The following is a 45,583-nucleotide window of genomic DNA, read 5'->3' as shown; positions in this document are numbered from 1 at the left end:
GAATGAACACCATGTACACCCTGTGTATACCTGAAAACAAGGTATACATGGTTTATTCCACTGATTTATATATAAATTATCCTCTCGATGTATACCATGTATACCTTTCTCCATATTTATCTGAACTTCATTCTTTATGACCGGCTACAGGATGAGTCTGAGGTAACCAGTCTTCCGCACTTTCCGAAAGTTCAACGTTAGTCACCATGCCACGGGCTCTACGTTCCTTACGGTACTCGTGATTAAACTCCCTCATCGCACTTTCCATCCCCTCTGCGAATTTATTCAGCGTCAGCGGCTTGTCGAAACCGTTGGCCTCCAGGAATGCCAGATAAGCGTGATAGAGATAAATTCGCGGATAGTGAGGCGGATTGCGGTTTCCTACCATCATTCCCGCACAATCAGCCAGGCGCTCCAGATGCGCACAGAAGGCGTACAGCGGATCCGTTTTCTGTTTCACCTCTAATGCCTCTTCGCTGTTCCGTTGCTCCAGCAGAAGCGCCCGCGCTTTTTCCGGGTTCGCAAAGTTCGCCAGCAGCCGGCGAACAACTACCGGAATTTCAGCGGATATCTTTTCTGCCAGGTCGGGATCTTTATCCTCTTCGCTGACGCGCCGGTTAAACTGGAAAATTACGCGTCGCCGGGAAACGCCGCCGGCACGTTCGGTGAAAATCATCGGCGTGTTGTTCGTGGCCACAACCACCGCCCGCAGAACGGCGGTGTACTGGTGCTCGTGTTTCGGGTCTATCTCCACGGCATCCCCGCCGGTTATCGCTTTTATCCCGGTGCCCTCTCCTGAATATTTGGGCTGATCAGGAAGCGTTATCATGCTTTTCCCGACGAACTGTGCCCGCCCGCGCGCGCTGTCGAGCGCCGCCATGTTCCCGCTGGCGGTGTTATGCGCGCCGGCCAGCATCGTGGCGATATGGGTAAAGACACTTTTCCCGCTGCCGCCCTCCCCGGTTATCTCGAGGAACAACTGCCAGTCGTACCGGTTCGCCAGCACCATAAAGAGCGCTGCAGCGATGCGCTGCATCTTAATTGCGTCTCTATCTGATGCGTAACTTAGCCACTTATGGAAGTTCGGCGCGTGGTCGCGGAGGTTTTCGCCCGGCACCGCCGGCGTGTAGGTCACGCCGTTGTGGTTGGTCAGCCAGTTATCCTGGCTGTGTTCGGAGAAAACGCCGGTTTCCATATCGTAGACGCCGTTTGCAAAGGGGATCAGGCTGCGCCGCGGCTCCCCCATTACCGGGATAACAATTTTCAGGGCGTCGATAACGTTGTTGATCGCGCGCTTGCTGAAGTTGGTTTTGTTCTCGTTGTAGATAGCCACCATTTCGCGGCTCAGCTCGAGCAGAGACGTTTTCTCCCAGATGCCGGCACGGTAGACGTATACGCCTTCGCTGTTTTCATTTATCGCAATGCCGGTGTAACGCGCGGCCAGTATGAGCGCCTTCTCGTTATCAGCCAGGTCGCGGAGGTTTACATCCGTCAGCGGTTTGCCGATCACCATGCTTTTGCCGGCTTCCGCATCGGCTTTGAGGCGCGGCAGCTGCGGCGTCCAGTCCTCCAGAAGCTGATAACCTTCAGAGTAGAATTGCGCGCGCTCCACGCCGGCCACCGCCAGCTTTGTGGCGAGAATGGTTATCTGCCGTTCGGTCAGATGCCCGCCACGACAAACGCGGGCATAGAGCCGGCCATCATCCACAATCCGGATATTCTCCAGCTCCGCCAGCTGCTTTTTATCCAGCACGACCGGCGGCACGGTGTCGCCAATCGGGTTCATTTCCTGCCATGCTTTAGCGAACGTCCAGGCATCGGCGCCGGCAAAGATAATTGACTCCTCCATGAGATCCGCCGGCTGCTTTTTAAGGTTTGGTGCATTCTTCATTTTCTGTTCCCTCGCTCCCTGATGATTTCCCGCATAACCCGAATTCGTTCGATGCCCTGTACCCGCATAATCCGATCGATATCTTTCTCGCCGGCAACCGGCGCGGAAGAAACAAATTCAAACTCCCGCACCAGTCTTTCGGGCGTACAAAAACACGGTGAGCTGTACCCTTCACGGCAATATGTCACTCTGTCGAATCGGTAACTTTCGATAATTACGATATTGCCCCGACTGTCCTTCCATTTATCGCCCGGCCTGATTTCAGGGTGAGCGCGGCCACCAGCAGCTAAGCCGGAATTTTTAATCGTCATAATTTTTTACCTCACGCCGCTGGCGGGATTACCTGATAACCAATTTTCTTCAGAAAGCGCGCGGCACTCTCCACCGTAAAAATGATCTCGTCGTCCATAAGGGGGCGCATCGACTGAAGACCATTTGACGTGTCCACCAGATAGCGGCCGCCGGCCGGGAAACTGAAAACGTTTTTGCCGTCGGCCCGGCGAACCAGATCGTAAACAGGAGTCATAATTTCTCCTCCCCGTCCCTTAATGACTGGCGGACAAAACAATATCGCGCGCTATTTAATTGCTCAGATACGTGATCGAGAAAAGCGCCGAGACAGCAAAGTTGGATAACCATTTTCATACAGATACCTCCATGGCCAGACGGGATTGAATGGCGGAGGCCTTACTGCCTAACTGGAGGTAAGTTCGGGTGATTGCCGGGTTACTGTGTCCGAGCATTTCAGAGGCGACCAGCAAACCCTGTTCGCCGCCGGCGGACATGAGATTAAAGGCGGCAATTTTGCGGCTGGAATAGGCGCTCAGGCGCAGACGCGTGTTTACCACGCGGGTAAACCACACCATTACGTTATGCAGTTTCTTCCAGATTGTCTGGCGGCTCACGCTACCTTCCAGAGACTGGCAGCGGTTACTTTCAATCTGGCTGCGGGAAAATACCAGGTCGTCACCGATAAGATTGCGCTCCATGCGTTCACGCAGTCGTTTGATGATGCCCGGCGGCAGCTGTTTGGTGTCGTGCTTAACTTCAGCCTTTGCCACCAGCTCAAACACGATCGCCTGTTCTTCTCCCGTCATGCCGGCGGCCAGTTCGTCGCAGCTCACGCTATCCCAGTGCATGTACCCAATGTGATCGCCAGCAAGCCGGGCTGCGTCCTTGCGCTGCTGGCGAACAATCTCGATCCCCTTCCGGGTCGCTCTGGCTTCCGCTGCTTTGGTCTGCTTCGCTACGATGATTGTTGCAATGCCGGTTTCCCAGTTGATGCAGGAGTAACGGAAGTTGCACACGTCGCTGGTACGCCAGCCGGTAACGGTCGCAATATCCCACCAGAGTAAAACCCAGTCCGGCTGGGTCTGCTGGATGCGTTCGCGCAGTTTGCGCTGCTCTTCCCGTTCGTAAACGGGCGTCATGGTGCGGGTGCCTTTCGTGGTAGTGGCTTTTACCACGTTGCCGCGCAGCTCGCGGGCTTTAGCTGTCAGGGTCTGGAGGTTAAACATGGCTACCTCCCAATTTCGCAACATCCAGTTCAAACGCGCCGCTGCTGTACTGATAAAGCGAACATTCAGAGCGAATTTTGGCGGCAAAGATAAGATCCCAGCGGGAATAAAACTCGCGGGCTTCCTGCTCACTGTCGGCAACGATGCGGATAACAACGGGAGTGCAGGTCCGACCTTTCGGCGTACCGAGGAAAATCCAGGTGAATTTGGGCAGTTTTTGGGTTGGGGTAGTAGCCATGTGGCAGCCTCCTTTTGCTTACTGGAGTCACCACCTGAGTTCTCACGCTCATAAAGGGTGGTGACACTGACGGGGGTGAGAATACCGGTGCAAAAGGATACCGGCCAGCCTTTCGGCTGCCCCGCCAGCGCCACCATAGATTCGATGCGGATCTTCCCCGCAGAAAGAAGATGTACTGGCTTTACGACACAAAAAAAGACGCTATAGGCGTCTGGTATCGCCTTTTGCTTATCCGGGTTCTCACGCCCGACACCAGATTTTGCTGGTGCTTTTAAAGCATACCCTTCAGTTGAATAACAAGGCAAGGAGTTTTTAGGGTGAGCGAAGCCCTGCCCCAGACGGGCATAATTGTTCTTCATGGCATTAACCTTTTTTGAATTGTTTAGTGAGCTGTCGCGACAAACTTATTCTGCGAGATCCGAAGTGCAAACTCTCGCAAATTATCTCTACTCACAGAATCTCAGTTCGTTTGGCTGCGTGACGATTCAATGCGCTCACTAATCCATTCATCAATTTCGCTTTCAATGAAAGCAATTGCTCGAGAACCAATCTTTATGGATGAGGGGAAACGTTGCTCAGCCATGAGTCGATAGATCCAAGCCTTGCTATAGCCGGTTCTGCGCTGAACTTCAGGTAAGCGGATAAGGGAATGGGACATATATACCTCTCGAAGTCTAATGTGGTCTACGAGGTATATTTCAGCAAAAACATGCGGGTAGTTGTGGAAGTCACGGTAAATCAGTTGGAAGCAGCTCTTCCACTGAAATAGAAGTACGGCCAGAAGTTTTAGAACCTATAGATCGACTTTTTGGAAATCCTTACGAGCTATTTGGAAGCGTATGTGTTCAGAGCTTCATTAATTAGCATAGTCAATGCCTTATCTGTCACATCGATGCCATCGCCATGTTCCAATATGCTTCTTGAAGCACTCCTAGCAACTTCGGATTTGTTCAAATTTTTACCGCGAACATATTTACCACCTGATTTTTCAAGCGCAATAGCCATTCCAGCGATCAGTTTTAACGCTGTATCTTTACCAGCAAACTCGCCCCACCCGCTTCGTAAAGGCTGGTACTTTTCGCTAAAGCTATCTGGATCACATCCAAACCAACTATCTGTAGCTGATATTTCTTTAACAGCCCAAGGCCAAATATCATTGGAATAAAAATCAGCTCCAGTGATATCTCCGCCAGGTGAGCTAGACCATGTTCTCTTGGGATGTAGTTCTTCTGCGTTTACAGCACTCAAAATTATCCTCAAGTAACTGGAAGCAATGTTGTAGATCTCAGGAGGGAATTTAGCTTTCAACTCATCTAGGCGTGAACAACTGTACACGCCAGCCATAGCCATTGCAGCCTGCTCAGCAGTGACCACACGTTGTCGGCGAAGATGATGGGGCATGTTGAGGATGTTTTCTCGCATAAAAGCTTCCTGCTAACGATAGTCTACAGAAGTCTACTACTGTCAATTAGCACTGTCTATACATACAGTTAATCGCTTTTCCCAAACATTCCATGCACTACATTTTCGCCGTTTTCCAACGCCTCCATATAGTCGGCATACCACTGGAGCATTTCGCGGCGGCCATCCAGATACTGGGCGTGGTTGTACGTTCCTCGAATAGAGTTTTTGTCGACGTGTGCCAGCTGCGTTTCTATCCACGCGGTGTTGTAGCCCTGTTCGTGCAGGATGGTACTCATGGTGTGCCGGAAACCGTGCCCGGTGACTTTTCCGTTATAGCCAATCCGCTTGAAGACTTGGTTTATGCTGGCTTCACTCATTGTTTTTCGCGGATCGTTACGGCCTGGGAACACAAGCGGGTAATTGCCTGTTAGCTCTTGGATCTGACCAATAAGCGTAAGAGCTTGCCTGGACAACGGCACCACATGAGGGCGACGCATTTTCATGCGTGAAGCGGGTATTTCCCAGACCGCCTTACTGATATTGATTTCATCCCAAAATGCCCCACGGAGTTCGCCGGGACGCAATCCGGTGATAATCAGCAAACGAGCAGCCAAAACTACTAACTCGCTTCCAGAATATCCTGACAACGCATTGAAGAAATCAGGCAATTCTTTCGGTGTAAGGAAAGGAAAATGATTGGACTCGTGCCCTTGCATCGCACTGGTGAGATCCGGGGCGGGGTTATACTCAGCTCGACCGGTGACTATTGCGTAACGGAAAACTTCCCCACAGCGCTGCCTAACTTTTCTTGCCTTTTCGGTAGCACCGCGCCCCTCAATGCGCCGCAGTACATTCAACAGTTCAAGCGGTTTAATATCGGCTATTGGTTTTTTGCCAATGTATGGGAACACATCCTTATTGAAGGCTTCGAGGATGTCTGAAGCATACCCAGCAGACCATTTTTTTAGTTTGTTGCTGTGCCACTCAAGGGCAATATCTTTGAAGGTGTTGTTTAACTGCGTTTCACGGGCGATCTTCTCTTCCCGTTTCGCTTCCATAGGATCGATACCCCCAGCGATACCCCTTTTGGCTTCTTCACGTTTTGCCCGAGCATCGGCCAACGTGACTTCAGGGTACACACCCAGCGCTAACAGCTTCTCTTTACCGGCTACACGATACTTGAGCCGCCAGTATTTGCCGCCATTAGGTTTAATCAGGAGATACAAACCACCACCATCAGCCAGCTTGAAAGGCTTATCTTTAGGTTTGGCGGCGTCCACCTGCCGGGCGTTTAGTTTCACTTGGGGGTACCTCCTCTAGACCGAACAGCAAATACCCCCATAAGTACCCCCAAACGACCGTAGATTTCAGGGAACTTTAGTAGACGTAGAAATACTAAAAGGGGCTGCAAAGCAGCAGAGTATAAGGGGTTTTAGTGAACTTTAGTAGACTTGGGGAGACGTTAGAATGGTGCCGATAATAGGAGTCGAACCTACGACCTTCGCATTACGAATGCGCTGCTCTACCAACTGAGCTATATCGGCCCTGAGAGGCCGGTTACGAGTGTAACCACGGGGCAAAAGGGTAGATCTATCCGGGTGATGCGTCAATGCCCTTTTGAATCAAACGGCTATTTTTGCATCACCCGTGATTATTTACGCACGAATCGTATCGTCACCGAAGCCGATCCACTTGTACGTGGTCAGCGCTTCCAGCCCCATCGGCCCACGCGCGTGCAGTTTCTGCGTGCTGACCGCCACCTCTGCGCCAAGGCCGAACTGGCCGCCGTCGGTGAAGCGGGTGGAGGCATTCACATAGACCGCAGAGGAATCCACCTCGTTCACGAAGCGATCGGCATTGCGCAGGGTGCGCGTCAGGATCGCGTCAGAATGCTGCGTGCCGTGTTCACGGATGTGCGCAATGGCGTCGTCAAGGTCGGTAACGATTTTCACGTTCAGATCCAGTGACAGGAACTCATCGTCGTACTGCTCCGCTTTTACGGGAACAACGTTAGCCGGGCCTTCCTGAAGCAGTGCGAGCGCGTTGGCGTCAGCATGCAGCGTCACGCCGCTCTCTGCCATCTGTTTGCTCAGGGCCGGCAGGAAGGTGTTCGCAATATCCTGATGCACCAGCAGCGTTTCTACGGTGTTACAGGTGCTTGGACGCTGGGTTTTCGCGTTAACGATAATCTTCAGCGCCGGTTCAATCTCAGCGCTGTCGTCGACCACGATATGGCACACGCCGATGCCGCCGGTGATCACCGGAATCGTCGACTGCTCGCGGCATAGCTTGTGCAAGCCCGCGCCGCCGCGTGGGATCAGCATATCGATGTATTTGTCCATGCGCAGCATTTCGTTGACCAGCGCGCGGTCTGGGCTCTCGATCGCCTGTACGGCACCCGCCGGTAAGCCACACTCTTCCAGCGCCTGCTGAATGACTTTCACCGTCGCGGCGTTGGTGCGCCATGTCTCTTTGCCACCGCGCAGAATAGCGGCGTTACCGGTTTTCAGGCACAGAGACGCGACATCCACCGTCACGTTTGGACGGGCTTCATAAATAACGCCGATAACGCCGAGCGGCACGCGGCGGCGCTCCAGGCGTAAACCGCTGTCAAGCAGCCCGCCGTCGATCACCTGCCCTACCGGGTCGGCAAGATTGCAGACCTGACGCACATCGTCGGCGATGCCTTTCAGGCGTGCCGGGTTCAGCGCCAGACGGTCGAGCATCGCTTCGCTCAAACCGTTACGACGCGCTTCCAGTAAATCCTGCTCGTTGGCGAGCAAAATTTCCTGGGACTGTGATTCCAGATAATCAGCGATTTTTTCCAGCACGCGGTTTTTCTCGCGACTGGAAAGGAGCGCCAGTTTGTAAGAGGCGGCCTTCGCGGCTGCGCCCATTTGTTCCAGCATGTTCTGCTCCTTAACGAATAATCATGTCATCGCGATGCACGGCAACCGGACCATATTCATAGCCCAGAATGGCGTCGATCTGCTGTGAGTGGTGACCCGCGATGCGGCGCAGGGCATCGCTGTTATAACGGCTTACGCCGTGGGCGATGTCGCGGCCTTCGAGGTTACGGATACGGATCACTTCACCACGGGAGAAGTTGCCTGTCACGCTTTTAATTCCTTTAGGAAGTAATGAACTTCCTCGTTCCAGAATCGCGGCGGTTGCCCCTTCATCGACGACGAGTTCGCCAGCAGGAGGCGCGCCAAATATCCAGCGCTTGCGGTTTTCCAGCGGGGATTCCTGGGCGTGGAAGCGGGTACCGACGGAGATGCCTTCCATCACGTCACCAATCACGCCAGGGCGGCTGCCCGCCGCAATGATGGTGTCGATACCGGCGCGGCATGCGACGTCAGCGGCCTGCAGCTTGGTCCCCATCCCGCCCGTTCCGAGGCCTGAAACGCTGTCACCGGCGATGGCGCGCAGCGCATCGTCGATACCGTGAACGTCGGTAATCAGCTCGGCTTCCGGGTTGGAGCGCGGATCGGCGGTGAACAGACCCTGCTGATCGGTCAGAAGCAGTAATTTATCGGCTCCGGCCAGAATCGCGGCCAGCGCCGAGAGGTTATCGTTATCACCCACTTTGATTTCAGCGGTGGCAACGGCATCGTTCTCGTTAATGACCGGAACAATATTGTTGTCCAGCAGCGCGCGCAGAGTATCGCGGGCGTTCAGGAAGCGCTCTCTGTCTTCCATATCCGCACGCGTCAGCAACATCTGCCCGACGTGGATGCCATAGATAGAGAACAACTGTTCCCAGAGTTGAATGAGTCGGCTTTGCCCCACGGCGGCCAGCAGCTGTTTGGAAGCGATCGTCGCGGGGAGTTCGGGGTAACCCAGGTGTTCACGCCCGGCGGCAATCGCCCCGGAGGTCACAATCACAATACGATGCCCTGCGGCATGTAACTGAGCGCACTGACGTACAAGCTCAACAATGTGGGCGCGATTTAGGCGGCGCGATCCGCCTGTTAAAACACTGGTACCGAGTTTTACCACCAGCGTCTGGCTGTCACTCATGATTCTCTGCCGTTCAACGATAAGGGAAAGTAATGTCGAACGAACGTTTTAACAGGAGTCAGCCCCGTTGCCAACTGCCTTAGCACATCGCGAAACACTTTGTTGCGCGGGATCAGGAAGCCTAGCGGGAAAGTTTGACACTTTTATTACCGAAATAATAAATCACAGTTTTTTAAAATTATTCTTAGTTTGTCATAAAAGTTTCATTCCAAAACGATAAAACCCTTCCTGTTTTTTCACGGGACTTAAGCATGAGCTTATCGTCCAGCGAATTTTTTTAGCGCGTTTATAAAGACAGGACCGAAAATGAAAAAGAGCACTCTGGCATTAATGGTTATGGGCGTAGTGGCTTCTGCATCCGTTCACGCAGCTGAAGTTTATAATAAAGATGGTAATAAGCTGGACGTGTACGGCAAAGTGAAAGCCATGCACTACATCAGTGATGATGCCACCAAAGATGGCGATCAGACTTACGTTCGTTTTGGTTTTAAAGGCGAAACACAGATTAACGATCAGCTGACGGGCTATGGCCGTTGGGAATCTGAATTTGCAGGTAACAAAGCTGAGAGCGACTCCTCTCAGAAGACGCGTCTTGCGTTCGCTGGCCTGAAACTGAAAAACTTTGGTTCACTGGATTACGGTCGTAACCTGGGTGCCCTGTATGACGTCGAAGCATGGACCGATATGTTCCCTGAGTTCGGCGGCGACTCTTCAGCGCAGACCGATAACTTCATGACCAAGCGTGCTACTGGCCTGGCGACTTACCGCAACACCGACTTCTTCGGCGCGGTTGACGGTCTGGACATGACGCTGCAGTACCAGGGGAAAAACGAAAACCGTGACGCCAAGAAACAGAACGGTGACGGTTTTGGTACCTCTCTGACCTATGACTTCGGCGGCAGCGATTTCGCCGTCAGCGGCGCCTACACCAACTCTGACCGCACCAATGCTCAGAACCTGCTGGCGCGTGGCCAGGGCCAGAAAGCCGAAGCCTGGGCTACCGGTCTGAAATATGACGCGAACGATATTTATCTGGCAGCGATGTATTCAGAAACCCGTAATATGACGCCAATTTCCGGCGGGTTTGCAAATAAAGCGCAGAACTTTGAAGTTGTCGCACAATATCAGTTCGACTTTGGTCTGCGCCCGTCCCTGGGTTATGTCCAGTCTAAAGGCAAAGATATCGAAGGTATTGGTGACGAAGATCTGGTGAAATATATTGACGTTGGCGCGACCTATTACTTCAACAAAAATATGTCCACCTTTGTTGATTATAAAATCAACCAGATTGACGACAAAAATAAACTGGGCGTGAGCAGCGATGACATCGTTGCCGTGGGTATGACCTACCAGTTCTGATGATGCGAAATAAAAAAAACCGGCTTAATGCCGGTTTTTTTGTCGGGAATTAATGCGGTCTGGTGCCCTCACCCCGGCCCTCTCCCACAGGGAGAGGGAGAAAACCATCAGTTTTTGTAGGCCGGGTAAGGCGAAGCCGCCACCCGGCGCTGTGACACCATCAGGCAGTCAGCTTCACCGCTTCGCTGGAAAAGTCATCCGCGGGTTCGAACTTGAGATCCAGGGTAGCCAGCAGCGCGCGTGCCTTATCGTGGAACTCTTTTAGCGTATATTCCAGGCGGTCAATCACTTCCTGATCTTTAATAGAGGTAGCCTGCCAGTTGCCGTCTTTATTAAACAGGCCAAACTGGTAGCTATACGTAAAACGTTTTTCCTCTGCTTCCATTTCCATCCACCAGCCCCAGAATTCACGTTTTTCGGGGGCAGGCTTCACGTTGACGCATACAGCCAGGCAGTCGAAAAAAAAGCGATTCTCTTCACACTGCTCTTCTCGAATATACGGGCCGAGAGCCATAAACTTCTTAATCAGCCTACTTTTCGGGTGTCCACTCGGTAACGTCATTGCGATCTCCTTTTGTGAAGCCACTGTTTTACCAAACCAGCGAAATTTAGCAATCTATTAACACAATCTCTGAGCGATCCAGCGCGTAATCTCTTTCAGCGCTTTGTCGAAATTCTGATAGACCGGGCTGAACGGCACTTCAAGCAATTTGCCATCCGCAGATGACGAAGTGATTAAGCGCGACTCTTCTTCCGGGCTGAACGGATCGTTTTTCCAGAATCCCGACAGCATCGGCGTTGGGCAGCGACGACCCAGCAACCCTTGCGTTTTTAACGAGTAGCGATTGAGTTCAATGCGCAGCGCTTCGTCTGATGCATCATGCATGCCAAGACGGCTGGCCAGCACATCAAGGTACATTTCAGGTACGCTCCCCTGCCGAGCAGGATCGCTGAGCAGGGCGTGAACGACCGGACCAAGGCAGGCGACGGCTTTCAGACGAGACGATTCAAGGTAGGCCAGACGCACCGCGACGTTCGCGCCAAAACGGAAGCCGAATGCCGCCACGCGGGTGTGGTCAACCCAGGGAATGTTCTCCAGCGCTTTTAGCGCATGCTGGTGCAGCAGGCTGGAATCCTGCGTCAGTTTCCATTTGGATGAGAAACCGATTGAGGGCATATCAAGCGTCAGCATCGCGATCCCTTTTGGTGCGAAGTAGCGCTCAAAGAGGCTGTAATAATCGATTTGCAGGGAATCCAGCCCACCGCACATCAGTACGGTCGGGAACGGGCCGTCGCCTTCCGGCATATGCAGGAACCCGGTGACGGGTGCGCCGCCTGGAATGCTGAACTCAAGCTCGCGCATTTGGCCCGGCAAACGCTGCGCCGCCTCTTCATAAGCACGGTTCGCCAGCGCCTGGGCCTGCTCAGCCAGCTCATCACCTTTCAGATGTGGATACGCGGCAATGGCGTAGAGATTGGCCGCATGCAGCCAGTGCTTGCCGCTGCGCGTGGCATCCTCTTCCTGGCTGGCTTTTTGCTGCCAGAGCATCGCCTGTTTCGACCACTCATAGATCCAGTTGCCGCCGCGATAGCCCACCACCGTATCGTAAAGCTCGCTGTCGGTCCGTTCAGATTCGCTCATCACGATACGTGCCTGGACATCAAGGATTTCACGGGGGTCAATACCGCGCCAGATCCACATCAGGCGGTTAATCATGCGATACCAGTGAGGCACGTTTTTGCCGTCTAACGCGGACTGGACGGCAGGCTGGGTACCCGGATTAAAGCGACGCACCAGCGTCGACGTTTCAGGGTGTTTGAAACGGGGTTTAAAGAGAGTTTCGGTGAGATTCGCCTGCGTCATTGCGTTGCCTCCATGGATACGTCGTATAGAGACTATTGTAACGCGGTGCAGGCTAAAAAGAACAACGCCCGACATAGCCGGGCGTGTAAAGTTACGTACTGGTATTAACGGCCTGAAATAGGCGGTACGAAGACCACGCCCATATCCCATGGCTGTTCAATCCAGGTATCCTGCGGGATATCAATCACGTAATCGTCAACCAGCGGGCGGCCAGCAGGTTTCGCGAAGATAGTGACGAAATGTGCTTTCGGATACATTTCGCGGATAGCAACCGCTGTACCGCCGGTATCTACCAGGTCATCAATAACGATGAAGCCTTCACCGTCGCCTTCCGCACGTTTCAGCACGGTCAGCTCGCGCTGGTTGTCATGGTCATAGCTGGAGATGCAAACGGTATCGACATGACGAATGCCCAGCTCACGTGCCAGCAGCGCCCCCGGTACCAGACCGCCACGGCTGACGGCAATAATGCCTTTCCACTGTTCGGAAGGCATCAGACGCGCAGCCAGTTTGCGTGCGTGAATCTGCAACATGTCCCAGGTGACGACGTATTTTTCGCTCATGTGAAGTGTCCCAGCCTGTTTTTATACGGCTTAAAAAGTGTTCGAGGGGGAAATAGGTTGCGCGAGATTATAGAGATCTGACGCACTAAAAACCAGTGTTTAGCGCCCTCTGCCTGAGTTTTTACATGCTTTATGCTACCAGCCAGCAGAGAAAGTGGTATTCTCAGTTTCATCTCGCAAGCCTGACTTGTGGTAACTATTAACCTGCTAACCCTGTGGCCTGCAACCCTGTTTGCAGCGCCTCGACAAGGAGACTTATCGTGTCTGAACTGTCTCAATTATCTCCGCAGCCGCTGTGGGATATTTTTGCAAAAATCTGCTCCATTCCACACCCTTCCTACCATGAAGAACAGCTTGCCGAACATATTATGGGCTGGGCGAAGGAAAAAGGTCTGCATGCTGAACGTGACCAGGTTGGCAACATTCTGATCCGTAAACCTGCTACCGCAGGCATGGAAAACCGCAAACCGGTTGTGCTTCAGGCGCACCTGGACATGGTGCCACAGAAGAATAACGACACCGTTCACGACTTCACCAAAGACCCGATTCAACCGTACATCGACGGCGACTGGGTGAAAGCACGCGGCACCACCCTGGGCGCGGATAACGGCATCGGCATGGCCTCTGCGCTGGCGGTGCTGGCTGACGACAGCGTTGAGCACGGTCCACTGGAAGTGCTGCTGACCATGACCGAAGAAGCGGGCATGGACGGCGCGTTCGGTCTGCAGGCGAACTGGCTGCAGGCGGACATCCTGATCAACACCGACTCTGAAGAAGAAGGCGAGATCTACATGGGCTGCGCGGGCGGGATTGATTTCATCTCTACCCTGCCGCTGTCGCGCGAAGCGATTCCTGCGGGCTTCCAGACCTTCAAGCTGACGCTGAAAGGGCTGAAAGGCGGCCACTCCGGCGGTGATATTCACCTGGGTCTGGGTAACGCCAACAAGCTGCTGGCGCGCTTCCTGGCAGGCCATGCGGCCGAGCTGGATCTGCGTCTGGTCGACTTCAACGGCGGTACCCTGCGCAACGCGATCCCACGCGAAGCGTTCACCACCGTGGCAGTACCGGCGGCAAAAGCGGACGAGCTGAAAAAACTCTCCGCCGTGTATCTGGATATCCTGAAGAACGAACTGTCGGCGAAAGAGAAAAACCTGACCGTGGTGCTGGAATCCGTATCTACGGATAAAGCCGCGCTGACCGCGCAGTCTCGTGACACCTTCGTTCAGCTGCTGAACGCGACGCCAAACGGCGTGATCCGCAACTCTGACGTGGCGAAAGGCGTGGTGGAAACCTCACTGAACGTGGGCGTGGTGACCATGAGCGACGACAGCGCAGAAATCATCTGCCTGATCCGATCGCTTATCGACAGCGGTAAAGAGTACGTGGTGAGCATGCTGGAATCTCTGGGCACGCTGGCGGGCGCGAAGACGTCTGCAAAAGGCAGCTACCCGGGCTGGCAGCCGGATGCAAGTTCTCCGGTGATGGCGCTGGTGCGTGAAACCTATCAGCGTCTGTTCAACAGCACCCCGAACATTCAGGTGATCCACGCCGGTCTGGAATGTGGCCTGTTCAAGAAACCGTATCCGGATATGGATATGGTGTCCATCGGGCCAACCATTACCGGTCCGCACTCCCCGGATGAGCAGGTTCATATCGAAAGCGTCGGTCACTACTGGACGCTGCTGACTGAACTGCTGAAAGCGATCCCCGTTAAGTAATACCCTCACCCCAGCCCTCTCCCAAAGGGAGAGGGTGAAAAACGTAGGCCCGGTAAGCGTAGCGCACCGGGCTTTTTTACAATCCTAAGACCAGCTGTCGCTCTAACTGCGGATCCAGCAGCGTGACGTGTAATCCCACCAGCCTTACTCCTCGCCCGCCTCGTCTTTCTTCCCATGCCTTTTTCGCCGTCGCGATAAGATCGTCTTTATTCAGACGCGGCCAGACGTGTTCCTGCGTGGTCTGCTGGAAGTCGTTGAATTTTAATTTGATACCCTGACGGGCAATGAGCAGGTCCGGCTTCACCTTGCTTAAACGTCGTTCCAGCTCAGGATAAAGCTGTTCCGTGATAATGATTTCGCATTCGGACCAGTCATGAATATCTTCAATGAGGGTGCGCTCAACGCCGACGGATTTCCGTAGCCGTTCGCTGTTCACATCGCGATCGTCAATCCCCTGGCTGCGCTCCCACAGCACGCGGCCAAACTTCCCGAAGCGCTTAAGCAGCATGGCGAGATCGCTTCGCTGCACGTCTTCGCAGGTCCGTAACCCCATGCTTTCCAGCTTAGCGGCGGAAACTTTCCCCACGCCGGGGATTTTGCCGAGCGGCAGGGTTTTTAAAAATGCAGGCACCTCTTCCGGCGTGATGACGTACTGGCCGTTGGGCTTATTTAAATCAGAGGCAATTTTGGCGAGGAATTTAACGGGCGCGACGCCCGCAGACGCCGTCAGATTCAGCTCGTTGAAAATCGTCTGGCGGATCTCCTGAGCCATCAGCGTGGCGGAGCCGTGGCAGTGCACGCTGTCGGTCACATCCAGATAGGCTTCGTCCAGCGACAGCGGCTCTATCAGAGAGGTATAGCGGGAGAAGATTTCCCGAATATGAAGGGAAGCCTCTTTATAGGCTTCAAACCGGCCGGGCAGAAGCGTGAGATGAGGGCAAAGCTTTAAGGCCATCGCCGTCGGCATCGCGCTGCGCACGCCAAATTTGCGCGCAGGATAGTTGGCGGTGCTGATGACACCACGCTGAACGCGGCTGCCGCCAATGGCGATGGGAATATCCCGCAGCGCCGGGTTGTCACGCATCTCCACTGCGGCAAAAAAGCAGTCCATATCGACATGGATTATTTTGCGCATAGTAAGCCCTCACTCATCACTGGATAAGTATACAGTAAACAAATGAGGATTGAGAAGAGTACGTAGGAATTGTCGGGTGGCGGCTTCGCCTTACCCGACCTACCGGACTAGATAATGCGCTGCTGCTCGCGGGCCATTCTTTTTTTCCGCGCATCGCACGGCTCCGGGCAGTCGCAGACCTTTTCCATCCCAATGGAGGAAATACCCCCGCAGCTGCCCTGAATGCTTTTCCGCTTAACGATCCAGCCTAACGACATGCCGAAGATGACAAGCACAAAAACCACAAAGGTTGCCAGAAATGTCAGCATCATTAGCCTCCAAAATCATCGAGCATGATGTTCTCATCTTCAACGCCGAGATCTTTCAGCATCTTAATCACGGCAGCGTTCATCATCGGTGGCCCACACATATAGAACTCGCAGTCCTCGGGCGCCGGGTGCTGCTTGAGGTAGTTTTCATACAGCACGTTGTGGATGAACCCCGTGTATCCCGTCCAGTTATCTTCCGGCTGCGGATCGGAAAGCGCAACGTGGAAGGAAAAGTTCGGGTTTTCACGCGCTAGCTGTTCAAACTCATCTTCATAGAACATCTCGCGCAGCGAGCGCGCCCCGTACCAGAAGCTGATCTTACGCTGGCTCCCCAGCCGCTTGAGCTGGTCAAAGATGTGCGAGCGCATCGGGGCCATACCGGCACCGCCGCCGATAAACACCATTTCAGCGTCGGTATCTTTGGCAAAGAACTCACCGAACGGACCGGAGATCGTCACTTTGTCACCAGGCTTCAGAGACCAGATGTATGACGACATTACGCCCGGCGGCGCGTCCGGCACATTCGGTGGCGGCGTGGCGATACGCACGTTGAGCATGATAATGCCCTTCTCTTCCGGGTAGTTGGCCATCGAGTAGGCGCGCAGCGTCGGCTCTTTCACCTCCGACACAAAGCGGAAGAGATTGAATTTGTCCCAGTCGGCGCGGTATTCATCCGGCACGTCGAAGTCCGTATACGCCACGGTATGCTCAGGACACTCAATCTGAATGTATCCCCCTGCGCGGAACGGAACATCTTCCCCTCCCGGCACCCGCAGCTTCAGCTCTTTAATAAAGGTGGCTTTGTTATCATTAGAGATAACCTCGCACTCCCATTTTTTAACGCCGAAGATCTCTTCCGGCAGCTCAATCTTCATGTTCTGCCGCACCGCGACCTGGCAGGCCAGACGGCAGCCCTCTTTTGCCTCGCGTTTCGTGATGTGCGCCAGCTCGGTGGGAAGGATATCGCCACCGCCCTCTTTTATCGTCACGCGGCACTGCCCGCAGGAGCCGCCGCCGCCGCAGGCTGAGGAGACAAAAATCCCGTTACCGGAGAGCGTATTCAGCAGCTTGTCCCCCGCAGGCGTGCGGATCTGGTTCTGCGGGTCGTCGTTAATATCAATCACCACGTCGCCGGAATTCACCAGCTTCGCGCGCGCTGCCAGAATCAGCCCTGACAGCACCAGTACAATCAGCGTGAACATCACCACGCCAAGAATAATTTCCATCTGTTAGCCCTTATAGCTGCACACCGGAGAAGGACATAAAGCCCAGCGCCATCAGCCCGGTGGTGATAAAGGTGATCCCTAAGCCACGCAGACCCGCAGGCACGTTGGCATATTTCATTTTCTCGCGGATCCCCGCCATGGTGACAATCGCCAGCATCCAGCCGATGCCGGAACCAAACCCGTACACTACGGATTCACTGAAGTTGTAATCACGCTGAACCATAAACGAGACGCCGCCAAAGATGGCGCAGTTCACCGCGATCAGCGGCAGGAAGATCCCCAGCGCGTTGTACAGCGACGGGAAGTACTTATCGAGGATCATCTCGAGTATTTGCACCAGCGCCGCGATCACCCCGATAAAGGTGATGAAGTTCAGGAAGCTGAGATCGACCCCTTCCACCAGCGCGCCGTCCCGCAGCACAAAGTTGTACACCAGATTGTTAATCGGAACCGAAAGCCCCAACACAACGGTGACCGCCACGCCCAGGCCAAATGCCGTGGAGACCTTTTTAGACACGGCAAGGAACGTACACATGCCGAGGAAAAACGCGAGCGCCATGTTTTCAACAAACACCGCGCGCACAAACAAACTCAGGTAATGAGCCATCGTCGGTTACTCCTTTTCCTGCTGTTCTGGCTTCAAAGTACGAATCAGCCAGATCAACAAACCGATAATGAAAAATGCGCTAGGGGCCAGCAGGAACAGGCCGTTTGGCAGATACCAGCCGCCGTTTTGCACCGTGTCCAGCACCGTGATGCCAAACAGCTTGCCGCTGCCAATCAGCTCTCGCAGGAACCCCACGGTCAGCAGGATCACGCCGTAGCCCAGGCCGTTGCCGATACCGTCCATAAAGCTCGCCAGCGGCGGCATTTTCATGGCGTAGGCTTCCGCACGCCCCATCACGATACAGTTGGTGATGATAAGCCCGACAAACACCGAGAGCTGTTTGGAGGTTTCGTAGGCGAAGGCGCGCAGCAGCTGATCGACCACGATCACCAGCGAGGCGATGATCGCCATCTGGACGATGATCCTCACGCTGTTGGGAATGTGGTGGCGGATCATCGAGATAAACATGCTGGAGAACGCCGTGACCAGCGTGACCGCCAGCGTCATTACCACCGCCGTTTCCAGTTTGGTCGTCACCGCCAGGGCCGAACAGACCCCCAGCACCTGCAGCGTGATCGGGTTATTGGCGAGCAGTGGGCCAATGAGTACCTTTTTGACTTCTTTCAGTTCACCGGTATCAGCCATTGTTCAGCGCTCCTTCACGTACGTTTTTCAGGAAAGGACCAAAGCCCAGCTCGCCCATCCAGAAATCAAAGCTGTGCTGCACGCCTTTTGAGGTGAGCGTGGCGCCGGAAAGCCCGTCTACGGCGTAGTCGTCACCGGGACGTGCCGCCCCTTTCATCACCTTCAGCGCAGGCAGACCATTATCGTCGAGCACCTTCTTACCGACAAACTGTGCCCGCCAGTTAGGGTTCTCAACTTCACCACCCAGCCCCGGCGTTTCGCCCTGGTCGTAATACGTAATGCCTTTGACCGTGCGGCCATCGGTATCCAGTGCCACAAAGGCGTACATCATTGACCACAGCCCGTTACCGTAGATCGGGAGCACCACTTCCTGAATGCGTTTTTGGGGATCGCGAACCAGATAGATTTCGGCCAGGTTGCTGCGACGCTTAATCCCGGCGGGATCTTGCGATGCCTCCAGCGTCACGCTCATCTGCGGATCTTTCAGCGCCAGCGCCTGGTTGAATGTTGCCGGGTCTTTATCCAGCAGTTCACCCGTTTTTAAATCCACCAGACGCGCCGAAATACGTTCAGCAAAGACGGCCGAAACGTCGTCTGCGCTCATTCCTTCCTGCATCAGCCCGGCCACGGCCAGGATGTTGCGCTGTTTATCCAGCGCGCGCTGCTCCTGCTGCAGAGGTTTTAACCCGACGGCAGAACCGGCCACGACGATGGAACAGACCAGACAGAGCACCAGCACCACCAGCAACGTTTTGCTGATGCTGTCGTTATTTTTAACTTCAGCCACGCGCCTTCCTCCGTTTGATATTGGCCCGCACCACCAGGTAATCGAAGAGCGGCGCAAACAGGTTGGCAAACAGAATGGCCAACATCATCCCTTCCGGGTACGCCGGGTTGACCACGCGGATCAGAACGCACATCGCGCCAATGAGCACGCCATAGCTCCATTTACCTTTGTCAGTAAACGAGGCCGAGACGGGGTCCGTCGCCATGAACATCATGCCGAACGCGAAGCCACCCAGCACCAGATGCCAGTACCAGGGCATGGAGAACATTGGGTTGGTGGTCGAACCGATAACGTTGAACAGGGTGGCGGTCAGCACCATGCCGATCATCACGCCCGCAACAATCCGCCAGGAGGCCACGCGACCGAAAAGAATGATCGCCCCGCCAAGCAAAATCATCAGCGTAGAGACCTCCCCGATGGAGCCCGGAATGTAGCCAATGAAGGCATCAAACCAGGTGACAGGCTGACCCGTCGCGTTGTTAACCAGCGTTTCGCCGCCGTGTGCCGCCCACTGTGAAAGCGGCGTCGCGCCGGAAAAACCGTCTGCCGCCGTCCAGACCAGGTCGCCCGAGATTTGCGCCGGATACGCAAAGAACAGAAACGCACGTCCCGCCAGCGCCGGGTTGAGGAAGTTCCGCCCGGTGCCGCCGAAGATCTCTTTGGCAATCACCACGCCGAAACTGATGCCCAGCGCCGCCTGCCAGAGCGGCAGCGTCGGGGGAACAATCAGGGCAAACAGAATAGAGGTCACGAAGAAGCCTTCGTTGATCTCATGTTTACGGATGATGGCAAACAGCACTTCCCAGAAGCCGCCCACGATAAAGACCGTGATGTAAATCGGCAGGAAGAAAACCGCACCCAGCGTCATCATGCTCAGCCAGCCCGCGTCTGCAGCGAAACTTACCCCTAGCGACTGCGCCAGACGGTAGTGCCAGTCGGACTGGATGACCTGCGCCAGCTGCTGTGCATCGTACATATGGTGCAGCGCCGGAAGGGTCTGTAGGCCGACGTTGTACATTCCCCAGAACATCGCCGGGAAGACCGCAAACCACACCAGGATCATCATCCGCTTAAGGTCGATGGCGTCACGAACGTGCGCCGCCCCTTTCGTCACCAGACCCGGCGTGTAGAAAATGGTCGTCGTTGCTTCATACAGCGGGTAGTACTTTTTGAGCTTCCCTTCGGTAAAGTGCGGCTCAATTTTTTCAAAGAGGTGTTTTAAGCCCATCGGTTATCCTTCCTGCTCAATGCGGGTTAACACCTCGCGCAATACCGGTCCATATTCGTATTTGCCCGGGCAGACATAGGTACAGAGCGCCAGATCTTCTTCGTCAAGCTCCAGACAGCCCAGCGCCTGCGCGCTGTCGGTATCACCGGCAAGCAGATCGCGCAGCAGCATGGTCGGCAGAATATCCAGCGGCATGACGCGCTCGTAGTTACCAATCGGGACCATGGCGCGCTCGCCACCGTGCGTGCTGGTCGAGAAGCTAAACAGCTTATTACGCAGGAAATGGCCCAGCGTGGTCCGGGTGACGGAGTATTTTTCCGCGCCTGGCAGAACCCAGCCGAACAGCTCTTTCTCACGCCCTTCCTGCACAATGCTCACCTGCAAATGGAAACGTCCCAGGTACGCGTGCGCATCGGCAGCATGGCGTCCGCTGAGGACCGAACCGGAAATCAGGCGGTTTTCCCCCTCTTTCGTTTCCCCCACCAGCAGTTCAGTGATGTCTGCGCCCAGCAGCGTCTTCACCAGACGCGGGTTTGCAGCCTGCGGCCCACCGACGGCGACGATCCGTTCAGCGCAGAGTTCACCCGTAGTAAAAAGCTTACCGATGGCGATAACGTCTTGATAATTAAGATGCCAGACCCGCTTCGTCAGGCTCACCGGCTCAAGGAAATGGATGTGCGTCCCGACCAGACCCGCCGGATGTGGGCCAGCAAACTCATTAAACGTGACCTGCCCCTGCGGATGCCCGCCAAGCTTGCCGCCGCTGGCCTGGCAAACGTGGACTTTCCCGGACGTGAGGCGGGTTAAAACGGTCAGTCCGGCATCGAAGGCTTTGCGCTGCGCCAGGATAACCGGCTGCGGGTCCACGCTGAGCGGATTGGTGTCGATTGCCGTGACGAAAATCGCGGCCGGTTCCGTGCCCGGAACTGGGGATTTGCTGAAGGGACGCGTACGAAGCGCGGTCCATAAACCGGACGCCAGCAGTTGAGCCTGAACGGCGTCGCGGTTCAGCGACGCGAGGTCTGCCGCGTCGTAATGGGCGAATTCACGCTGCTCATCGCCTTCAATGCGGATCACCACCGACTGCAGAACGCGCCGTTCGCCGCGGTTGATCGCCACAACGGTGCCGCTCGCGGGTGCCGTGAACGTCACGCCGGGATTTTTTTTGTCCTCGAAGAGCGCCTGTCCTTTGATAACGCGATCGCCCTCCTGTACCAGCATTGAAGGACGCATTCCCAGGTAGTCGTCGCCCAAAATGGCGACATGACGGACGCTTGCGCCTGTCGAAACGTGCTGCACTGGCACGCCTGCAATCGGCAGATTAAGTCCTTTTTTGATTTTAAACATGTGGTTAGCAGGTTTCCATGAACAACAATCCAGTGGGCGCGAAGTGTAGCATTTTCCCCTTCTCGCGGGCAGGGAATCCGCCGTCGCGCGCGCCAAATTGCGAGCTAATGCGCAAAGTTCCTGGAGCCAACGCAATTTTGATGGTTTATAAAGTCAAACTAATTTGTAAACTCACCGCCCGGCTCTTGCGAAAATCTATAGCGGTGCTAATGTGAGCGCTCCTAACAGAATAATCTGATTTCGGGTCTCTTTTGCCGTCCTGGCAAGTTGGTCATGGTTTTATCAAGGAACTAGTAGTATGCGTAAAATCGCATTGTTCATTGCGATGCTTCTGATTCCGTGCATGTCGTTTGCCGGACTGCTCAGCAGTAATAGCTCAACGACGCCGGTCAGCAAGGAATATAAACAGCAGTTAATGGGATCGCCGGTTTATATTCAAATCTTCAAGGAAGAACGCACTCTCGATCTGTTTGTGAAAATGGGCGAGACATATCAGCTGCTTGATAGTTACAAAATTTGTAACTACTCCGGTGGGCTGGGGCCAAAACAGCGTCAGGGCGATTTCAAAAGTCCGGAAGGGTTCTACAACGTTCAGCGCAGCCAGCTCAAGCCTGACAGCCGCTTCTATAAAGCCATTAACATCGGCTTCCCGAATGCCTATGACCGTGCACACGGTTATGAAGGTAAATATCTGATGATCCACGGTGCCTGCGTGTCTATCGGCTGTTATGCGATGACCGACTCCGGCATTGATGAGATTTTCCAGTTCGTGACGGGCGCGCTGGTCTTTGGGCAGCCTAACGTACAGGTCAGCATCTATCCGTTCCGCATGACGGACGCCAACATGACGCGTCACAAGTACTCATACTACGCGGATTTCTGGAAACAGCTGAAGCCGGGTTACGACTACTTTGAGCAGACCCACAAGCCACCGGTGGTCTCTATCGTAGATGGCCGTTACGTGGTCAGCAAACCGCTGAGCCACGAAGTCGTCCATCCACAGTTGGCGTCAAATTACACGGTCCCCGAGACAAAATAGTACCCACTCGCCTGGCATAATCTTTTGCCAGGTTTCGTTGCCCGTCAGCGGCTGCGTTGCGATAACAGTGACCACATCGTTCGGTGTGGTCTCCTTCTGAAAGTCTATCTCCACATCCTGATCCAGCAGCGTCGCCACGCCAAACGGCGCGCGGCGGGTGATCCAGAACAGATTCGTCGAGCAGAACGCCATCACATAGCGGCCGTCAGAGAGCAGCATGTTGAACACGCCTTTTTCACGCAGTTCAGACGCCAGCGTCGCGATGTATTTGAATACGGCGGCCATGTTGCCGGGCGTGCGGGGATAGCGCTCCGTCAGCTTGTGCAGCAGCCAGCAGAAGGCTTTTTCGCTGTCCGTTTCGCCTACCGGGCGGAAATTGCCCGTCTCCAGCGACTTATAGCCCGTAAGCTGCCCGTTGTGCGCGTAGGTCCAGTTACGGCCCCACAGTTCACGGGTAAACGGATGGGTATTTTCCAGCGCCACTTCGCCACGGTTAGCCTGACGGATGTGGGCGATCACCGAGCGGGACTTGATGGGGTAGTCCTGCACCAGTTTGGCAATCGGCGAGTTAAAGCTGGGCTGTGGATCTTTGAACGTGCGACACCCTTTGCCTTCGTAGAAGGTGATGCCCCAGCCGTCTTTATGCGGCCCGGTCCCTCCACCGCGCTGCACCAGCCCGGTGAAACTAAAGCAGATATCGGTTGGCACATTGGCGCTCATCCCGAGCAGTTCGCACATACGTCACCTCCACAACAGCGGGGGCAAGAGTGCCCCCAGCGAAGTCTTACTTAACCATCTCTTTTTCGATCAGTTGAATCAGGATGTGGATCACTTTGATGTGAATTTCCTGAATACGGTCAGCATAACCGAAGTGCGGAACGCGAATTTCGACATCCGCTGTACCGTCCATCTTACCGCCATCTTTACCGGTCAGGGTGATGACTTTCATCCCTTTTTCACGCGCGGCGGCGATCGCTTTGATCACGTTGCCGGAGTTGCCGGAGGTAGAAATCCCCAGCAGCACGTCGCCTTCACGGCCTACCGCTTCAACGTAGCGGGAGAAGATGTGGTCGTAACCGAAGTCGTTGCCTACGCAGGAGATGTGGCTCACGTCGGAAATCGCAATCGCCGGGTAGCCCGGGCGGTTTTCGCGATAGCGTCCGGTCAGCTCTTCTGCGAAGTGCATAGCGTCACAGTGGGAACCGCCGTTACCGCAGGAGAGCACTTTGCCACCGGCTTTGAAGCTGTCGGCCAGCAGGACCGCTGCGCGCTGAATAGCGTGAATATTGGCATCATCTTTCAGAAAGTTCGCCAGCGTTTCCGCCGCTTCGTTCAGTTCGTTACGAATAAGATCCTGGTACATGAGGATAATCCTTCAGTATTGATGAAATAACACAGTGGAGTGTACCGGATAGCGGGAAAAGCGAGAAGCTAAAGCCATGCGAATCGTCCGGCGTTTTGATTTTTCGTGCCGGCTAAAACACGAACAATGTGAACCAGGTTGTAATTATTTTGTAAACACATTGCTAAAGGAATTCACATCAACTACAACCATATCATCACAAGTGGTCAGACCTCCTACAAGCAAGGGAGCTTTTCTTTATGATGATTTTGAGCATTCTCGCAACCGTTGTTCTGCTCGGTGTGCTGTTCTATCACCGCGTTAGTTTATTCCTGAGCAGCCTGATTCTTCTGGCCTGGACGGCCGCGCTTGGCGTCGCAGGCCTCTGGAACATCTGGCTTTTAGTCCCTCTTGCCATCATCCTTCTGCCGTTTAATCTGGCACCAATGCGTAAATCAATGATCTCTGCGCCGGTGTTCAAAGGCTTCCGCAAAGTGATGCCGCCAATGTCGCGTACCGAGAAAGAAGCGATTGACGCGGGCACCACCTGGTGGGAAGGCGATCTATTCCAGGGCAACCCGGACTGGAAAAAGCTGCATAACTATCCGCAGCCGCGCCTGACCGCTGAAGAACAGGCCTTTATTGACGGCCCGGTGGAAGAAGCGTGCCGTATGGCGAACGACTTTGCCATTACCCATGAAATGGCCGACCTGCCGCCCGAGCTGTGGGCGTATCTGAAAGAACATCGCTTCTTCGCGATGATCATCAAGAAAGAGTACGGCGGTCTGGAGTTCTCTGCTTACGCTCAGGCTCGCGTCCTGCAAAAGCTGGCGGGCGTCTCCGGGATCCTGGCGATTACCGTTGGCGTGCCTAACTCCTTAGGACCGGGCGAACTGCTGCAGCATTACGGTACTGAAGAGCAGAAAGATCACTACCTGCCGCGTCTGGCACGCGGTCAGGAGATCCCTTGCTTCGCGCTGACCAGCCCGGAAGCCGGCTCCGATGCGGGCGCGATCCCGGATACCGGCGTGGTCTGCATGGGCGAATGGCAGGGCGAACAGGTACTGGGCATGCGCCTGACCTGGAACAAGCGTTATATCACCCTGGCGCCTATCGCCACCGTGCTGGGTCTGGCCTTTAAGCTCTCTGACCCTGAAAAACTTCTGGGCGGTGAAGAAGATCTGGGCATTACCTGTGCGCTGATCCCAACCTCTACCCCTGGCGTTGAAATTGGTCGTCGTCACTTCCCGCTGAACGTGCCGTTCCAGAACGGTCCAACCCGCGGACAGGATATTTTTGTGCCGATTGACTACATCATCGGCGGTCCGAAAATGGCCGGTCAGGGCTGGCGTATGCTGGTGGAATGTCTGTCTGTGGGCCGCGGCATTACCCTGCCGTCGAACTCAACCGGCGGTCTGAAGTCGGTCGCGATGGGGATTGGTGCGTACGCTCACATCCGCCGTCAGTTCAAAATCTCCATCGGCAAGATGGAAGGTATCGAAGAGCCGCTGGCGCGTATCGCGGGTAACGCCTACGTGATGGATGCCGCTGCTTCTCTGATTACCTACGGCATCATGCTGGGCGAAAAACCGGCTGTGCTGTCCGCGATTGTGAAGTACCACTGTACCCACCGCGCGCAGCAGTCGATCATTGACGCAATGGATATCGCAGGCGGTAAAGGCATTATGCTCGGCGAAGGCAACTTCCTGGCGCGCGGCTATCAGGGCGCACCGATTGCCATCACCGTGGAAGGGGCAAACATCCTGACCCGCAGCATGATGATCTTCGGTCAGGGCGCAATTCGCTGCCATCCGTACGTGCTGGAAGAGATGGCCGCCGCGCAGAACAACGACGTGGATGCTTTCGATAAGCTGCTGTTCAAACATATCGGTCACGTGGGCAGCAACAAGGTGCGCAGCTTCTGGCTGGGCCTGACGCGCGGTCTTACCAGCGCGACGCCGACCGGCGATGCCACCAAACGTTATTATCAGCATCTGAATCGACTGAGCGCCAACCTGGCTCTGCTGTCAGATGTTTCCATGGCGGTGCTGGGCGGTAGCCTGAAGCGTCGCGAGCGTATCTCCGCTCGTCTGGGTGATGTGCTGAGCCAGATCTTCCTGGCCTCTGCGGTCCTGAAGCGCTACGACGACGAAGGCCGTCAGGAAGCGGATCTGCCGCTGGTGCACTGGGGCGTTCAGGATGCGATGTATCAGGCTGAACAGGCGATTGACGACCTGCTGGCGAACTTCCCGAACCGCTTCGTGGCGGGCGCTCTGCGCGCGGTGATCTTCCCGACCGGTCGTCACCACCTGGCGCCGTCCGACAAGCTGGACCACAAGGTGGCGAAGATCCTGCAGGTACCGAGCGCAACCCGCTCCCGTATCGGTCGTGGTCAGTATCTGACGCCGACGCCGCATAACCCGGTGGGTCTGCTGGAAGAGGCGCTGCTGGACGTGATGGCTGCCGATCCGATTCACCAGAAGATCTGTAAACAGCTGGGCAAAAACCTGCCGTTTACCCGTCTGGACGAACTGGCAAAACAGGCGCTCGCCGGTGGCATTATCAATAAAGATGAAGCCGCTCTGCTGGTGAAAGCCGAAGAGAGCCGTCTGCGCAGTATTAACGTGGATGATTTCGAGCCGGACGAGCTGGCAACGCAGCCGGTAAAGCTGCCGGAGAAGCACCGCAAGCCTGAAGCCGCGTAACGCGTTTCGCTCTGACAAACCCCGCCCTGAGCGGGGTTTTTTATTGCCACATTTTCTCGTAATGACGTGCTACAGTGTCAAAAAGCGGTCTTTTGAGGAGTCTGTATCGTGCCTGGTTTGAAGATTTCGATTTTGCAGCAACCTTTAGTGTGGATGGATGGCCCCGCCAACCTGCGCCACTTTGATCGTCAACTGGAAGAGATTACCGGGCGTGATGTGATTGTCCTGCCGGAGATGTTCACGACCGGCTTCGCCATGGAAGCGGCACAACAGTCAATGCCGCAGGATGAGGTAGTGGCCTGGATGCATGCCAAAGCGCAGCAGACCAACGCGCTGATTGCGGGCAGCGCTGCGCTGCAAACGGAGCGCGGGCCGGTGAACCGCTTCCTGCTGGTGGAGCCGGAAGGGAAAGTGCATTTTTACGATAAGCGCCACCTGTTCCGCATGGCGGATGAGCATCATCACTATGAAGCGGGTCACGAGCGCGTGGTGTTCGAGTGGCGCGGCTGGCGTATTCTGCCGCTGGTCTGCTACGACCTGCGCTTCCCGGTGTGGTCGCGCAACCGCAACGATTACGACCTGGCGCTGTATGTCGCCAACTGGCCTGCGCCGCGTTCCCTGCACTGGCAGTCGCTGCTGGTAGCGCGCGCGATTGAGAACCAGGCGTACGTGGTGGGCTGTAACCGCGTGGGAACGGACGGCAACGGACATCACTACCGCGGCGACAGCCGGGTGGTGAATCCGCAGGGCGAGATAATTGCCACCGCCGAGCCGCATCAGGCGACGCGCATTGATGCCGAGCTGTCCTTGACGGCGCTGAAGGAATACCGGGAGAAGTTTCCGGCGTGGCAGGATGCGGATCCGTTTAGCATTGGGTGAAAAAAAGCCGGGTGGCGGCTACGCCTTACCCGGCCTACAAAAGCACAGCGCAGCGCCACCGGGCGTTAATTAACTCACCAGCGCCTGCCCGTCTTTGCGGCTCTCCGTCGCGGCCACGTAGTGCCCTTCCGGCAGGCGGTAAATTACCTGCGCCCCACCAAAGTTGTAATCCTGAAGCGGATCTTCCACCACGATCTGATGCCCGCGCTCGCGCAGCGCGGCGATGGTATTGCGATCGAACGTCGATTCAACGATCACCTCCCTGCCCTGCACCACGCGCCAGCGCGGGGCGTCGATCGCAGCCTGCGGGTTTTGCCCGTGCAGCATAATGCGCAGCGCCATCTGCATGTGCCCCTGCGCCTGCATCGGGCCGCCCATCACGCCAAAGGACATCAGCGGCTGACCGTTGCCGTCCATCGCAAAGCCCGGAATGATGGTGTGGAACGGACGCTTGCTGCCCGCCAGCGCGTTCGGATGATTGGGATCCAGCACAAACCCGCAGCCCCGGTTTTGCAGGCTGATCCCCGTATCCGGCACCACGATGCCTGAACCGAACCCCATATAATTGGACTGAATAAACGAGACCATCATCCCGCTGGCGTCGGCGGTGCTGATGTAGACCGTGCCGCTCTGCGTCGGGGAACCGTAGACAAAATCAGAAGCCTTATCGTGATCGATAAGCGCCGCGCGCGACTTCAGATAAGGGTCGCTCAGCAGCTCTTTTGCCGCGAACGCCATGTGTTCTTCATCCGCCACGTAGCGGTCGAGATCCGCCAGCGCCAGCTTCATCGCCTCGATGGACAGGTGCAGGGACTGCACGGAATCCGGGTGATGCTTCTCAATGCCGCACTGCTCCAGAATGCCGAGCGCAATCAGCGTGGCGATCCCCTGGCCGTTTGGCGGTAGCTCCTGCACCGAACCGCCCGCGAAGTCCCGCGACAGCAGCTCTACCCAGTCCACGCGATGGTTTGCCAGATCTTCAGCCGTCAGGTGCGCGCCGTGTTCTTTGGCAAAAGCAGCGATTTTCTGCGCCAGCTCGCCGCGGTAAAAAGCGTCGCCATTGGTGCGGGCAATCAGCTCCAGCGAGTTCGCCTGCGCCGGGTTACGGAAGATCTCCCCCACGCGCGGGGCGCGGCCTTCCGGTGCGAAGCAGGCGCTAAAGCCCGGCTGATCTTTCAGCTTGCTATAGCCGCGCTGCCAGAGATGGCCGATCAGCGGGGAGACCGGGAAACCGTTGCGCGCGTAGTCAATGGCAGGCTGCGCCAGCGTGGTCAGCGGCAGCGTGCCGAAGCGTTCCGCCAGCGCCACCCAGCCGGATACCGCACCCGGCACGGTCACCGCGTCCCAGCCAATTTCCGGCACCGCCGTTTTACCGGCAAACAGATCCGCATGCCAGCTGGCCGGCGAGCGACCGGACGCGTTGAGGCCGTGCAGCTTTTCGCCGTCCCAGACGATGGCAAAGGCATCGCTGCCAATCCCGTTGCCGGTCGGCTCAACCACCGTCAGCGCCATTGCGGTGGCAATGGCCGCATCCACGGCATTGCCTCCCAGCTGCAGCATCTTCATTCCCGCCTGTGCCGCCAGCGGCTGTGAGGTCGCCACGGCGTTATAGCCCATCATCGGCGGGCGGCGTGAATCATAACCGGACGTAAAATCAAGCGCTTTGGTCATCATGACTCCTTAGTCGTGGCGCGGATCGAGCGCATCGCGCAGCCCGTCGCCGAGTAAATTAAAGCCCTGCACGGCGAGGAAAATCGCCACGCCGGGGAACACGGACATCCACGGCGCCTGCTCAAGAAACCCTTTCGCGGTGTTGAGCATGGAGCCCCAGGACGGATTGGGCGGCTGCTGCCCCAGCCCCAAAAACGACAGGCTGGCTTCGGCGATAATCGCCGAGGCAATCGCCAGCGTGGCCTGGACCAGGATCGGCGACATCACGTTTGGCAGGACGTATTTGATGATGATCCAGCGATCCGGCAGGCCAATAGCCCGCGCGCCGTCGATGTACTCTTCGTTGCGAATGGCGATCACCTGCCCGCGCGTCAGGCGGGCGAAGATCGGCATCGCCGAAAGACCGATGGCGATCATCGCGTTGGTCAGGCTCGGGCCCAAAAACGCTCCCAGCGCGATCGCCATGATCAGGAACGGACAGGCCAGCAGCGCCTCAATAAACCGCGAGATCACCCCGTCCCACATCTTCTGGAAGTAGCCCGCCACCAGCCCCAGCGGCACGCCGATGACCACCGCGATAACGACCGACATACAGCCCGCCATCAGCGAGGTGCGAGCCCCCCAGATAATGCGGGATAAAATGTCGCGCCCCAGCTCGTCGGTGCCGAACCAGTACATCGCCGACGGCGCTTTTCTCACTGCCAGGAAGTTGGCTTTCACCGGGTCGAACGGGGCGATCCACGGCGCCAGCAGCGCCACCAGCACGAAGAACCCCACCACCACCGCGCCAATGACCGCGCTTTTATTGCCGAGGAATTTCTTCAGCACGCGGTTCTGCGCGCGCGGCAGCGCGGGCGTAACGGTTTGCGTCGTCAGTTCCGCCATGGTTAACCTCGCATTTTCGGGTTGATAAGGACGTAGAGCACGTCGGCCAGCAGGTTGAGCATCAGGAAGCCAATCGCCACGATCAGCACCACGCCCTGCACCACCGCGTAGTCACGGTTGAATACCGAGTCGACGATCATCTTGCCGAAGCCCGGAATGGTGAAGACCTGCTCGGTCAGCACCGCCCCGCCCAGCAGCTCGCCGAACAGCAGCGTGGTGAGGGTGATCACCGGCACCAGCGCGTTGCGAAACGCGTGCTTCAGGATCACCGCCTTCGGCAGCAGCCCCTTTGCCCGCGCGGTGCGGATGTAATCCGCCTTCAGGACCGCAATCATCGACGCGCGGGTATGGCGCATCAGCGTTGCCGCGAGGCCCGTTCCGAGCACGGACGCGGGCAGCAGCAGCGTGCGCAGGTTCTGGATCGGATCTTCACTGAACGGCACGTAGCCGGAGGCGGGCAGCCACTGCAGGTTCACCGAAAAGACCAGAATCAGCAGGATCCCCAGCCAGAAGTGCGGGATCGAGATCCCCGAGATCGCCACGAAGTTCGCCCCGTGATCGACCCAGCTGTTTTTGTTCACCGCCGCGAGGATCCCCATGCTGATGCCAAACACCAGCGCGATAATCATCGCCAGCAGCGACAGCTCCAGCGTGACCGGCAGCTTGCTGGCAATCAGCTGCGTCACCGGTTCGTGCGTGCGTAAGGAGACGCCCAGATCGCCCTGCAGCGCGCGCGTCAGCCAGTGGAAATACTGCACGGGGATCGGTGCATCAAGGTTCAGCTCCGCGCGCAGCTGGGCGATGACCGCCGGATCGCGCTCCTCGCCTGCCATGGCGATCAGCGGGTCGCCGGGCAGCAGCTTTTGCAGCCCGAAGACCATCATGCTCACCAGCAATAGCGTCGGGACGGCCAGCAGCAGACGTTTGCAAATCAGTTCCAGCATGGGTTCTCCTCAGGACGTTTATTTCGCCAGCGTCAAACCCGCCAGACGCACGATGCCGTCCGGGTACGGCTTAAAGCCCTGCACGCTTTTGTTCAGGCCGAAAATGCGCGGCTCGAAGTAGAGGTAGGCAATCGGCATGTCGGTTTGCAGCTGTTTCACCACCTTGTCGTACAGCGGCTGGCGTGCGGCCTGATCGGTGCTCTGGCGCGCCTGGGTCAGCCATTCGTCAACCTGCGCGTTGCTGTAGCGGCCGTCGTTAAGGGTGCCTTTGCTGTTGATAAAGCCGTAGATGCTGCCGTCCGGATCCGGGCGACCCGACCAGCCGGAGAAGCTCAGCTGATAGTCGCCGCTCTGCTGGCGATCGAGCAGCGTGGCGAATTCGGTCATCTGCAGGTTCAGGTTAAATCCGGCCTCAGCGACCATCGCCTGCAGCACCTGCCCCACCTGCTGCGAGGTTGGGTTGTTCGGCACCAGCAGGTTGACGGTCAGCGGCGCGGTGACGCCTGCCGCTTTCAGCAGCGCTTTGGCTTTGTCGACGTCACGCGGCGGGACCGGCAGGTTAACGTGATACGGGCTGACCGGTGAAAACGCTTGGTTGGCCGGGGTGTAGAGTCCTTCAAAGACCACCTGGTTTAACGCATCGCGGTCGATAGCCTGAGAAAACGCCTCGCGCACGCGGGCGTCCTTGAACGGATCGTTCGCCGGCACCTTGCCGTTGTTGATGTTGAAGGTGATGCCCTGATAGCCCAGGCCGGTTACCTTCGCCAGCGCCAGCTTGCTGTCGGCTTCGACGGTTTTAACGTCGCTGGCGGCGATGCCTTCGGTCAGGTCAAGATCGCCCGCGCGCAGGTTCGCGAGGCGCACGGAGGCATCCGGGATCGGCAGATAGATGATTTTGTCGAAGTGGTAGGCGTCTTTGTTCCAGTAGTTGTCGAAGCGGGTCAGAACGATGCGGTCCTGGGACACGCGGCTGTCGAATTTGTACGGGCCGGAGCAGACCGGATGGGCGGCAAAGTCAGGCTTTTTCGCCGCCTCCGGGGCCATCATTGCGCCCGCGCGGTCGGTGAGCTGCATCAGCAGCGCGGCATCGGGCGTTTTCAGGTGCAGCGCAATCTGCATCGGGCCGGTGACCTCGACCGATTCAACGGAGGAGATCTCGCTCTTACGCAGGGAGCCTTTCAGGGTCAGGGCGCGGTCGAGGTTGTATTTTGCCGCGGCGGCATCGAATTTCTCACCGTCGTGGAAGGTGACGCCTTCGCGCAGATTGAGCGTCAGGGTTTTACCGTCCTCACTCCACGCCCAGTCTTTAGCCAGCCCGGGGACGACCTTCAGGTTTTCATCCACGTCCACCAGCCTGTCGCACAGGGAGGCAAACACGAAGCGGCCATAGTAGGTGCGCGCCAGATGCGGGTCGAGCATGTCCGGGTCAGCGCCCAGGCCGATTCGCAGCACGCTTTCAGAATGGGCGGGCAGCGCCGCGCCAAGCAACATAACACTTCCCAGTACGGTCAAAAGAGAATTACGCATTGTCATTATCATGAGTTCCTTGAAGGAAGGGACGAGTGAGTGGCCGCGTGTTCAAACAGCGCGCGGCGGCGCAGAAAAGCGGCGGATGGCGGCGCTATCTGGATAACGCCGCGATCTCGATTGATCTCCTGCCAGCGATGACAGGCAACCTGACGCCCGCCGTCGAGCACCTGATTGATCGGCTCGACCTGGCGGCATTCATCGGTGACGTACGGACAGCGGGTGTGGAAACGGCAGCCGGACGGCGGGCTGGCCGGGTTGGGCAGATCCCCCTGCAGCAGCGGCGCATCTCGCTCAACGCCCGGCTGCATCTGCGGCGCCGAGGCGATCAGCGCCTGGGTATAGGGGTGCAGCGGCGCGTCAAAAATCTCATCCACGGTGGCAAGCTCGACGATTTGCCCGAGGTACATGACCGCCACGCGGTCGCTCATATGGCGGATTACCGCCAGACCGTGGGCGACAATCACCATCGTCAGACCAAGCTGGTGCTTCAGGCTTTCCAGCAGGTTGACCACCTGCGCCTGGACGGACACGTCCAGCGCGGATACCGGCTCATCCCCCAGCAGCAGCTTCGGCCCTGAAGCCAGCGCGCGCGCAATGCCGATACGCTGGCGCTGTCCGCCGGAAAATTCGTGCGGATAGCGTCCGGCCCAGGCGGCAGGGAGGCCAACGGTTTTAAGCAGCTCGGCAACGCGGTACTGACGGTCCGCTTTTTTCATGTTCTGATGCAGCCACAGCGGCTCCCCGACGATCTGCTCCACCGTCATGCGCGGGTTCAGCGAGGCGAAGGGATCCTGGAAGATAATCTGCAGCTCGCGCCGGAGCTGGTTCAGGCGGGCACCGGAGGCGTCGGTGATCTCCTCCCCCTGGTAAAACACACGCCCTTCGCTGGCGGCCAGCAGGCGCAGCAGCAGGCGGCCGAGCGTAGATTTTCCGGAACCGGACTCGCCGACAATTGCCAGCGTTTCGCCCGGCATCACGGCAAGCGAAACGCGATCGACCGCCGTGACAAACCGTGCCGGAGTAAAGAGTTTTTTCGGGCCGGGGAAAAGCTTGCTGAGGTCACGGGCTTCAAGAATGGGCGTGGTCATGCGATTTCTCCCAGGGCAATGTGCTGTTCGAGCGGCACGCGGAAGCAGGCGACCTGATGGCCCGCGCCGAGCGTGGCGAGCTGCGGTTTTTCATCATGGCAGCGCGACTGCGCAAACGGACAGCGGGTGGCAAAACGGCAGCCTTTCGGCATGGATTCCGGGAGCGGGACCGATCCGGGAATGGTGGAGAGCTGGCCCTTGCGTGCGCCAAGAGAAGGAATCGAGCCCATCAGACCGATGGTGTAAGGGTGCTGCGGGTCGGCAAAGATGGCCTCCACGCTGCCCTGCTCCACCACCTGCCCGGCATACATCACGGCGACCTGCTGGGCGACCTCCGCCACGACGCCTAAATCGTGGGTAATCATCAGCACCGCCGTGCCGGTTTCCTCTTTTAAGGTGTTGAGCAAGGCGAGGATTTGCGCCTGGATGGTGACGTCGAGCGCAGTGGTCGGCTCGTCGGCAATCAGCAGTTTGGGATGGTTAATCAGCGCCATCGCAATCATCACGCGCTGGCGCATGCCGCCGGAAAGCTGGTGGGGATACGCTTTCAGGCGCATCTCTGCCGCCGGGATCTGTACCTTCTCGAGGATCCGCAGCGCGACCTTCATCGCCTCTGCGCGCGAGACGTTCTGGTGTCGCATAACCGCTTCGCTAAGCTGATCGCCCAACGTGAACGCCGGATTGAGCGAGGTCATCGGCTCCTGGAAAATCATCGCCAGCTCGCTGCCGCGCAGATCGGCATATTCGCGCGGTGAGAGCTTTCGCAGGTCGTGGCGGCGAAACTGCATCTCACCGCTGACAATCTGCGCGCTGGCGGGCAGTAACCCCATCAGCGCCAGTGAAGTGATACTTTTCCCGCAGCCGGACTCCCCCACCAGCGCCAGCGTTTCGCCCGCCCTGACGGTCAGAGAAATACCATCAAGCACGCTAACCGGCGAGCCAGCAAACGTAACGTTGAGGTTTTGCACTCGCAATACGGGCGTGGCGTCCTTAAAGGGTATTGTCGTCATGGCGTGAAGTCGTCCTCGAGGTGGATCGCCTGAATCAGGGCGGTTTGCAGGCTGAGCAGGTGTTCGCGCATGGCGGCCGCGGCTTCATTAGGCTGGCGATGGATAATCGCAGACATGATCTTATGGTGGTGGTCGTTATAGCTGTCGACACGTTCGGGGGTGCGTGCCAGCTCGCGCAGATGCTGCCAGCCCGGTTCACGCCGCACGGCATCAATGGCATCAAACAGGCCGAGCATCAGACGGTTGCCCGCCGCCTCGGCAATAGCCCGGTGAAAGGCGCTATCCCAGAGTTCGTTGAGATCGCGGTCATCCGGGCTGACCTTATCGATGCGTTCCAGCATGCGCTGCATGAGCGCGAGGTTTTCCCTGGTGGCACGCAGTGCCGCAAGCCGGGCTAAGCCGGGTTCGAGCTGTAGACGAGCTTCCATCACTTCCAGAAGGTTGGTCTGCTGAACCAATCCCTGAAGGGCCAGCGGTTCAACAGGTGCCGCCGGGCCGATAAAGGTCCCTTTGCCCTGCTTACGCCAGATGCGCCCCTCTTCTTCCAGCACGTCCAGCGCACGACGCACTTCACGTCGTCCTACGCCGAGAGTGTCCGACAGCTCACGTTCCGTGGGCAGCGGTATGCCTGGTGTTGACTCATGCTGGTTGATAAGCCCGCGCAGCTGCTCAAGCGCGGTGCTGGAATTTGCCAGAAACCGTGACGGTTTTTCCATATTGGTTCGCTCACTTTCATCATTGCTTTATTTTTATTAACGATAAGTTATTGATATGGAATGAAGCTTATCGTGCTAATGATTAAGCAATAACCAAACCAATACTTAATTGGTTCGGTATTTTTTTGGAAAGCGGGAGATAACCAAATGATTCTGCGTGAATTATTTTTACAGAAAGACACATTCTGACTGAGGTCTGAAGAGAGGAGTGGTGGTGGAATGCACAATATCAGTGCAAATAACGCACTACATTCGTGCGATTGTTAAATAATTGCACTACAAACATTAACTTTTTGTTAACGATAGATGAGGAGATAGGATTACAGAATCCTGAAACGACGAAGGCCTGAATCATTTCTGATTCAGGCCTTCTGAATAGTGGCGGAACGGACGGGACTCGAACCCGCGACCCCCTGCGTGACAGGCAGGTATTCTAACCGACTGAACTACCGCTCCACTGTTCCCGTTTGGGGAACGAGGCGCATATTACGGTGCGCCTCCGATCTCGTCAACGCTTTTTCTCACGTTTTGAATCGTTTGCTGCAAAAATCGCCCAAACGATGATTTTACAGGCATTCCGGCGTTTTTTCAGGCGCGCCACATACAGCTGCCGCCCTTCTTCTGGACCAGATCAAGCCGGGATTCGTGGTTAAGGAGCTCTTCATTGCTGGCTAAAACAACCCGCAACCGGCTTGCCTGACGGACAACACGCTGAATGCCCGCTTCGCCTTGCGTCTGCTGGGATTCATTTTCCATACTGAACTTCATTGACGTCTGCCCGCCGGTCATCGTCAGATAGACATCCGCCAGGATCTGGGCATCGAGCAACGCCCCGTGGAGCGTTCGCTTGGTGTTGTCTATCTCGTAGCGCGAGCAGAGCGCATCAAGGCTGTTACGCTTGCCGGGAAACATCTTCCTTGCCAGCGCCAGGCTGTCCGTCACCTTACAGAAGGTGTTCGTCTTCGGGATATCACGATTAAGCTTGCTGAATTCATAATCCATAAAGCCGATATCGAACGATGCGTTATGGATGACAAGTTCGGCACCCTTGATATATTCCAGGAACTCGTCAGCCACATCAGCAAAAGTCGGCTTATCCAGCAAGAACTCATCGGCAATCCCGTGAACGCCGAACGCTTCCGGATCCACCAGCCGATCGGGTTTGAGGTAGACGTGGAAGTTGTTCCCCGTAAGACGACGGTTCACTACTTCAACGGCGCCGATCTCGATGATCTTATGCCCTTCGTAGTGCGCGCCGATCTGGTTCATACCGGTGGTTTCGGTATCGAGGACAATCTGGCGAGTAATTGCAGTGCTCATAGCGGTCATTTATGTCAGACTTATCGTTTAACTGAACGTTTCGAATACAGGAAGTCTACCAGAGATGCGTAAACAGGTAGAAATTTTCACCGATGGATCTTGTCTCGGTAACCCAGGACCCGGCGGCTACGGCGCGATTATGCGCTATCGCCAGCACGAAAAAACCTTTAGCGAAGGCTATTTTCTGACCACCAACAACCGAATGGAGTTGATGGCGGCCATCGTGGCGCTGGAGGCGTTAAAAGAACATTGTGACGTGGTGCTAAGCACCGACAGCCAGTACGTGCGTCAGGGGATCACCCAGTGGATCCACAACTGGAAAAAACGCGGCTGGAAAACTGCCGATAAGAAACCGGTCAAGAATGTCGATCTCTGGAAACGTCTTGATGCTGCGCTGGGCCAGCACCAGATTAAGTGGGAGTGGGTTAAAGGCCACGCAGGCCACCCGGAAAACGAACGCTGCGACGAACTGGCGCGCGCTGCGGCATCCAATCCCGCTCATGAAGATGCGGGCTATCAGCCCGACGCCTAATCGGTTTTTTTGTACTGCCGCGTGGCTCCCACGGTCTGGCGGATGGGCGTTTTCGACTTGCTCTGCTTCATAGGATTCAGCGTAAGGGGAATGGTTCGCTTACGCGCGACGATAAACTGCAAACAGCCCAACGCCGGGAGATGGGTGCTCAGTACTACGCCTCCCTGCCGCGCCCAGGGCAGCACCTGAAAACCGCCGTAGCAGAGCACTTCAAAGTTCAGCAGCGAAAGCCAGTCGAGCTGGCGCATCATGGTGAACATCCGGCTGTTATAAGGTGGAGTCCGGCGTAGCACCGGTACCAGCTTACGCAGGCCCATCAGGCTTAGCGGATTGAATCCGCTCAGTACCAGCCAGCCGTCATCAATCAGCACGCGATCGGCTTCGCGAAGCAGACGATGCGGGTCGCTGCACCAGGGCAGCGTGTGGGCGAGCAAACACGCATCGACGGATTTTTCCGCAAACGGCAGATGCAACGGGTCTGCTTTTACCTGAACCGGCGATCCGCCGAGAGAGACGTTGACCTGATGCGAGATAGCGCAGCTTTCGGTATTGATTTCCGCGCTGAGATTGCCAATCTTAAGCAGGTGAAAGCCATACATTTTCGCAAGCCAGGGCTTCAGCTGTTGTTCTAACGCTTCGCGATAGTATTCACCCCAGGGCAATTCCGCCCAACGTTCCGGTGCTGCGACAGTCTGAGGTATCCTTGCCGGTTTCATCAAAACACCCGCCACGCTATAAGAGGTAATGTATGAATCTTATCAGTATTCCAGCCTTTGAGGACAATTACATCTGGGTTTTGGTTGACGACGATCGTCGATGCGTCATTGTCGATCCCGGAGAATCGGACCCTGTTCTGCGCGCAATAAAAGAGAACGGCTGGCAGCCAGAAGCCATTCTGTTGACGCATCACCATCACGATCATACTGGCGGCGTGCCTGAACTGCGCGCCCATTTTCCGCATCTGGTGGTTTACGGACCGGCAGAGGCACAAGATAAGGGAATCACGCAAGTAGTCGAAGAAGGCGAAACTATCCTCATACGCGAGTGGGAGTTTTCCGTATTTGCTACACCAGGTCACACTTTGGGACATCTGTGTTTCTACAGTAAGCCTTATCTTTTTTGCGGCGATACGCTGTTCTCCGGCGGCTGCGGAAGACTGTTTGAAGGTACACCAGCTCAAATGTACCAGTCTTTACAGAAGATTAACGCACTGCCCGATGAAACAATCATTTGTTGCGCACATGAATATACATTAGGAAATATGAAGTTTTCTGTGAGCCTCTTACCCGAGGATCGAGCGATTCAGGATTATTATCACAAAGTGAAGGAGTTACGTGCAAAAAACCAAAAAACACTACCCGTAATTCTGAAAAACGAGCGCCAAATTAATTTATTTTTACGAACAGATGATATTGATTTAATTAATAAAATTAACCAAGAAACAAATTTGCAACAACCAGAACAGCGATTTACATGGTTAAGGTCAAAGAAAGATAACTTCAGATAATTGCGGGTTGCCTTTTCAAAATTTCGCCGTTATCATCGCTCGTCTTTTAAGCAACTATTGACACACACATGAAGGCAAAAGCGATATTACTCGCCTCTGTCCTGCTTGTAGGTTGCCAGTCTCAGAACGGCAGCAACGTACAACAGCACGCACAGAGCCTTTCTGCGGCTGGTCAAGGGGAAGCAGGGAAGTTTGCAAGTTCGGCGCGATGGATGGACGATGGAACATCATTCGCGCAGGATCAAGACTTGTGGACCTCTATTGGCGACGAGCTAAAGATGGGAATTCCGGAAAATACCCGGATTCGCGAACAGAAACAGAAGTATTTAAGTAATAAGAGCTATCTCCACGATGTAACTTTACGGGCAGAGCCGTATATGTACTGGATAGCCGGGCAAGTTAAGAAACGTAACATGCCTATGGAGCTGGTACTCCTACCCATAGTGGAGAGCGCTTTTGACCCACACGCGACGTCTGGCGCCAATGCCGCAGGCATTTGGCAGATCATTCCGAGCACCGGGCGAAACTATGGTCTGAAACAGACCCGCAACTATGATGCGCGTCGCGATGTTGTCGCTTCAACGACAGCCGCTCTCGACATGATGCAACGTCTGAACAAGATGTTTGACGGCGACTGGCTGTTAACGGTCGCAGCGTATAATAGTGGCGAAGGTCGTGTACTGAAGGCAATGAAAGCGAATAAAGCACGGGGTAAATCCACCGATTTTTGGTCGCTCTCACTGCCACAGGAAACAAAGATTTACGTACCGAAAATGCTGGCATTGAGCGATATTCTCAAGAACAGCAAGCGTTACGGTGTACAACTGCCAACACCAGACGAAAGTCGTGCACTGGCGCGTGTTCGCCTCAGCAATCCAGTTGATATTCAACAGGTCGCTGATATGACGGGTATGTCGGTAAGTAAATTGAAAACCTTTAATGCTGGCGTTAAGGGCTCAACCCTGGGGGCAAGTGGCCCGCAGTATGTAATGGTTCCGCAGAAACATGCTGATCAGTTACGTGAGTCTTTAGCTTCTGGTGAAATCGCCGCCGTTCAGTCAACGCTGATCGCGGATGCATCATCAGTTAACAGCCGCAGCTATAAGGTTCGTTCAGGTGATACGCTTTCGGGCATTGCGTCACGTCTTGGCGTGAATGCGAAAGATCTGCAGCAGTGGAATAATCTGCGCAGCTCCGGCTTGAAAGTGGGTCAGACTCTGACGGTAGGTGCAGGTAGCAGCGCACAGCGTCTCGCCAGCAACAGCGATAGCATTACCTATCGCGTGCGCAAGGGCGATTCACTGTCCAGTATCGCAAAACGACACGGCGTAAACATCAAGGATGTGATGCGCTGGAACAATGATACTGACAATCTGAAACCTGGCGACCAGCTGACGCTGTTTGTGAAGAACAGCGCCACGCCAGACTCCTGATAGCACGATCGAAAGATAAAAAGGCACCGATTCCCCTCGGTGCCTTTTTTGTTTATCCCGCTTTTTGGGCTTCAGCCATGATGGTATCGCTGGTAAACGAGCCATCGTCCTGCAGTTCAAAGTATGCCTTTACCTCCGCGGACGCACTCTCCTGATACAGCCTTATCGCCTGGCTTAATGCTTCCGGGGTGCGCATACGCGCGATCCACGAGCTGAACTCCAGCGGTAAGCGGTCCGTACTCAACGCGCGCGCGATCAGCCCCGCTTCAGTGATAAATGACAACCACTCTCCGCTGGCGTAGTTTTGCACGTGCGAGGTATCGCGCAGCGCTTCAACCGTCTGCAGCCAGATATTGCGCACCGGATGTCCAGGGGACATCACATCCATAATAATGAAGATGCCACCCGGCTTAAGAACACGTTTGACTTCGCGTAATGCCTGGCCGACATCATGCCAGTGGTGCGCGGAGTAACGGCTGATAACCACCTCAAACGACGCATCATCAAAAGGTAAGGATTCGGCGTAGCCCTGGCGCGTATCAATGTTGTCCAGCCCCTTCGCTTTCGCCGCCTCGGCAACGACGTCCAGCATCTGGCTGGATAAGTCATACGCGGTAACGTGCGCGACCTGCTGCGCAGCCGTAAAGCTTGCATGCCCTGCCCCGCAGCCTAAATCCAGCACGTGCGCCTGCGGGAACGCCGCCAGACGCTCGCCGAGACGCACCAGATCGCGGCCAGAAGCATGCACGGCGCTGCTCAGATAGGCACTTGCCTGAGAACCAAACTGTTTTTCTACGTTGTCATGATGGGAGCGTGTTGTTGTCATCGTACTGTCCTTTGTGAGTGAAAAATAAAGGGCAGCACCCGCGCAGGCCTGCCCCACGGCAGACCTGACACACCATTATTTATCAGGTTTGCCGGGACTGAATTCGACTAGTAGAGGGTTATGATCCGAGGCGCGCGTCACCAGAACAGAGGCGTCGTGCACGCTCAAACCACGATAGAAGACAAAATCGAGAGGACGACCAAAGGCCTTTTTGCGCTGGTCATCGCTAAAACGAACTTCACGCAGCGACATTTCGCGCGCAAAGCGATACAGCGCATTCATGCGCGGACGGCTCCAGGCATTGAAATCGCCTGCCATAATGATGGGGCCGCTGTGATGGGCAATCTGATCGCCAATCGGAAGTAACTGCTTACTGTAGACATCCACGCCCAGGCTGAAATTGACCGCATGGATGTTCACGACCATCAGCATTCGAGTATCCGGCAGCGGATAGACCGTCACCAGCGCCGATTTCGCCAGACGCAGAATAGGCTCACGCTCGCGCAGAGGACAGCAATAGACCGGATGTGCTGCTGAAAGTGTCATCACACCTGAAGGGTGTTGTGGCAGGACAAATGCAGGCACCTGGTCGGCGGCAAGATAGTTCGTGGTGGCAAATCGTACCAGCTCAGGGGTGGTTTGCGCCTCCTGGAGCAGAACCAGGTGGGCATCTTTTCCAAAATTTTTGAGTACCGATAACCACTCGGCACGCTGCTGCTTAAAGATATTCCACACCAGTACACGGATTTTCTCATCGCTGCTTAACGGTGTGCCGGCGGGTAATGCCTGGCTTATGCTCGCAAATGACCCCGGAGGCAAGATCCTCTCCGCGGGCATTCCGGCAACATAACGCATGGCATAGGTATTTTTTCGCACTTTTGGAAACAGCCTCTGTAACATGAACCAGCCCGGAAAAAGGACTGGTTCTAATGTTATAGGGACTTTAGGTCATACTTTCAACGCAATTTCTGAGAAACCGCTTCCCAGTTTTGTAAGCAAGCACTTACTGATGTTAACCCAGCGCGACGCGAGCAGGTTTATCAAGGCGCCCACTCAGGCCAATCAGCAGGAAGGCCACCAGGACAATCACCGCGCCAATCCACGGGGTCTGGGTTAATCCAACATGCGCTACGGTTTGTCCGCCAATGATGGAGCCCAGCGCGATGCCAATATTAAATGCGGCAATATTCAGACCCGATGCCACATCTACCGCATTTGGCGTATAGAGCTCGGCTTTCTGGACAACGTAAACCTGAAGCCCTGGCACATTACCAAAGGCAAAGATCCCCATAACCAGCACCGTGACCAGCGCGGCGTAGTGTACCGAAGCCGTGAACTGGAAAATCATCAGCAGAACAACCAGGGCAGCGAAGATGAATTTCAGCGCCGGTACGGCACCGTGCTTATCTGCAAGCTTGCCGCCCCAGATATTGCCAATGGCAACGGAAATACCGTATCCCAGCAAAATCCAGCTCACGGCATTAGGGGAAAAGCCCGCCAGGTCCTGCATCATCGGCGCCAGGAAGGTGAAGGCGGTGAATACGCCACCATAGCCCAGTGCCGTAACCGCGTAGATGATCAGCAAACGCGGATGCGTGAGCACCTTCAGCTGATCGCGCAGGCTCGCGCTCGCCCGGCCCGGAATATTCGACGGTACCAGCAGCAGGCTGGTCACCAGGGCGATGACACCCAGCAAGGAGACGGCAAGGAACGTTTCGCGCCAGCCGAAGTGTTGTCCGATAAACGTTCCCAACGGTACGCCCGTGACGAGTGCGACGGTCAGCCCACCAAACATGATCGCAATGGCTGAAGCCGCTTTCTCTTTGGGTACCAGGCTGGTTGCAATAGTGGAACCAATCGAGAAGAACACACCGTGTGCAAGGCCGGTCAACAGACGGGCAATCACCAGCGTGGTGTAGTCCGGCGCCTGCCAGGCCAGAATGTTGCCGGCGGTGAACAGCACCATCAGCGCGACTAACAGCTGCTTACGTGGGAAACGTCCGGTCAGGGCCGTCAGGACTGGCGCACCGACGGCGACGCCCAGGGCGTAAATAGACACCAACAGCCCGGCTGAAGGTAACGAGATCGCAAGCTGGTTAGCAATGGTAGGAACCAGTCCCACGATAACAAATTCGGTCGTGCCAATTGCAAAGGCACTGATCGTCAGGGCAAGTAGCGCCAGTGGCATAAAATACTCCGTATCATCAGGATTAAGATGACAGGCAGTATGCGCCAGTGCTTAAATAACAAAAATGGTCAAAATATCAATAGAATTTTGCAGGTGGTGCAACAATGAAAGCAACATCGGAAGAGCTGACAATCTTCGTCGCCGTCGTTGAAAGCGGCAGCTTTAGCCGCGCGGCCGAACAGCTGGGACAGGCTAATTCGGCCATCAGCCGCTCGGTAAAAAAACTGGAGATGAAGCTTGGGGTGAGTCTGCTCAACCGAACGACGCGGCAGCTGAGCCTGACGGAAGAAGGAGAGCGTTATTTCCGCCGCGTGCAGTCGGTACTGCAGGAGATGGCCGCAGCGGAGACGGAGATTATGGAGACCCGCAGCACGCCGCGTGGATTGCTGCGCATTGATGCGGCCACGCCGGTGGTGCTTCACTTTCTGATGCCGCTGATCAAGCCTTTCCGCGAACGTTATCCGGAGATGACACTCTCTCTGGTCTCCTCAGAGACGTTTATCAACCTCATCGAGCGGAAAGTGGATGTGGCTATACGGGCAGGAACCCTGACAGATTCAAGCCTGCGTGCCCGCCCTCTGTTTGCCAGCTACCGCAAAATTATCGCATCACCAGACTATATTACTGAGCATGGTAAACCGGAGACGGTAGAAGAACTGAAGCAGCATCTGTGCCTTGGCTTTACGGAGCCTGTTTCGCTGAACACCTGGCCTGTCGCCTGTCATGATGGTCAACTTCATGAAATTACCTGCGGATTATCGTCTAACAGCGGGGAAACGCTGAAGCAGCTGTGCCTTACCGGTAATGGCATCGCCTGTTTGTCGGATTACATGATTGATAAAGAAATTGCGCGCGGTGAGCTCGTGGAGTTAATGGCCGATAAGCGTCTGCCGGTAGAGATGCCTTTTAGCGCGGTGTATTACAGTGACAGAGCGGTAAGCACGCGCATCCGGGCCTTTATTGACTTCCTGAGTGAACATATAAAAACAGCTCCCGAAGGAGCTGTGTGAGGGTTTAGAGTACAGAGGGGGGGTTAATATCAATCCCAGTCAGGCGCTAAGCCTTCCGGGCTAACCAGGCGATCGTTGCACTCCAGGGCTGCGATCGCTTTTTTATCGTCAGCATCCAGATGAAGATCCGTTGCTAACAGGTTGCTGGCCAAATTTTCACGCTTAGTTGATGATGGGATCACGGCATAACCTTCCCCGATTGCCCATGCCAGAATCACCTGCGCAGCAGTGGCGTTATGTTTCTCTGCGATACGCGTAATCACTTGATCTTTCAGTGCTTTACCGTAGGCCAGCGTCATGTATGAGGTGATGTGGATCCCGTGCTGTTTTGCCCAGTCCACGACTTTGCGGTTTTGCAGGTATGGAGACAGCTCAATCTGATTGGTCGCAATATTTTCTGCGCCAACAGCGGCAATGGCTTTTTCCATCAGCGGAATGGTGAAGTTGGAGATCCCAATTTCGCGGGTTAAGCCCTGCTTTTTCGCTTCCAGCAGCACCTGCATGAATTCTTCTACTGAGACAGCATCATTCGGTGATGGCCAGTGGATCAGAGTCAGATCTACGTAATCAGTACGCAGTTTTTTCAGGCTCTCTTTCAGGCTAGGGATCAGCTTATCTTTGCTGAGATTCTCAATCCAGATTTTCGTGGTGATAAACAGTTCGTTACGCGGCACACCGCTCTCTTCGAGGGCTTGTCCAACGGCAGCTTCGTTTTCATAGATCTGTGCCGTATCAACTGCACGATAGCCCAGTTCGAGTGCGGTTTTAACTGATGCGATAACAACGTCGTCTTTCAGGCGGAAGGTGCCCAGACCAAATGCAGGGAGAGTCATATAATCCTCGTTATTCATAATGTTTGTTAACTGAGGAGAATTATCGCAGCAGCGGTTATGAAGAAAAAGATCGCAAAACGCAGAGGATTTTTGCTGATTTAGCAATAATGAGGCAACAGATAAGAAAAAAGCCCTGAGCGTTAACTCAGGGCTTTTAATAAGTGGCGGAACGGACGGGACTCGAACCCGCGACCCCCTGCGTGACAGGCAGGTATTCTAACCGACTGAACTACCGCTCCACCGAAGACTGCTTGTAACCACCGGA

Annotated in this window: 45 protein-coding genes, 3 tRNA genes and 1 pseudogene; 9 read left to right on the top strand and 40 right to left on the bottom strand. The window is 55.7% G+C overall.

Annotated elements, in window-relative coordinates:
- Nucleotides 1–127: 127 nt before the first annotated feature.
- The 12 genes and pseudogenes from AB8846_RS22260 to proB form a co-directional block, all read right to left on the bottom strand.
- Entirely contained in the window at nucleotides 128–1,891 is a 1,764-nt protein-coding gene (locus AB8846_RS22260) for a primase-like DNA-binding domain-containing protein (protein WP_032447735.1), read from the bottom strand.
- Nucleotides 1,888–2,202 carry a DUF4222 domain-containing protein gene (locus tag AB8846_RS22255; protein ID WP_006809968.1) on the bottom strand — a complete coding sequence of 105 codons (315 nt, stop codon included), beginning with the start codon at nucleotides 2,200–2,202 and terminating at the stop codon, nucleotides 1,888–1,890. Before AB8846_RS22255 ends, AB8846_RS22260 begins: the two co-directional genes overlap by 4 nt.
- Before the next feature lie 11 nt (nucleotides 2,203–2,213).
- Nucleotides 2,214–2,417, bottom strand: coding sequence for a hypothetical protein (locus AB8846_RS22250; RefSeq protein ID WP_014830796.1), 204 nt, complete (start codon nucleotides 2,415–2,417; stop codon nucleotides 2,214–2,216).
- Nucleotides 2,418–2,532: 115 nt separating this feature from the next.
- Nucleotides 2,533–3,408 carry a tyrosine-type recombinase/integrase gene (locus AB8846_RS22245; protein ID WP_087924309.1) on the bottom strand — a complete coding sequence of 292 codons (876 nt, stop codon included), beginning with the start codon at nucleotides 3,406–3,408 and terminating at the stop codon, nucleotides 2,533–2,535.
- Entirely contained in the window at nucleotides 3,401–3,646 is a 246-nt protein-coding gene (locus AB8846_RS22240) for a host cell division inhibitor Icd-like protein (protein ID WP_370733737.1), read from the bottom strand. The genes AB8846_RS22245 and AB8846_RS22240 overlap by 8 nt, the downstream gene beginning before the upstream one ends.
- Before the next feature lie 47 nt (nucleotides 3,647–3,693).
- A pseudogene (locus tag AB8846_RS22235) lies at nucleotides 3,694–4,005 on the bottom strand (ash family protein); the annotation flags it as partial.
- 101 nt (nucleotides 4,006–4,106) lie between these two features.
- Nucleotides 4,107–4,304 carry an AlpA family transcriptional regulator gene (locus tag AB8846_RS22230; RefSeq protein ID WP_032441478.1) on the bottom strand — a complete coding sequence of 66 codons (198 nt, stop codon included), beginning with the start codon at nucleotides 4,302–4,304 and terminating at the stop codon, nucleotides 4,107–4,109.
- A 167-nt stretch (nucleotides 4,305–4,471) separates the two neighbouring features.
- On the bottom strand, nucleotides 4,472–5,068 hold the full coding sequence (locus AB8846_RS22225) for a hypothetical protein (RefSeq protein WP_020480975.1): 597 nt from the start codon (nucleotides 5,066–5,068) through the stop codon (nucleotides 4,472–4,474).
- A 68-nt stretch (nucleotides 5,069–5,136) separates the two neighbouring features.
- The gene (locus AB8846_RS22220) at nucleotides 5,137–6,351 is read right to left on the bottom strand and encodes a tyrosine-type recombinase/integrase (protein WP_370733736.1); all 1,215 of its coding nucleotides are present in this window, start codon (nucleotides 6,349–6,351) and stop codon (nucleotides 5,137–5,139) included.
- A gap of 167 nt (nucleotides 6,352–6,518) precedes the next feature.
- Nucleotides 6,519–6,594 (bottom strand) — tRNA-Thr (locus tag AB8846_RS22215).
- A gap of 111 nt (nucleotides 6,595–6,705) precedes the next feature.
- Nucleotides 6,706–7,959, bottom strand: a complete 1,254-nt coding sequence (gene proA, locus AB8846_RS22210; RefSeq protein WP_370733735.1) for a glutamate-5-semialdehyde dehydrogenase — start codon at nucleotides 7,957–7,959, stop codon at nucleotides 6,706–6,708.
- A gap of 10 nt (nucleotides 7,960–7,969) precedes the next feature.
- Entirely contained in the window at nucleotides 7,970–9,073 is a 1,104-nt protein-coding gene (gene proB, locus AB8846_RS22205; protein WP_008501877.1) for a glutamate 5-kinase, read from the bottom strand.
- 306 nt (nucleotides 9,074–9,379) lie between these two features.
- Here proB and phoE point away from each other — a divergent pair, with 306 nt between their 5' ends.
- Nucleotides 9,380–10,432 carry a phosphoporin PhoE gene (gene phoE / locus AB8846_RS22200; RefSeq protein ID WP_032646978.1) on the top strand — a complete coding sequence of 351 codons (1,053 nt, stop codon included), beginning with the start codon at nucleotides 9,380–9,382 and terminating at the stop codon, nucleotides 10,430–10,432.
- A gap of 160 nt (nucleotides 10,433–10,592) precedes the next feature.
- Here phoE and crl read toward each other — a convergent pair whose 3' ends face one another.
- From crl to gpt, 3 genes are all read right to left on the bottom strand, one after another.
- A complete protein-coding gene (gene crl / locus AB8846_RS22195; RefSeq protein ID WP_023334619.1) occupies nucleotides 10,593–10,994 on the bottom strand; it encodes a sigma factor-binding protein Crl in 402 nt (133 codons plus the stop codon).
- A 57-nt stretch (nucleotides 10,995–11,051) separates the two neighbouring features.
- Entirely contained in the window at nucleotides 11,052–12,296 is a 1,245-nt protein-coding gene (gene frsA, locus AB8846_RS22190; RefSeq protein ID WP_063145509.1) for an esterase FrsA, read from the bottom strand.
- Between the two features lie 104 nt (nucleotides 12,297–12,400).
- Nucleotides 12,401–12,859 carry a xanthine phosphoribosyltransferase gene (gpt, locus tag AB8846_RS22185; protein WP_010427903.1) on the bottom strand — a complete coding sequence of 153 codons (459 nt, stop codon included), beginning with the start codon at nucleotides 12,857–12,859 and terminating at the stop codon, nucleotides 12,401–12,403.
- Nucleotides 12,860–13,119: 260 nt separating this feature from the next.
- Here gpt and pepD point away from each other — a divergent pair, with 260 nt between their 5' ends.
- Nucleotides 13,120–14,577 (top strand): cytosol nonspecific dipeptidase, encoded by a 1,458-nt coding sequence (pepD, locus tag AB8846_RS22180; RefSeq protein ID WP_063145508.1) that lies wholly within the window; start codon nucleotides 13,120–13,122, stop codon nucleotides 14,575–14,577.
- A gap of 76 nt (nucleotides 14,578–14,653) precedes the next feature.
- On the opposite strand, the gene dinB is transcribed toward pepD, so the two are convergent.
- The 8 genes from dinB to AB8846_RS22140 all read right to left on the bottom strand — a co-directional run bounded on the left by dinB (nucleotide 14,654) and on the right by AB8846_RS22140 (nucleotide 21,860).
- Nucleotides 14,654–15,712: a DNA polymerase IV gene (dinB, locus tag AB8846_RS22175; RefSeq protein WP_331413261.1), complete on the bottom strand. Its 1,059-nt coding sequence runs from the start codon at nucleotides 15,710–15,712 to the stop codon at nucleotides 14,654–14,656.
- Between the two features lie 107 nt (nucleotides 15,713–15,819).
- On the bottom strand, nucleotides 15,820–16,023 hold the full coding sequence (nqrM, locus tag AB8846_RS22170) for a (Na+)-NQR maturation NqrM (RefSeq protein ID WP_023615899.1): 204 nt from the start codon (nucleotides 16,021–16,023) through the stop codon (nucleotides 15,820–15,822).
- Nucleotides 16,023–17,246 (bottom strand): NADH:ubiquinone reductase (Na(+)-transporting) subunit F, encoded by a 1,224-nt coding sequence (nqrF, locus tag AB8846_RS22165; protein ID WP_370733734.1) that lies wholly within the window; start codon nucleotides 17,244–17,246, stop codon nucleotides 16,023–16,025. The genes nqrM and nqrF overlap by 1 nt, the downstream gene beginning before the upstream one ends.
- Before the next feature lie 10 nt (nucleotides 17,247–17,256).
- Nucleotides 17,257–17,853: an NADH:ubiquinone reductase (Na(+)-transporting) subunit E gene (gene nqrE, locus AB8846_RS22160; protein ID WP_023334613.1), complete on the bottom strand. Its 597-nt coding sequence runs from the start codon at nucleotides 17,851–17,853 to the stop codon at nucleotides 17,257–17,259.
- 6 nt (nucleotides 17,854–17,859) lie between these two features.
- Entirely contained in the window at nucleotides 17,860–18,498 is a 639-nt protein-coding gene (locus AB8846_RS22155) for an NADH:ubiquinone reductase (Na(+)-transporting) subunit D (RefSeq protein WP_014882676.1), read from the bottom strand.
- A complete protein-coding gene (locus AB8846_RS22150; protein ID WP_063145504.1) occupies nucleotides 18,491–19,285 on the bottom strand; it encodes a Na(+)-translocating NADH-quinone reductase subunit C in 795 nt (264 codons plus the stop codon). The genes AB8846_RS22155 and AB8846_RS22150 overlap by 8 nt, the downstream gene beginning before the upstream one ends.
- On the bottom strand, nucleotides 19,278–20,513 hold the full coding sequence (locus AB8846_RS22145; protein ID WP_370733733.1) for an NADH:ubiquinone reductase (Na(+)-transporting) subunit B: 1,236 nt from the start codon (nucleotides 20,511–20,513) through the stop codon (nucleotides 19,278–19,280). Before AB8846_RS22145 ends, AB8846_RS22150 begins: the two co-directional genes overlap by 8 nt.
- A 3-nt stretch (nucleotides 20,514–20,516) precedes the next feature.
- Nucleotides 20,517–21,860, bottom strand: a complete 1,344-nt coding sequence (locus tag AB8846_RS22140) for a Na(+)-translocating NADH-quinone reductase subunit A (protein ID WP_370733732.1) — start codon at nucleotides 21,858–21,860, stop codon at nucleotides 20,517–20,519.
- 298 nt (nucleotides 21,861–22,158) lie between these two features.
- Here AB8846_RS22140 and dpaA point away from each other — a divergent pair, with 298 nt between their 5' ends.
- On the top strand, nucleotides 22,159–22,899 hold the full coding sequence (dpaA, locus tag AB8846_RS22135; RefSeq protein WP_047347357.1) for a peptidoglycan meso-diaminopimelic acid protein amidase: 741 nt from the start codon (nucleotides 22,159–22,161) through the stop codon (nucleotides 22,897–22,899).
- Here the strand turns inward: dpaA and AB8846_RS22130 are convergent.
- On the bottom strand, nucleotides 22,870–23,637 hold the full coding sequence (locus AB8846_RS22130; RefSeq protein ID WP_010427885.1) for a class II glutamine amidotransferase: 768 nt from the start codon (nucleotides 23,635–23,637) through the stop codon (nucleotides 22,870–22,872). The genes dpaA and AB8846_RS22130 overlap by 30 nt on opposite strands.
- A 46-nt stretch (nucleotides 23,638–23,683) precedes the next feature.
- Nucleotides 23,684–24,262 carry a D-sedoheptulose 7-phosphate isomerase gene (gene lpcA / locus AB8846_RS22125; protein WP_010427884.1) on the bottom strand — a complete coding sequence of 193 codons (579 nt, stop codon included), beginning with the start codon at nucleotides 24,260–24,262 and terminating at the stop codon, nucleotides 23,684–23,686.
- Nucleotides 24,263–24,501: 239 nt separating this feature from the next.
- On the opposite strand from lpcA, the gene fadE reads away from it, so the two are divergent.
- A complete protein-coding gene (gene fadE, locus AB8846_RS22120) occupies nucleotides 24,502–26,946 on the top strand; it encodes an acyl-CoA dehydrogenase FadE (protein WP_029739697.1) in 2,445 nt (814 codons plus the stop codon).
- A 108-nt stretch (nucleotides 26,947–27,054) separates the two neighbouring features.
- Nucleotides 27,055–27,825, top strand: a complete 771-nt coding sequence (locus tag AB8846_RS22115) for an amidohydrolase (protein ID WP_032661711.1) — start codon at nucleotides 27,055–27,057, stop codon at nucleotides 27,823–27,825.
- A 69-nt stretch (nucleotides 27,826–27,894) separates the two neighbouring features.
- Here AB8846_RS22115 and AB8846_RS22110 read toward each other — a convergent pair whose 3' ends face one another.
- The 9 genes from AB8846_RS22110 to dnaQ all read right to left on the bottom strand — a co-directional run bounded on the left by AB8846_RS22110 (nucleotide 27,895) and on the right by dnaQ (nucleotide 36,989).
- Nucleotides 27,895–29,496, bottom strand: coding sequence for a gamma-glutamyltransferase family protein (locus AB8846_RS22110; RefSeq protein WP_331413269.1), 1,602 nt, complete (start codon nucleotides 29,494–29,496; stop codon nucleotides 27,895–27,897).
- A gap of 9 nt (nucleotides 29,497–29,505) precedes the next feature.
- Nucleotides 29,506–30,381, bottom strand: coding sequence for an ABC transporter permease (locus tag AB8846_RS22105; protein ID WP_032639545.1), 876 nt, complete (start codon nucleotides 30,379–30,381; stop codon nucleotides 29,506–29,508).
- A 2-nt stretch (nucleotides 30,382–30,383) separates the two neighbouring features.
- Nucleotides 30,384–31,325 (bottom strand): ABC transporter permease, encoded by a 942-nt coding sequence (locus AB8846_RS22100; protein ID WP_015571382.1) that lies wholly within the window; start codon nucleotides 31,323–31,325, stop codon nucleotides 30,384–30,386.
- An 18-nt stretch (nucleotides 31,326–31,343) separates the two neighbouring features.
- Complete coding sequence (locus AB8846_RS22095; RefSeq protein ID WP_029739693.1) at nucleotides 31,344–32,858, bottom strand: ABC transporter substrate-binding protein; 1,515 nt, start codon at nucleotides 32,856–32,858, stop codon at nucleotides 31,344–31,346.
- Nucleotides 32,859–32,860: 2 nt separating this feature from the next.
- Nucleotides 32,861–33,943: an ABC transporter ATP-binding protein gene (locus AB8846_RS22090; protein WP_032661721.1), complete on the bottom strand. Its 1,083-nt coding sequence runs from the start codon at nucleotides 33,941–33,943 to the stop codon at nucleotides 32,861–32,863.
- On the bottom strand, nucleotides 33,940–34,953 hold the full coding sequence (locus tag AB8846_RS22085) for an ABC transporter ATP-binding protein (RefSeq protein ID WP_370733731.1): 1,014 nt from the start codon (nucleotides 34,951–34,953) through the stop codon (nucleotides 33,940–33,942). The genes AB8846_RS22090 and AB8846_RS22085 overlap by 4 nt, the downstream gene beginning before the upstream one ends.
- Nucleotides 34,950–35,669 (bottom strand): FadR/GntR family transcriptional regulator, encoded by a 720-nt coding sequence (locus AB8846_RS22080; protein ID WP_023334601.1) that lies wholly within the window; start codon nucleotides 35,667–35,669, stop codon nucleotides 34,950–34,952. The genes AB8846_RS22085 and AB8846_RS22080 overlap by 4 nt, the downstream gene beginning before the upstream one ends.
- Nucleotides 35,670–36,048: 379 nt before the next feature.
- A tRNA-Asp gene (locus tag AB8846_RS22075) sits at nucleotides 36,049–36,125 on the bottom strand.
- Between the two features lie 132 nt (nucleotides 36,126–36,257).
- Nucleotides 36,258–36,989, bottom strand: coding sequence for a DNA polymerase III subunit epsilon (gene dnaQ, locus AB8846_RS22070; protein WP_370733730.1), 732 nt, complete (start codon nucleotides 36,987–36,989; stop codon nucleotides 36,258–36,260).
- A gap of 64 nt (nucleotides 36,990–37,053) precedes the next feature.
- On the opposite strand from dnaQ, the gene rnhA reads away from it, so the two are divergent.
- Entirely contained in the window at nucleotides 37,054–37,521 is a 468-nt protein-coding gene (gene rnhA / locus AB8846_RS22065; RefSeq protein ID WP_023310485.1) for a ribonuclease HI, read from the top strand.
- Here rnhA and AB8846_RS22060 read toward each other — a convergent pair.
- Nucleotides 37,518–38,237 (bottom strand): class I SAM-dependent methyltransferase, encoded by a 720-nt coding sequence (locus tag AB8846_RS22060; RefSeq protein WP_023310484.1) that lies wholly within the window; start codon nucleotides 38,235–38,237, stop codon nucleotides 37,518–37,520. The two genes, rnhA and AB8846_RS22060, sit on opposite strands and share 4 nt — an antisense overlap.
- Nucleotides 38,238–38,269: 32 nt before the next feature.
- Between AB8846_RS22060 and gloB the strand changes: the two genes are divergently transcribed.
- Nucleotides 38,270–39,028, top strand: coding sequence for a hydroxyacylglutathione hydrolase (gene gloB, locus AB8846_RS22055; RefSeq protein WP_370733729.1), 759 nt, complete (start codon nucleotides 38,270–38,272; stop codon nucleotides 39,026–39,028).
- Between the two features lie 68 nt (nucleotides 39,029–39,096).
- A complete protein-coding gene (mltD, locus tag AB8846_RS22050; RefSeq protein ID WP_063145495.1) occupies nucleotides 39,097–40,461 on the top strand; it encodes a murein transglycosylase D in 1,365 nt (454 codons plus the stop codon).
- Between the two features lie 52 nt (nucleotides 40,462–40,513).
- On the opposite strand, the gene AB8846_RS22045 is transcribed toward mltD, so the two are convergent.
- From AB8846_RS22045 to AB8846_RS22035, 3 genes are all read right to left on the bottom strand, one after another.
- Complete coding sequence (locus tag AB8846_RS22045) at nucleotides 40,514–41,287, bottom strand: methyltransferase domain-containing protein (protein ID WP_331413280.1); 774 nt, start codon at nucleotides 41,285–41,287, stop codon at nucleotides 40,514–40,516.
- A 75-nt stretch (nucleotides 41,288–41,362) separates the two neighbouring features.
- Complete coding sequence (locus tag AB8846_RS22040; protein WP_024909448.1) at nucleotides 41,363–42,163, bottom strand: endonuclease/exonuclease/phosphatase family protein; 801 nt, start codon at nucleotides 42,161–42,163, stop codon at nucleotides 41,363–41,365.
- A 136-nt stretch (nucleotides 42,164–42,299) separates the two neighbouring features.
- On the bottom strand, nucleotides 42,300–43,475 hold the full coding sequence (locus AB8846_RS22035) for an MFS transporter (RefSeq protein WP_148244842.1): 1,176 nt from the start codon (nucleotides 43,473–43,475) through the stop codon (nucleotides 42,300–42,302).
- Between the two features lie 104 nt (nucleotides 43,476–43,579).
- Here AB8846_RS22035 and yafC point away from each other — a divergent pair, with 104 nt between their 5' ends.
- Nucleotides 43,580–44,485, top strand: a complete 906-nt coding sequence (gene yafC / locus AB8846_RS22030) for a DNA-binding transcriptional regulator YafC (protein ID WP_370733728.1) — start codon at nucleotides 43,580–43,582, stop codon at nucleotides 44,483–44,485.
- Nucleotides 44,486–44,514: 29 nt separating this feature from the next.
- On the opposite strand, the gene dkgB is transcribed toward yafC, so the two are convergent.
- Nucleotides 44,515–45,318: a 2,5-didehydrogluconate reductase DkgB gene (gene dkgB, locus AB8846_RS22025; RefSeq protein WP_370733727.1), complete on the bottom strand. Its 804-nt coding sequence runs from the start codon at nucleotides 45,316–45,318 to the stop codon at nucleotides 44,515–44,517.
- A gap of 162 nt (nucleotides 45,319–45,480) precedes the next feature.
- A tRNA-Asp gene (locus AB8846_RS22020) sits at nucleotides 45,481–45,557 on the bottom strand.
- Nucleotides 45,558–45,583: the final 26 nt, after the last annotated feature.

Source organism: Enterobacter sp. KB-221C9 (assembly GCF_041320715.1).
GTDB classification, from domain to species: domain Bacteria; phylum Pseudomonadota; class Gammaproteobacteria; order Enterobacterales; family Enterobacteriaceae; genus Enterobacter; species Enterobacter asburiae_D.
This window is presented reverse-complemented; position numbering and strand designations above follow the sequence as displayed.

Excerpts from the sequence above, each read along its gene's own strand:
- dkgB (WP_370733727.1), bottom strand. The coding sequence starts at position 45,318 with ATGACTCTCCCTGCATTTGGTCTGGGCACCTTCCGCCTGAAAGACGAC.
- AB8846_RS22110 (WP_331413269.1), bottom strand. The coding sequence starts at position 29,496 with ATGACCAAAGCGCTTGATTTTACGTCCGGTTATGATTCACGCCGCCCG.
- gloB (WP_370733729.1), top strand. The coding sequence starts at position 38,270 with ATGAATCTTATCAGTATTCCAGCCTTTGAGGACAATTACATCTGGGTT.
- yafC (WP_370733728.1), top strand. The coding sequence starts at position 43,580 with ATGAAAGCAACATCGGAAGAGCTGACAATCTTCGTCGCCGTCGTTGAA.
- AB8846_RS22080 (WP_023334601.1), bottom strand. The coding sequence starts at position 35,669 with ATGGAAAAACCGTCACGGTTTCTGGCAAATTCCAGCACCGCGCTTGAG.
- fadE (WP_029739697.1), top strand. The coding sequence starts at position 24,502 with ATGATGATTTTGAGCATTCTCGCAACCGTTGTTCTGCTCGGTGTGCTG.
- AB8846_RS22085 (WP_370733731.1), bottom strand. The coding sequence starts at position 34,953 with ATGACGACAATACCCTTTAAGGACGCCACGCCCGTATTGCGAGTGCAA.
- dpaA (WP_047347357.1), top strand. The coding sequence starts at position 22,159 with ATGCGTAAAATCGCATTGTTCATTGCGATGCTTCTGATTCCGTGCATG.
- frsA (WP_063145509.1), bottom strand. The coding sequence starts at position 12,296 with ATGACGCAGGCGAATCTCACCGAAACTCTCTTTAAACCCCGTTTCAAA.
- lpcA (WP_010427884.1), bottom strand. The coding sequence starts at position 24,262 with ATGTACCAGGATCTTATTCGTAACGAACTGAACGAAGCGGCGGAAACG.
- gpt (WP_010427903.1), bottom strand. The coding sequence starts at position 12,859 with ATGAGCGAAAAATACGTCGTCACCTGGGACATGTTGCAGATTCACGCA.
- AB8846_RS22155 (WP_014882676.1), bottom strand. The coding sequence starts at position 18,498 with ATGGCTGATACCGGTGAACTGAAAGAAGTCAAAAAGGTACTCATTGGC.
- AB8846_RS22045 (WP_331413280.1), bottom strand. The coding sequence starts at position 41,287 with ATGACAACAACACGCTCCCATCATGACAACGTAGAAAAACAGTTTGGT.
- AB8846_RS22260 (WP_032447735.1), bottom strand. The coding sequence starts at position 1,891 with ATGAAGAATGCACCAAACCTTAAAAAGCAGCCGGCGGATCTCATGGAG.
- dinB (WP_331413261.1), bottom strand. The coding sequence starts at position 15,712 with ATGCGCAAAATAATCCATGTCGATATGGACTGCTTTTTTGCCGCAGTG.
- AB8846_RS22060 (WP_023310484.1), bottom strand. The coding sequence starts at position 38,237 with ATGAAACCGGCAAGGATACCTCAGACTGTCGCAGCACCGGAACGTTGG.
- AB8846_RS22245 (WP_087924309.1), bottom strand. The coding sequence starts at position 3,408 with ATGTTTAACCTCCAGACCCTGACAGCTAAAGCCCGCGAGCTGCGCGGC.
- dnaQ (WP_370733730.1), bottom strand. The coding sequence starts at position 36,989 with ATGAGCACTGCAATTACTCGCCAGATTGTCCTCGATACCGAAACCACC.
- AB8846_RS22095 (WP_029739693.1), bottom strand. The coding sequence starts at position 32,858 with ATGACAATGCGTAATTCTCTTTTGACCGTACTGGGAAGTGTTATGTTG.
- AB8846_RS22140 (WP_370733732.1), bottom strand. The coding sequence starts at position 21,860 with ATGTTTAAAATCAAAAAAGGACTTAATCTGCCGATTGCAGGCGTGCCA.
- proB (WP_008501877.1), bottom strand. The coding sequence starts at position 9,073 with ATGAGTGACAGCCAGACGCTGGTGGTAAAACTCGGTACCAGTGTTTTA.
- mltD (WP_063145495.1), top strand. The coding sequence starts at position 39,097 with ATGAAGGCAAAAGCGATATTACTCGCCTCTGTCCTGCTTGTAGGTTGC.
- AB8846_RS22230 (WP_032441478.1), bottom strand. The coding sequence starts at position 4,304 with ATGTCCCATTCCCTTATCCGCTTACCTGAAGTTCAGCGCAGAACCGGC.
- AB8846_RS22100 (WP_015571382.1), bottom strand. The coding sequence starts at position 31,325 with ATGCTGGAACTGATTTGCAAACGTCTGCTGCTGGCCGTCCCGACGCTA.
- proA (WP_370733735.1), bottom strand. The coding sequence starts at position 7,959 with ATGCTGGAACAAATGGGCGCAGCCGCGAAGGCCGCCTCTTACAAACTG.
- AB8846_RS22035 (WP_148244842.1), bottom strand. The coding sequence starts at position 43,475 with ATGCCACTGGCGCTACTTGCCCTGACGATCAGTGCCTTTGCAATTGGC.
- crl (WP_023334619.1), bottom strand. The coding sequence starts at position 10,994 with ATGACGTTACCGAGTGGACACCCGAAAAGTAGGCTGATTAAGAAGTTT.
- nqrM (WP_023615899.1), bottom strand. The coding sequence starts at position 16,023 with ATGATGCTGACATTTCTGGCAACCTTTGTGGTTTTTGTGCTTGTCATC.
- AB8846_RS22105 (WP_032639545.1), bottom strand. The coding sequence starts at position 30,381 with ATGGCGGAACTGACGACGCAAACCGTTACGCCCGCGCTGCCGCGCGCG.
- rnhA (WP_023310485.1), top strand. The coding sequence starts at position 37,054 with ATGCGTAAACAGGTAGAAATTTTCACCGATGGATCTTGTCTCGGTAAC.
- nqrF (WP_370733734.1), bottom strand. The coding sequence starts at position 17,246 with ATGGAAATTATTCTTGGCGTGGTGATGTTCACGCTGATTGTACTGGTG.
- phoE (WP_032646978.1), top strand. The coding sequence starts at position 9,380 with ATGAAAAAGAGCACTCTGGCATTAATGGTTATGGGCGTAGTGGCTTCT.
- AB8846_RS22255 (WP_006809968.1), bottom strand. The coding sequence starts at position 2,202 with ATGACGATTAAAAATTCCGGCTTAGCTGCTGGTGGCCGCGCTCACCCT.
- AB8846_RS22250 (WP_014830796.1), bottom strand. The coding sequence starts at position 2,417 with ATGACTCCTGTTTACGATCTGGTTCGCCGGGCCGACGGCAAAAACGTT.
- AB8846_RS22090 (WP_032661721.1), bottom strand. The coding sequence starts at position 33,943 with ATGACCACGCCCATTCTTGAAGCCCGTGACCTCAGCAAGCTTTTCCCC.
- AB8846_RS22240 (WP_370733737.1), bottom strand. The coding sequence starts at position 3,646 with ATGGCTACTACCCCAACCCAAAAACTGCCCAAATTCACCTGGATTTTC.
- nqrE (WP_023334613.1), bottom strand. The coding sequence starts at position 17,853 with ATGGCTCATTACCTGAGTTTGTTTGTGCGCGCGGTGTTTGTTGAAAAC.
- AB8846_RS22130 (WP_010427885.1), bottom strand. The coding sequence starts at position 23,637 with ATGTGCGAACTGCTCGGGATGAGCGCCAATGTGCCAACCGATATCTGC.
- AB8846_RS22225 (WP_020480975.1), bottom strand. The coding sequence starts at position 5,068 with ATGCGAGAAAACATCCTCAACATGCCCCATCATCTTCGCCGACAACGT.
- AB8846_RS22145 (WP_370733733.1), bottom strand. The coding sequence starts at position 20,513 with ATGGGCTTAAAACACCTCTTTGAAAAAATTGAGCCGCACTTTACCGAA.